Origin of the sequence: Afifella aestuarii, assembly GCF_004023665.1 — a bacterium.
Lineage (GTDB): Bacteria > Pseudomonadota > Alphaproteobacteria > Rhizobiales > Afifellaceae > Afifella > Afifella aestuarii.
In genome coordinates, this window is record NZ_SAUF01000001.1 from 1242097 (window position 1) to 1298299 (window position 56203).

The window sequence follows — 56203 nt, forward strand, 5'->3', positions numbered from 1 at the left end:
GTCGCCATTCCGGCGGCGTGGTCGATGGCCTTCGTGCCCAGCAAGCAGACCAAGAACGTGTTGATGTGGATGCTGTCGACCAAGATGCTGCCGCCCGTCGGCGTCTTGATCCCGATCTATCTCATCTTCCGCGATGCCGGGCTTCTCGACACGCTGACCGGGCTCGTCATCGTGGTGATGCTGATCAACCTGCCGATCATCATCTGGATGCTGTTCACGTATTTCCGCGAGATCCCGGGCGAGATTCTGGAGGCGGCGCGGATGGACGGGGCGGGGCTGCGCTCGGAGATCCTTTACGTGCTGACGCCGATGGCGGTGCCGGGGATCGCCTCGACGCTTCTCCTCAACATCATCCTCGCCTGGAACGAGGCGTTTTGGACCTTGAACCTGACGGCCGCGAAATCGGCGCCGCTGACGGCGTTCATCGCGTCTTATTCGAGCCCGGAGGGGCTCTTCTACGCCAAGCTTTCCGCCGCCTCGACCATGGCGATCGCGCCGATTTTGATCCTCGGCTGGTTCAGCCAGAAGCAGCTCGTGCGTGGGCTCACCTTTGGGGCGGTCAAATAGGGGCGCGGCCAAGACGCGGCTGCCGCCCCGGCGGCAGCCGACAATAAACGGCGCGGCGACGAACGCGGCGAAAAGGGACGGATATGGGACACATCTCGCTCAACCAGATCACCAAGACTTTCGGCAATGTCCAGGTGATCCCGCCGCTAGATCTCGAAATCGAGGATGGCGAATTCATCGTCTTCGTCGGCCCGTCCGGCTGCGGAAAGTCGACGCTTCTGCGGCTGATTGCGGGGCTCGAAGATGTGACGTCCGGCGAGATCAAGATCGACGGGCGGGACGCCACGGAAACGCCGCCGGCCAAGCGGGGCCTCGCCATGGTGTTCCAGTCCTACGCGCTCTACCCGCATATGAGTGTGCGGAAGAACATCGCCTTCCCGCTCAAGATGGCGGGGTTCGACAAGGCCGAGATCGACCGTAAGATCGACGATGCGGCGCGCGTTCTGAACCTCACCGATTATCTCGACCGGCGGCCGGGCCAGCTTTCGGGCGGCCAGCGCCAGCGTGTTGCCATCGGGCGGGCGATCGTGCGCGAGCCGGCGGCGTTCCTGTTCGACGAGCCTTTGTCGAACCTCGATGCGGCGCTCAGGGTGAATATGCGCCTCGAAATCTCCGAGCTGCACAACAAGCTCGAGACGACGATGATCTACGTCACGCATGATCAGGTGGAGGCCATGACCATGGCCGACCGCATCGTCGTCCTGCGCGCCGGTATCATCGAGCAGGTGGGCACGCCGCTCGAACTTTATTCCAAGCCGCGCAATCTCTTCGTTGCGGGCTTCATCGGTTCGCCGAAGATGAACTTCATCGAGGGGGCGGTGGCGGAGCGGCGCGACGCGGCCAAGGTCGGCATCCGGCCCGAGCATATGCAATTGTCGCTGGAAGAAGGCCGCTGGGAAGGCACTGTCAGCGTCTCCGAACATCTCGGCTCCGACACGTTTCTGCATGTGGAGACGGAGCGCGCCGGCATGCTGACGGCACGCGCCGACGGCGAGTTTCCGGTGCGTCACGGCGACCGCGTGTTTCTGACGCCGCAGGATGACAAGATCCATCGCTTCGATGCCGAGGGCATGGCGCTGTCATGAGGCGGCTGGAAGGCAAATCCGCCATCATCACCGGCTCGGCGCGCGGCATCGGGCGCGCCTTTGCAGAAGCCTATGTGCGCGAAGGGGCGAGGGTGGCGATCGCCGACATCAACCTCGACCGCGCCGAAGAGACGGCAGCCGAGATCGGCGAGGCGGCCTATGCGGTGCCGCTCGACGTCACCGATCAGGCCTCGATCGACGCGGCGGTGGCGCAGGTTCTGGACCGCGCCGGGCGCATCGACATTCTGATCAACAACGCCGCCCTCTTCGATCTGGCGCCGATCGTGGAGATTCGCCGGGAGAGTTTCGACCGGCTCTTTGCGATCAACGTCTCCGGCACGCTCTTCATGCTGCAGGCGGTGGCGAAGGCGATGATCGACAAGGGCGAAGGCGGCAAGATCATCAATATGGCGAGCCAGGCGGGGCGGCGCGGGGAAGCGCTCGTCGCGGTCTATTGCGCGACGAAGGCGGCCGTGATCAGCCTCACGCAGTCGGCGGGACTCGATCTCATCCAGCACAAGATCAACGTCAATGCGATCGCGCCGGGCGTGGTCGACGGCGAGCACTGGGACGGGGTCGATGCGCTCTTTGCGAAGTACGAGAACCGGCGGCTCGGGGAAAAGAAGCAACTCGTCGGCGAGGCGGTGCCTTACGGGCGCATGGGCCGCGCGGAGGATCTGACCGGCATGGCCGTGTTTCTTGCAAGTTCCGAAGCCGATTACATCGTCGCCCAGACCTACAATGTCGATGGCGGCAATTGGATGAGTTGAGGGGGGGGCATCCCAACCGGAAGCTCGCGGGTGGGGGCTGTGCTTGCGAATTCATACAGGCCCTTCTTCTGACCGACGACCCCCACCCCTGTCCCCTCCCCACAAGGGGGAGGGGGACGCATGACGATCCGCTCTTCGCGCGGTCTCGCAGGGCCGGGAAGTGCGGACTTATCGAATGGGGCGCGGCCCCGGAGGGGTTCGGAGAGGACGTTCCTCCACCCCGGAAGGAGTGACATGACGACGAAGCTTGCAGCCGAGAACCTGAGCGAAATGGCGCCGAGGGTGCATGTCCCAGGCTATGACCGGGCCGGGCTGTCGGCCGGGATTTTGCATTTCGGCATCGGCAATTTTCACCGCGCGCATCAGGCCGTCTATCTCGACGAGCTGTTTGAAACCGGGCGCGACCACGATTTCGCGATCCTCGGCGCCGGCGTCATGGCGGGCGACGAAAAGATGCGCCAGGCGCTCGACGGCCAGGATTTTCTGACGACGGTCGTCGATCAGTCGGCGGCATCTTTCAATGCGCGCGTCACCGGCGCCATGGTCGGCATGCTGCCCGTGGGCGATGCGCAGGCGATCATCGAAAAACTCGCCGATCCTGCGATCCGCATCGTCTCGCTGACGGTGACGGAGGGCGGCTACTTCATCGATTCCACCGGGCGCTTCAATCCGGAGCATCCGGCAATCGCCGCCGACGGCAAGACGCCCGACGATCCGAAGACCGTCTTCGGGCTGATCGCGGCGGGGCTCAAGGAGCGGCGGGGCCGCGGACTTCAGGCTTTCACCGTGATGTCGTGCGACAATATCCCCCACAATGGCGTGGTGGCGAAGAACGCCGTCGCCGGGACGGCCCGGCTGTCAGACCCCGCCTTTGCCGACTGGATCACCGAGAACGTCGCCTTTCCGAACGGCATGGTCGACCGGATCACGCCGGCGACGGGGGACCGGGAGCGCCGGCTGCTTCAAGAGGAATTCGGCGTCGAAGATGCCTGGCCGGTGTTCTGCGAGGATTTCAAGCAATGGGTGCTTGAGGACAATTTCCCGGCCGGACGGCCGGCGCTTCAAAATGTCGGCGTGCAGTTCGTGCCGGACGTGACGCCGTTCGAGATCATGAAGATCCGGATTCTGAACGGCGGGCATGCGGTGATCGCCTATCCGGCGGGGCTTCTCGACATCCATTTCGTGCACGAGGCGATGGAGCATCCGCTCGTTTCGGCGTTCCTGGAGAAGATCGAGCAGGATGAGATCGTGCCGGCCGTGCCGCCGGTGCCGGATACGGATCTGCAGGTCTATTTCGGCGAGATCAAGCGCCGCTTCGCCAATCCGAAGATCGGCGACACGGTGCGCCGTCTCTGCCTCGACGGCTCCAACCGGCAGCCGAAATTCATCGTGCCGACGATCGCCGACCGGCTGAAGGAGGGGCGCGACGTGACCGGCCTCGCGCTCGAATCGGCGCTGTGGTGCCGCTATTGCTTCGGCGAGACGGAAAGCGGCGCCGTCATCGAGCCGAACGACCCGAACTGGGATCTGCTCGTGCCGAAGGCGCAGGCGGCGCGCGCCGATCCCGGCGAATGGCTCGGCATGGACGATGTCTATGGCGATGTCGGGCGCTCCGACGATTTCCGCGAGCTTTTCGCGCATTGGCTGCGCACGCTGTGGGACGAGGGAACCGAGAAGACGCTTCAGCGCTATCTCGACGGCACGCGCTAACCGCGCATCGACATTTCGCTTTCTGCAGAGGCCTGCCCGCATCGGTTGCGGGTGGGCCTTTTTCTTTCTCGATTTTTGGGGGATTTGCGCGGCGGGCGCGCTAGGCGGAGCGGGCTTTCGCCCGCATTTTGCGTATGCAGTAGGATTTCCGCCTGGCCAGTTCTCTACCTAAAGGCCGTTGAAAGGCCCCGACAATGAGGTATACGTTGTTGGCAATCGGGCGACCCGCGACGAGCCTTTCCGGCGGGTCAAACCCTTTGGAGATGAGATGACCGACGCTGCCAATCTGCCGCAACTGCGCTCGCGTGCCTGGTTCGACAACCCCGACAACCCCGATATGACGGCGCTTTATCTGGAGCGCTACCTGAATTTCGGCCTGTCCCAGGAAGAGCTGCAATCGGGCAAGCCGATCATCGGCATCGCGCAGACGGGTTCCGACCTTTCGCCGTGCAACCGGCATCACCTCGAGCTCGCCAAGCGCGTGCGCGACGGCATTCGCGAGGCCGGCGGCATCGCGATCGAGTTTCCGGTGCATCCGATCCAGGAGACGGGCAAGAGGCCGACGGCGGCGCTCGACCGCAATCTCGCCTATCTCGGGCTCGTCGAGGTGCTCTACGGCTATCCGCTCGACGGCGTGGTGCTGACGATCGGGTGCGACAAGACCACGCCGGCGTGCCTGATGGCGGCGGCGACGGTCAACATTCCGGCGATCGCGCTCTCCGTCGGGCCGATGCTGAACGGCTGGTTCCGCGGCGAGCGGACGGGCTCCGGCACGATCGTGTGGAAGGCGCGCGAATTGCTGGCCGCCGGTGAGATCGACTATCCGGGCTTCGTCAAGCTCGTCGCCTCCTCGGCGCCTTCGACCGGCTATTGCAACACGATGGGCACGGCCTCGACGATGAATTCGCTCGCCGAAGCGCTCGGCATGCAATTGCCGGGGTCGGCCGCGATCCCGGCACCCTACCGAGACCGGCAGGAGGTCTCGTATCTGACGGGGCTTCGCATCGTCGACATGGTGCGCGATGACCTGAAGCCGTCGGATATCCTGACACGCGATGCCTTCATCAATGCGATCCGGGTGAATTCGGCGATCGGCGGCTCGACCAACGCGCCGATCCATCTCAACGCGCTCGCGCGGCATGTCGGCGTGGAGCTTTCGATCGACGACTGGCAGACCTATGGCGAGGACATTCCGCTTCTCGTCAATCTGCAGCCGGCGGGCGAGTATCTCGGCGAGGATTATTATCACGCGGGCGGCGTGCCGGCGGTCGTCAACCAGCTGATGGGGGCGGGGCTCATCAACGAAGCGGCGATCACGGTGAATGGGCAGACGATGGGCGACAATTGCCGCGGCGCCGAGATTGCCGATCTCAACGTCATCCGCCCGTTCGACCAGCCGCTTCTGAAAGGGGCGGGGTTCCGCGTCCTCAAGGGCAATCTCTTCTCCTCGGCGATCATGAAGCTTTCGGTGATCTCCACCGAATTCCGCGAGCGCTATCTCTCCAATCCCGACGATCCGATGGCGTTCGAGGGCAAGGCGGCCGTCTTCGACGGGCCGGAGGATTATCATCACCGCATCGACGATCCGGCGCTTCAGATCGACGAGAACACCATCCTGTTCATGCGCGGGGCGGGGCCGATCGGCTATCCGGGTGCGGCGGAGGTCGTGAACATGCGCGCGCCCGATTATCTCCTGAAGCGGGGCGTGCATTCGCTGCCGTGCATCGGCGACGGGCGGCAATCGGGCACGTCGGGGTCGCCCTCGATCCTCAACGCCTCGCCTGAGGCGGCGGCCGGTGGCGGTCTCGGACTTTTGAAGACGGGCGACCGCGTGCGCATCGATCTCGGCCGCGGGGAGGCGAATATCCTCATCAGCGACGAGGAGCTTGAACAGCGGCGCGAGGCGCTGAAAGAGGCGGGCGGCTATCCCTTCCCGGAGAGCCAGACGCCCTGGCAGGAGATCCAGCGCGCCATGGTCTCGCAGCTCGAAACCGGCATGGTTTTGGAGCCGGCGGTCAAATACCACCGCATCGCCCAGACGAGCGGCATTCCGCGCGACAATCACTAGCGGTCACGGTTCATGGGCTCCGCGTCTGGCGCGGCGGGCGGCGTCAGACGGGCGGCGGGCGGCGTGAAAAGCAAAGCATCTCAAGAATGTGTGGAGGGCCTAACCCTCCCGCAAAAATCAATAAACGAGGAACGGAGGAAGCCTGATGGGGCGGCGACTTGAGGGAAAGATCGCAGTGTGTACAGCGGCGGGGCAGGGGATCGGCCGCCGCGTGGCGGAACGGTTTCTGGAAGAGGGGGCGCGCGTTTACGCGACCGATCTCGACGCCGAGAAGCTGAAGGGGCTTAATACTCTGGGCGAGGTCGATACGGCCGTGCTCGACGTGACGGACGGGCGCGCTGTCGGCTCCTATATGAAGACCGTCGACACGCCCGACATCCTCTTCAATTGCGCGGGCTTCGTGCACCACGGCACGGTGCTCGATTGCGACGACAAGGACTGGGATTTTTCGTTCGACCTCAACGTCACCTCCATGCACCGCACGATCTCGGCCTTGTTGCCGCGCATGCTGGAGAACGGGGGCGGGTCGATCATCAACATGTCGTCGGCGGCCTCCTCGATCAAAGCCGCGCCCAATCGCTACGTCTATATGGCGACGAAGGCGGCGGTGATCGGGCTGACGCGCTCGATCGCCATCGACTTCATCCGCAAGGGCATCCGCTGCAACGCCATCTGCCCGGGCACGATCGAGAGCCCGTCGCTGGAAGCGCGGATTTCTGCGCTCGGCGAAGAGGTGGGCGGTGTGGAAAAGGCGCGGGCGATGTTCGTCGAGCGTCAGCCGATCGGCCGGATCGGCACGCCCGACGAGATCGCCAATCTCGCCATCTATCTCGGCTCGGAGGAAAGCGGTTTCACGACCGGCACCACGCAGGTGATCGACGGCGGCTGGTCGCTTTGAACGATAAAAGGCCCGAAGGGTCAGGGAGGATTTGATGCGGATATTGGTGCTCGGCGCGGCCGGCATGGTCGGGCGGCGCCTGGTCGAGAGGCTGCTTGCCGACAAGGAGCTCGGCGGGCGGGCGATTGCGGCGATCGATGCCTTCGACGTGGTGGCGCCGGACTATCCGGATGTGCCGGAGACGATCACGGTGACCTGCGAGGCGGGCGATATCGCGTCCGCGGAGACGGTCGAAGGGCTGATTACGCGCCAGCCGGACGTGATCTTCCATCTCGCGGCCATCGTCTCGGGCGAGGCGGAAGCGGATTTCGACAAGGGCTACCGCATCAATCTCGACGGGACCCGCCATCTCCTCGAGGCGATCCGACAGGCGGGCGAGGCGTATCGGCCGCGGCTCGTCTTCACCTCCTCGATCGCCGTCTTCGGCGCGCCGTTTGAGGAGAAAATTTCCGACACGTTTTTGTCGGCGCCTTTGACGAGCTACGGCACGCAAAAGGCGATCTCGGAGCTCCTTCTCGCCGATTACACGCGCAAGGGTTTCGTCGACGGGGTGGGCATCCGCCTGCCGACGATCGTGGTGCGGCCGGGCAAGCCGAACAAGGCCGCGTCCGGCTTCTTCTCCGGCATCATCCGCGAGCCGCTGGCGGGGGTCGAGGCCGTGCTGCCGGTCGAAGACGATGTGCGCCACTGGATCGCGAGCCCGGCGGCGGCCGTCGGGTTTCTGATGCATGCGGCGACAATGGATACGTCGACGCTCGGGCCGCGGCGCTCGCTCAACATGCCGGGGCTTTCGGTGACGGTCGGCGAGATGATCGCGATCCTGCAGGAGGTGGCGGGCGACGAGGTCGCGGGGCGCATCCGGCGCGAGCCGGACGAGGCGATCCGCGGCATGGTCCATGGCTGGCCGCGCGACTTCGAGACACAGCGGGCGCGCGAGGCGGGCTTTTCCGCCGATGCCGATTTCGCCTCCATCATCCGCGCGCATATCGCCGACGAAGAGGCGCGACGCGAAAAGGAGACGGGATCATGAGCGAAAAACCGCAGATCGGCTTCATCGGCGTCGGGCTGATGGGCCAGGGCATGGCGAAGAATCTCGTCGAAAAGGGCTATCCCTTGACGATTCTCGGCCACCGCAACCGCGCGCCGGTGGAGGATCTGAAGGGCCGCGGCGCCAAAGAGGCGAAGGATGTCGCGGCGCTGACGGAGGCCTCCGACGTCATCTTTCTGTGTCTGCCGGGAAGCCCGCAGGTGGAAGCCGTCGTCGGCGAAATCCTGGCGGCGGGGGCTTCGGGCAAGACGCTCATCGACACCTCGACCAGCAATCCGGTGTCGACGCGCGCCCTCGTCGAAAAGTGCCGGGCGGACGGCGTGACGCTCATCGATGCGCCTTTGTCGCGCACGCCGAAGGAGGCCTGGGAAGGGCTTCTCGATGCCATGGTGGGGGCGAGCGAGGCGGATTTCGACCGCGTTCATCCGATCATCGCCACCTGGGCCGGCAAGATCGTGCGCGTCGGCGAGCCGGGTGCCGGCCACACGATGAAGCTTCTCAACAATTTCCTGTCGCTCGGCTATGCCGCGATCTATTCGGAGGCGCTGGCGATCGGGGCGAAGAACGGCCTCGATGCGGCGACCTTTCATTCCATCATCGGCGGCGGGCGGATGGATTGCGGCTTCTACCAGACTTTCATGAAATGGGTGGTGGAGCGCGATCCCGAGGCGCACAAATTCGCGCTCAAGAATGCGCATAAGGATATGCGCTATGTCGTGTCCCTGGCGAACGAAAGCGGCATCGCCTCGCATGTCTCCTCGGCGGTGAAGAACAATTTCGCCACCGCCGATGCGACCGGGCATGGCGAGGAATATCTGCCGCGCATCGCCGACATCGTGGCGGAGCTCAACGGCATCAAACATGAGACAGGATCGTGACAACGCTGCGGGCGGCGAGCCCCTGGATGCGGCGGGCGTGAGAGCGCCGGCGGACAATGCCCGGCGGCGGCCCGTGCCGCCGGCGGTGACAGGTGCGCGCGGGCGGCCGAGCCTTGAAGGCGTCGCCGACATGCCGGCGCGCGAGCGCGCCTATCACGAGCTCAAATTCCGCATCATGGAAGGCCGGCTGCCGCCCGGAACGACGCTTCTCGAAGCGGAGGTGGCGAACCTTCTCGGCCTGTCGCGCACGCCGGTGCGGGAAGCCCTGATCAAGCTCGAAGAGGAAGGGCTCGTCGATGTGCGCCCGCGTCACGGCATCAGCGTGCGGGCGCAGTCGATCGACGATCTCTCCGACATCTACGACGTGTTTTCGACGCTCGAAGTGAAGGCCGTGGAGCTTGCCGCAAGGCGCGGCATCGAGACGAACGACGGGCGGCGGCTTTCCGGCATTCTCGACCAGCTGGAGCGGGCGACGCAGCGCGAAGACCCGGTGCGCTGGTCGCATCTCGACGATCAATTTCATTCCGAGCTCGTCAGCCTCAGCGGCAACAACCGGCTGTGCGCGACCCTGCGCCAATACTGGGATCAGCAATACCGGGCGCGCATGGCGATCGTGCATATGCGGCCGAGCACGGCGCAGTCGGACCGCGAGCATCGGGCGATCCTTCAGGCCGTGGTGGAGCGCGATATCCGCCGCGCGGCGCATCTGCATCAGCAGCACCGCGACCGCGCCGACCGGCTGGCGCTCGAACTTCTGCGGCGGGGGCCGGCGTGAGGCTGCCCGCATCCATCTTCTCTGCGCAAACGACCAATCCGCGGCAAAGCGGCAGCGATAAACGATACGAGGAACACGCCCCATGAACAGGATCGACCTTGAAAACCGCACGGCCGTCATCACCGGCGGCGCCCGCGGCATCGGCTTTGCGACGGCCAAACGCGTGCTCGACAGCGGCGGGCGGGCCGTCATCTGGGACATCGACGGAGCAGCGATCGAGAATGCGCTCGGCGAACTCGGCGAGAAAGCGAGCGGCGCCGTCGTCGAGCTGACGGATGCGGGGGCGGTGGCGGAGGCCGCGAAAGAGGCGGCCCAGAAGGCCGGTGGCATCGACATTCTCGTCAACAATGCCGGCATCACCGGCGGCAACGCCAAGACCTGGGAGCTCGATCCCGACACCTGGCGCAAGGTGATCGAGGTCAATCTCGTGGCGCCGTTTCTCACGAGCCATGCCGTCGTGCCCCTGATGCTCGAAAAGGGCTATGGGCGGATCGTCAATGTCGCCTCGATCGCGGGCAAGGAAGGCAATCCCAACGCCTCGCATTATTCCGCCTCGAAGGCGGGGCTGATCGGGCTCACCAAATCGCTCGGCAAGGAGCTCGCCGGCCACAACATCCTCGTCAATTGCATCACGCCGGCGGCGGCCCGCACGGCGATCTTCGATCAGATGACGCAGGAGCATATCGACTACATGCTGTCGAAGATCCCGATGAACCGGTTCGTGGAGCCGTCCGAGGTGGCGGCGATGATCTGCTGGCTCGCCTCGGAGGATTGCTCGTTTTCGACGGGCGCCGTCTTTGACATTTCCGGCGGCCGCGCCGTCTACTGATTTTTGAAATCCCCCAAGACAATCCGAGAAAGGATGCCATGAAGCTCGTTCGCTACGGCCCTGCCGGCCAGGAAAAGCCCGGCCTCATCGACGACGAGGGCGCGCTGCGCGATCTGTCCGGCGAGGTCGACGACATCGCCGGGGAGGTGATCTCCGATGCCGGGCTCGAGAGACTGCGCGCGCTCGATCCCACGTCCCTGCCGAAGGTCGCGGGCAATCCGCGCTTCGGCCCGTGCGTCGGCCAGGTTTCGAAGATCCTGTGCATCGGCCTCAATTATTCCGACCATGCGGCGGAGACCGGTGCGGAGCCGCCGAGCGAGCCGATCATCTTCGCCAAGGCGTTGTCGGCGCTCTGCGGGCCCAATGACGACGTGGAGATGCCGCGCGGCTCCAAGGCGCTCGACTGGGAGGTGGAGCTTGCCGTCATCATCGGCAAGCGCGCCAAATACGTGTCCGAGGACGAGGCGATGCAGCATGTGGCGGGCTTCGCCATCATGAACGACGTCTCCGAACGCGACTTCCAGACGAAGCGCATGGGCCAGTGGACGAAGGGCAAGAGCCACGACACGTTCGGCCCGCTCGGACCCTGGCTCGTCACACGCGATGCCGTCGCCGAGACGCACAATCTCGACATGCATCTCGACGTCAACGGCGAGCGGCGCCAGAGCGGCAACACCAACACGCTCATCTTCAACGTGCCGCATGTCGTTTCGTATCTGTCGCAGTTCATGACGCTGATGCCGGGCGACGTCATTTCCACCGGCACACCGCCGGGCGTGGGCATGGGTATGAAGCCGCCTGTCTATCTGAAGGTCGGCGACGTGATGGAACTGGCCATCGAAGGGCTCGGCACGCAGCGGCAGAAAGTCGTCGCGGCCTGAGGAGGAGGATTTCCGCCGGCGCAGCCCATGCTGCGCCGGCGAATGGAAAAGCGTTGCAGCTCTCGGCTTAGCCACAACGTATACATTGACATTGCCGGGTACTGCGGGAGATAGTTTCTCCGTGAACAAAAAGAGCTGCGCATGACGCAGCCGGGCAGCGCCTCCGCAGAAGAGGCCTGCCAAGAACAGACATCGCGCACCGGGAGGACATATGCGCAAAAGAACCTTTCTCGCCGCGGCCGCGGCGCTTCTCGCCACAGCCGTGTGCGGCGCGCCGGCCGCGATGGCGCAATCCGATTATCCCAATCGTCCGATCCAGATGATCGTGCCCTGGGGTGCGGGCGGCGGCACCGATGCCGTCGGGCGCATCTTCGCTTCGATCCTGCAGGAAGAGCTCGGCGTGCCGGTCAATGTCGTCAACCGCACCGGCGGGTCGGGCGTCGTCGGCCATAGCGCCATCGCGACGGCCAAGCCGGACGGCTACACGATCGGCATCGTGACGATCGAGATCGACATGATGCATTGGCAGGGGCTGACGGATCTCACCTACAAGGACTTCGATTTCCTGGCGATGGTGAACGCCGATCCGGGCGGCGTCATGGTGTCGGCCGATTCCGATTACGAGACGGCGCAGGATCTTCTCGACGCGATCAAGTCCGAGCCGAAGGGGTCTTTGAAGGCGTCCGGCACCGGGCAGGGCGGCATCTGGCATCTCGGCCTTCTCGGCTGGATGTTGTCGGAAGATCTGCCGCCCGATCAGATCACCTGGGTGCCGAGCCAGGGTTCGGCCGCGGGCATCACCGATATGGTGGCGGGCGGTGTCGACCTCGTTCCGTCGTCGCTGGCGGAAGGCCGCTCGATGATCGAGGCCGGCAAGGTGCGTCCGCTCGCGTCGATGTCGGAGGAGCGCCAGGAGATGTTCCCGGACGTGCCGACGCTGAAGGAGGCCGTGGGGTCCGACTGGACGCTTGCGGTGTGGCGCACGGTTGCGGCGCCGAAGGGTCTGCCGGACGACGTGAAGGCGAAACTCGCGGGGGCCGTCGAGAAGGCCTACAACAGCGAAGAATACAAGAAGTTCATGGCCGATCGCGGGTTCGGCATGCGCTGGGCGGGGCCGGAAGAGGCGACGGAGGTCGTCGCATCCGACGATGAGAGCCTTGGGCGCGTCATGAAAGAGGCCGGGCTCGCGGCCGAATAAGGGCGATCGGCGGCGCCTGCGGGCGCCGCCATCTGCCGGGAACCTGCGATGAAATTCAATGATTTCGTGCTCGGCGTGCTGGTTCTGATCGGTGCGGCCGCGATCCTCGTCTCAGCGAGGAACTTCTCTCCCATTCCGGGCCAGGCCTATGGGGCCGAAACCATGCCGAACGCCATCGGCATCGTGGCGGCCGGGCTCGGCATCTTCATGGTGGCGAAAAGCGCGCTGGCGGGCTTTCCCGGGCGGGCGGTGGCGCTTGCCGACTGGGCGAGATCGCCAGCGGCGGTGGTCGGGGTGGCGACGGCTTTGGCGCTGATCGTCGTCTATATCGTCTTTTCCGAGCGCGTCGGCTTCGTGCCGATCGCCTTCCTCATTCTCCTCGTCTTCATGCTGACCTTGCGCACGCGCATTATCGTCGCCGTGCCGGTGGCGATCTTCGCCACGATCCTGGTGCAGCAGACCTTCGGGCGGCTTCTCCTGGTGCCGCTGCCGCGCAACGACTTTCTTTCCTTTTTGTGGTGACGACGATGGATATTCTCGCGCAGGCCGCGGGCCTCGTCTTTCAGCCCTATGTGCTTCTCGTCATCTTCGCGTCGGCCTGTTTCGGGCTCTTCGTTGGTGCGATCCCGGGTCTGACGGCGACGATGGCGACGGCGCTTCTGGTGCCGATCACCTTCTTTATGGATCCGGTGCCGGCGATCGCGGCGATCGTGACGGCGACCGCGATGGCGATCTTCGCCGGCGACATTCCGGGCGCGCTGTTGCGCATGCCGGGGACGCCGGCGAGTGCCGCTTATGTCGAAGACGCCTATCGGATGACGCAGGACGGGCGTGGCGACGAGGCGCTGGGCGCGGTTCTCGTGTTTTCCTCGATCGGCGGCATCTTCGGCACCATTGTGCTTGTGACGACGGCGCCGGCGCTTGCCGAAATCGCGCTCAAATTCTCCTCGTTCGAATATTTCTGGCTCGTGCTTTTGGGGCTCTCCTGCGCCATCTTCGTGTCGCCGAGCTCCGTCACGCGCGGCATGATTTCGCTTCTGATCGGGCTTTTTGCGGCGACGATCGGCATCGACAATCCGGCCGGACAGCCGCGCTACACTTTTGGCAATGTCGAGCTTTTGGCCGGCGTGCAGTTCATTCCGGCGATGATCGGGCTCTTTGCCGTGTCGGAGGTTCTGCGCTCGATCGTCTATTCGAAGGATCGGCCGAGCGTCGATCGCTCCGGCAAGCATACGGTGTTCACGCGGCAATGGACGAATATCCGCCGCTATCCGATCCAGATGCTGCGCGGGAGCGCGACGGGGACGGCGATCGGCGCGCTTCCAGGCGCCGGCGCCGATATCGCGGCGTGGATTTCCTATGCCGTCTCCAAGCAGTTTTCGCGGCAGAAGGAGAAGTTCGGGCGCGGGCATGTGGAGGGTCTGGTGGAGGCCGGGGCGTCCAACAACGGCGCCGTTTCCGGCGCCTGGATCCCGGCGCTCGTCTTCGGCATTCCGGGCGATTCCATCACCGCGATCGTGATCGGCGTTCTCTACGTCAAAGGCATGAATCCGGGCCCGACCGTGTTCATCAACGATCCGCAGCTGATCTATGCGGTGTTCATGGTGTTCTTTCTGGCGAACATCATCATGCTGCCGCTCGGCTGGGTGGCGATCAAAGGCGCCTCGACGCTTCTTTCGATCCCGAACCGGGTGTTGATGCCGGTCATTCTGCTCTTCTGCATCGTCGGCTCGTTCGCCATCAACAATTCGGTTTTCGGCGTTCTCCTGATGCTGATCTTCGGCGTGCTCGGCTTCATCATGGAGGAAAACGACATTCCGATCGCCCCGGCGATCCTCGGCCTCGTGCTCGGGCCGATGCTGGAGCAGAATTTTATCACCTCGATGATCAAGGCCGATGGCAGTTTTCTCGCCTTCTTCGAGCGGCCGATCGCGGCGGGGCTCGGCATCTTTACGATCGTGGTCTGGTCGATCCCGATCATCCTCTATCTGCGACGGCGATGGGCGGGCTCCGCGGCCTCTCCCAAGGAGGATCTCCCTCAAGGATGAGGGGGCCCCTGAAAACGAATGGAAGATGTCATGACACGACCCGAGCTTTTGATGGTCGGCCCTCTCGCCGACGCGGTGACTGCCGAGATCGAGAAGGATTTTACCGTCCATCGCTATTTTGCGGCGGACGACAAGGAGGCGCTTCTCTCCGAGATCGGCGAACGGGTGCGCTTCGTCGCGACCGGCGGGCACCATGGCTGTTCGGCGAAGATCATCGAGGCGCTGCCGAAGCTCGAGATCATTTCCTCCTTCGGCGTCGGCTATGACGCCGTCGATGTGGAGGCGGCGAAGCGGGCGGGGGTGCACGTGACCAACACGCCCGACGTCCTCAACGATTGCGTGGCGGAGATGACGGTGGGGCTGATGATTGCGCTCGCCCATCGACTGCCGCAGACCGACCGTTATGTGCGCGAGGGGCGCTGGCCGGGGGGCGATTTTTCGCTGACCGACGAACTCCGCGGGGCGCGCGCCGGCATTCTCGGGCTCGGGCGCATCGGCAAGGAGATTGCCAGGCGGCTGCAGGTCTTCAAGATGGAGGTCGTCTATCACGGCCGCCACAAGCAGGCGCACGAGCCCTATCCCTATTTCGCCGACCTCACCGAGATGGCGAAGGCCTGCGACTGGCTGGTGGTGATCGCGCCGGGATCCAAAGAGACGCAAGGCATCGTCAGCCGCGGCGTGATGGAGGCGCTCGGGCCGGAGGGGATGCTCGTCAACATGGCGCGCGGCTCGCTCGTCGACGAGCCGGCGATGATCGGGCTCCTGCAATCCGGCGGGCTCGGCGGCGCGGCGCTCGACGTTTTTGCCGACGAGCCCAACGTGCCGGACGAACTGAAGGCGCTCGACAATGTCGTCTTGTCGCCGCATCAGGGCAGCGCCACGCACAAGACGCGCGCGGCGATGGGGCAGATGGTGGTCGACAATCTGCGCGCGCATCTCAAGGGCGAGCCGCTGCTGAGCCCCGTCGCCTGAGGCGGCCGGGAAGGCCCGCTGTCTGCACGCGGTAAGGACTTCGAGCCCATAACGCAGAAGGGCGGCCATGCCGCCCTGTCGTCCTCAGACTGTCGTCAGGCTATGTCGTCAGGCCCTTTGAAGGAGGCGCCGCGCCATGCTGCGCCCCGTTGCACGGTCCAAGCCGCGCCATGCGCGTTTTTTTTTGGCTCGGACCGTGTTTCCAGTACGCCTATTCCTTCACCGCACCCGTCATCGACGAGACGTAGTAGTCGACGAAGAAGGAATAGAGGATGACGACCGGCAGCGAGCCCAGGAGGGCGCCGGACATCAGGGCTCCCCATTCGTAGATGTCGCCGCGCACGAGCTCGGTGAGGACGCCGACCGGCACCGTCTTGTTCTCCGAGGAGGAGATGAAGGTGAGCGCGTAGATGAATTCGTTCCACGACAGGGTGAAGGCGAAAATGCCCGCGGAGATGAGGCCGGGGACGGCGAGCGGCAGGATGACTTTCGTCAGGATCTGGAAGCGCGAGGCACCGTCGACGAGGGCGCTTTCCTCAAGCTCGAAGGGGATGGTGCGGAAATAGCCCATCAACAGCCAGGTGCAGAACGGGATGAGGAAGGTCGGATAGGTGAGGATGAGAGCCAGGCGGGAATCGAAGATGCCGACCTGGAAGACGATGAAGGCGAGCGGAATGAAGAGGATCGACGGCGGCACCAGATAGGCGAGGAAGATGAGGAGGCCGGTGGTGCGCGCGCCGGTGAAGCGGATGCGCTCGATCGCATAGGCGGCGAGGACGGAGGCAAACAGCGACAGGAAGGTGGAGGCGAAGGCGACCAGCATCGTGTTCCACAGCCAGCCCGGATAGGACGTCTCGAAGAGCAGGTAGCGGATATGGTCGAGCGTCGGCTCGACCACCCAGAAGGGGCTGTAGCGGTCGTAATTGGTGAGCTGATGGTCCGGTTTGATCGCCGTGATCGCCATCCAATAGAACGGGAAGAGCAGCACGAAGATGAAGACGGCGAGCGGCAGATAGACGACGAGGATGCGCCGCGTCACCGTGTTGAACTGATCCATGCCCTCCGTGTCGTCGCGGGTGGAGGCTGCGGGGCTGAGGCTTTTCTTGGCCATGGGTGCGTTTCCTCAGTCGTTGCCCTGCTGCCAGCGGCGGCGCTGCAGCCCGAAGAACGAGAACAGAATGGCGGCGAGCAGGAAGGGGATCATGGCGACCGCAATCGCCGCACCTTCGCCGAGCTGGCCGCCGGGAATGGCGCGCTGGAAGGAGAGGGTGGCCATCAGATGCGTGGCGTTGACCGGTCCGCCGCGCGTCAGAACGTAGATGAGCTGGAAATCGGTGAAGGTGAAGAGCACCGAGAAGGTCATGACGACGGCGATGATCGGGGTCAGAAGCGGCAGCGTCACCTTGGTGAAGCGCTGCCAGGAGGTGGCGCCGTCGAGCGCTGCCGCCTCGTTCAGGGATTGCGGGATCGTCTGCAGGCCGGCGAGAAGCGAGATCGCCACGAAGGGAATGCCGCGCCAGACATTGGCGGCGATCACCGAGGCGCGGGCATGGTTCGGCTGGCCGAGGAAGTTGATCGGCGCATCGATCAGCCCCCATTGCATCAAGACCCAGGAAATAATCGAGAACTGGCTGTCGTAGATCCACCAGAAGGCCAGCGCGGACAAAACCGTCGGCACCACCCAGGGCAAGAGGATGATCGCCCGGAAGAAGGTCTTGAAGGGCAGATGCTCGTTCAAGATGAGGGCGAGCCAGAGGCCGAGGCCGAATTTCAGGACCGAGGCGACGACGGTGTAGAGAATGGTGTTGTAGACCGACAGCCAGAAGATCGGGTCGTCGAAGAGCCAGATGTAATTCTCAAGGCCGATGAATTCGCCGGTGCGGCCGATGCGCGTGTCGGTGAAGCCGAGCCAGACGCCGAGACCGAGCGGATAGGTCAGGAAGCACAGGAGAAAAACCGCCGCCGGCAGCATGAAAAGAAGCCCGAGGCCGTTGCGGCTCTCCAGGAACCTCGAAAGCAGCGAGCGGCGTGGGGTCAGCGGCACATCCGTCATTGTGAGCCTGTCTCATCTTTTGGTCGGCGCGGCGGCTTAAGGGCGCGCGCTCACTGTCTGAGGGGGCTTTGAGATAACGGGCGCCGGCCGTAGCCGGCGCCCGGCTCCCCCCGGTGCCTCAGCTGTAGTAGCGCCTGGCGCGGCGTTCCGCGTTCGCCATTGCGTCTTCGGGCGAGCGCTGACCGGTGACGGCCTCGGCGAACATGTCGACGAGGACGTAATCGGCCATGACGCCGGCGGAGGCCGGTCCGAGCGGGCCGGCATAGCCGTTCGGCCGCAGGCTTTCAGAGGCGCGCGAATAAGGCTCGTGCACCGGGTTCGACGTCCACACCGGATTGTCGGCGAATTCTTTGAGCGCCTGGCAGCAATAGGCGCTGGCACCTTCGATCCAGGCGTTCATCTTGTCCGACTGGTACATGAATTCCAGATAGGCCTTCGCCGCCTGCGGATATTTGCAGTGCTTGAAGATCGAGAGCGTCGAGGTCTGGTGAAGCTCGACCGATTTTCCGATCGGGCCGACCGGCAGGTTCACCGTGCGGATATCCTCGGCGATCTCCTTCATCGCCGGATCCTTGGCGGCGGCGTAATAAAGCGAGACGCCGTTTGCCGTCAGCGAGATCTGCTCGGCGAGGAAGGCGCGGTTGTTGTTGATGTCGAGCCAGCTTTCCGTGCCCGGAATGAAGGTCTCGTAGAGCGCCTTGGCGTATTCGATCGCGGCCTTCGTCTCCGGGCTGTTGATCGTCACGTTGCTGTTTTCGTCGACCATCATGCCGCCATGGCTCCAGAGAAGCCAATGGGCGTAATTGTTGCCGTCGCCGACGGCCTTGCCGTGCGGGAAGCCGGCGGGCGTGCCGTTCGCCTTCAGCGCCTTGCAGAGTTCCAGGAAGCCGTCCGTATCCTCCGGGAATTCGGAGAAACCGGCTTTCTCCATATGGCTCTGGCGGTAGCAGACGGCGTTGCCGATGGCGCAGAGCGGGACGGCGATGAAGCTATCGTCCTGACGGGCATAGCCTTCGAGACCTTCGTACCAGCCGCCATGCGCCTCGCCGAGTTTGGTGGCGAGATCGGTCACGTCGACGAGCTTGTCGGGATACTGGAAGGGATCGTCGAACCAGCTCATCACCATATCGGGACCCGAGCCGACATTGGCGGCAACCGCAGCTTTCGGACGGACATCCTCCCAGCTTTCCTGGTCGATGCGGACCTCGACGCCCGTCGCCTCGGTGAAGGCCTTGGTGTTGGCGTTCCAGGCCTCTTCCTCGCCGGTGACGAAGGGCACCCAGCGCAGGAGGCGAAGCGAAGCGCCTTCTTCCGGCTGAAACGTCATGCCGGCGGATTGGGCGAACGCCCGGCGGGCGCCCGGGACGCCGGAAAAGGCGGCGCCGGCGGCAAGGCTCGCCGTGCCGCTCAGAAAGGTTCTGCGATCGATTGGCATTGTCGGTTTCCTCCACGTTGCGGGATGTTTTTTGATGCGCTTCTTGCGGCTCCCGCGACCGCAGCGATGAGGGCTTTTTGCCCTTCTGGCCGGCCTTTGGCCGGAGATTTCACCCATTCAAATCGTCAAGGCGCTCACACGGAGAGCCGGTCGCCCTCCCTGGCATCGAAGAGATGGACGGAACCCGCGTCGATGGTGACTTTGAGCTCGTCGCCGGGGCCGGCGGAGATGCGCTCGCGGAAGACGCAGACGATCTCCGTTTCGCCGAGGAAGGCAATGACATGGGTCTCGGAGCCCGTCGGCTCGACCACTTCCACGCGGAGCGTGGTGTCGCCGCCGAGCTGAAAGTGTTCCGGGCGCACGCCGTAGATCATCTCGCGCCCGGGTTCGGCATCGCCGGGCTCGGCGATCGGCAGACGCTCGCCGTCGCCGGTGACGAAGATGTTGCGGTCGTTCGCGTCGAGGGTGCCGGTCACCATGTTCATCGCCGGCGAGCCGATGAAGCCCGCGACGAAGAGGTTTTCCGGCCGGTCGTAGAGATCGAGCGGTGCACCGACCTGGGCGACGATGCCGTCATGCATGACGACGATCTTGTCGGCCATGGTCATCGCCTCGATCTGGTCGTGCGTGACGTAGACGGTGGTGGTCTTCAGGCGCTGATGGAGGTTCTTGATCTCCGTGCGCATGGAGACGCGCAATTTGGCGTCGAGGTTCGACAAGGGCTCGTCGAAGAGGAAGACCTGCGGCTTTCTGACGATGGCGCGGCCCATGGCGACGCGCTGGCGCTGGCCGCCGGAGAGCTGGCGCGGATAGCGGTCGAGGAGATGGGACAGGCCGAGCATTTCCGCGGCGGGCGAGACGAGGCTTTCGATCTCCTTCTTGGAGACGCCCTTGAGCTTCAGGGAGAAGCCCATGTTTTCCGCCACCGTGATGTGGGGGTAGAGCGCGTAGTTCTGAAACACCATGGCGATGTCGCGCTCTTTGGGCGGCAGCGCGTTCACGACGCGATCCCCGATCAAAATCTCGCCGGCGGTGATGTGTTCCAGACCTGCCAGCATGCGCAGGAGCGTGGACTTTCCGCAGCCCGAAGGTCCGACGAGCACGACGAACTGGCCTTCCTCGATATCGATCGAGACGCCGTGCAACACTTCCACCGATCCGAACGCCTTGCGGACGTCGCGGAACGTCACCGATGCCATACGTTTCCTCGCCTTGGATTATTAATGTATTCGTTATGGCTATAGTGGCGGCTCTTCCGGCGCTGTGCAACCGTTTCCTCAACAATGCGGAAAACGACCGAAAAACTTTGGAAATGCTGGAAGATGAGGCCACGGACGACGGTGGCGGAAAGCTGACGGCGCTGCCTGAGGGTTCACGTATACGCACATTGTGCGATGTCTTTTGGGCGTGACGAGGTGCCGTGCGGGGCGCCGCACGGCGCTCTGCAAGCGACGCTGAGATAAACCTGGAGGCCGCGCTTTATTGCTGGCCGATATCGACCACATCGACGGTGACGTCGCGGGTGCGGCCGTCGCGCTCGAGCGTGAGCTCGACAGTGCCGCCGACGCCCGCCGCTTCGAGCTCTTTGGTGAGGCCGGTGAGGCCGCGGACTTCCTCGCCGTCGATGCCGACGATGATGTCGCCGATGGTGCCGCGGTACTGATTGAGGCCTTCGATGCCGGCCCGGTCGGCGGGCGAGCCCGGCACGATTCCGGCGATGACGACGCCCGATATGCCGAGATGGGCGGCGATCGATTCATCTGCCGCCAGAATGCCGATGCCGGGTGTCGGCACGCGCCCCGAGGAGATGAGGGAGGGGACGACGCGGTTCGCGACATCGACGGGGATGGCGAAGCCGATGCCGGCATTGGCGCCGGACGGCGAGAAGATCGCCGTGTTGATGCCGATGAGACGGCCGGCGGAATCGAGCAGGGGGCCGCCGGAATTGCCGGGATTGATCGCCGCATCGGTCTGGATGACGTCGGCGATCTCGCGGCCGCCGCTCGTCGGCAGGCGGCGTTTCAGGGCGGAGATGATGCCCATCGTCAGCGACTGGTCGAGGCCGAAGGGGTTGCCGATCGCATAGGCGGTCTGGCCGACCTTCAAGTCGTCGGTGGTGCCGAGCGGCACCGGCGGCGGCATGCGCGCGCGCGGGGCGAGGCGCAGGACGGCGAGATCGTAATTGGGGGCGCGGCCGACGAGCGTTGCCGGCACCACGTCGTCATCGGCCAGGCGGACGGAGATCGACGCGGCGTTCTCCACCACATGGTTGTTGGTGACGATGTGGCCGGCCTCGTCCCAGACGAAGCCGGTGCCCGATTGCAGGCTGTCGCTTTGGCCGAAGCGGGTGCCGCGCGGACGCGCCACGACCTGGACGACGGAGGGGGCGATCTCCTCGAAGACGGAAACGCTCGCACGTTCGAAATCGGAGAGTTCGGCGCGGGGCGCGACCGGACGCGGCGCGGTCGCGGAAAAGAACAGGCGGTCGAGATAGGGCTGGAGCACCAGAAGGGCGAGAAGAACGACGAGGAGCGCCAGAAGGGCGCGGGTGCGGGTTTCGTTCACGTCCAGTCTCCGAGCGGGCCTCTTCAGATGATTGGCACCGGCTTTTCGGGGAGGCAAGCGCGCAGGCTGGGATTAGGTGGGCGGTCATGGAGGAGAGAGGGGCAGAAGCTCCGCCGTTTCTCGTGCCCCCTGCCTGTGCGCGCCTGGGTGGTGCGATCAGGCGCTGGACGAATTAGGGGCGGCCGGACAATGGTGACGACTGTTGCTCGCCGGGGCTCAGGCCGCCTTCTCACTCACTCGAAGGAGTGCCGCGGCGATTTTGCGGTTTTGGTGGCTGGATCGAGAGAGTGGGCATGGTCTTTACATGCGTAAAGCGGCCTTTTCGCAAGCAACATAGAAGCTTGCCGGTTCCATCGATCGACGGATCTCTCGGTCGGCGGCCCAGACAGAGAGGAAGCGCTCATGCCACGACGGATTGGACTGATATTGGCAATGGCTATTGCCCTTTCGACGATGAGTGGGGTCGCGTGGCCTGCCGAAGGCGAGAGCGCCGACTTTCGGATCCCGCCGCCAGAGGGCATGTGCCAGCTTGACCCCGACGACAGCGGTCTTGAAGGCGAGGTTTATAATTACAACCGCGAAAAGATGGCGCGGTCGGGAAACTTCCTCATCGCGCTTTTCTTCCCTTGTGAGATGCTGGAGATCGAGAACCTTGCAGATCAGCCGGATGTGACACCTCATTGGGTCATAGTCTACAGCCAGAACATGATCGACGGCGAATTGGTGAAAAGCCCGCTTACGCTGGACCAAGCTCTCAGGTCGATGGAAAACGCATTTCGCGATATGAATGTCGCCGGGTCGCGTGTGAATAGCAGAATAGAGGACGTAATCAAAAGCCTGGATACAGGCGTCAGCTTTGAGACCGGGCCGTTGACGGAAATCGTGGAAAGCGACAACCCGGCGATTCTTTATGTGAAGTTGTTCACACGCGCCAAGACAGAAAAGAAAGTGGTCGACGCCCGGTCGGTCATCGCATTCACGCAGGTTGGAGGCTTTGACGTTTCCATCGCCACCCACATGACGAACGGCTCCAACGACTCCTATGTGCAACTGATAAGGCAGGCTCGCGAGATGGCGGAAGCGATGCGGGCCGGGTCGACCTTCCCGACCGAGTGAGGGTAGGCGAGTCGTTCATCCCCGGATGCCCCACCTTATCGGGGCTTGGCGTATACAGCCCTTCAGGCGAGCGGAAGCGTTCGCCGGTGAGGCCGGCCTCGTCGGAGAGCATCTGCTCGCGGCAGGTGGGGGGGGGGACCCGAAACATGTTTGCATGCCGTTCGTTAGGACTATGCGGTTGCCGCTCTTCCTGAGACCCCAATTCCGGCCGCAACCCGAACGGCGCCGCGCACCGGCAGCTCCCCTCCGACGACCAGCAGGACAAGTCCCCCTGCGAGAGGCCCCCAGATTTCAAACATGTCGACCCCTTTGCAGCTGGGAGGAGCAATAACTGATAGAGCTCAACCTACAGCGGTCAATGGAACGTGTCCCCTGGCCCGGGGCTGGAGACCGCGTGGATAGGATGAATGGACGGGGAAGCCGTCGCGTCGAAAAGTCTCTCTCGCGGAGACGCGGAGTGACGCGCCATGCTGCTGAATACGCTTTCTCCGTGCCCGGTCTCGCCAACAGCGATGCTGGACGGAGCCGCCGCTCTCAGACGATCAGAAGGAATCCCACATGCCAGATCTTTCCGATGCCGATCTCAACCGGCTTCTCACGCAGGATGCGCCTTATGGGGACCTCACCACGCAGGCGCTGCAGATCGGCGGGAAGGCCGGGCGCATGAGCTTTGCCGCCCGCGATGCGATGGTGCTGTGTGCGTCCGAAGAGGCGGCGCGGATGATCCGGCGCGCGGGCGGGGAGATCGCCTCGGTGTTGCCGAGCGGATCGACGGTCGAGGCGGGGACGGTGTTTTTGAGTGCGGTCGGGCCGGCCGCAGCGCTGCACAAGGCCTGGAAGGTGTCGCAGACGCTCGTCGAATACGCCTCCGGCATCGCCACGCGCGCCAACCGTATCGTCGCGGCGGCCCGGGCGGAGGCGCCGGAGATCGTGGTTGCCTGCACGCGCAAGAATTTCCCCGGCACCAAGGAGATTTCCATCAAGGCGGTGATGGCCGGCGGGGCCGGCATCCACCGGCTCGGATTGTCGGAAACGATCCTCGTCTTTCCGGAGCACCGCGTGTTTCTGGACGGCGACACGGCGGCGTGGATGACGGCGCTGAAGCGGCACGCGCCGGAGAAGAAGATCGTGGTGGAGAGCGATGACCTCGACGAGGCCGAGGCGCTCGCGAAGGCCGGGGCCGACGTCATCCAGCTGGAAAAGCTCGAGCCGGAGGCGGTTGCGGAGATGGTGCGGCGGGTGGCCAGCCTGACGCCGCGGCCGGTGGTGGCGATGGCCGGCGGCGTCAACGAGGCGAATGCGGCGCGCTACGCGGCGACGGGCTGCGACGTGCTGGTGACATCGGCACCCTATTTCGGCCGGCCGAGCGACGTGAAGGTCACGATCGAACGCGGGTGAGGGTGCGCAGGCGGGGCGGGTGAGCCTTGTCCCGGGTCCGCAGCGAGGTCTTGTCCCATTGCGTTCAGTCGGTTCGGTCCGCTAGCTGACGCGATGCACGACTTTCTTTGCGCCATGCCAGTCCTGTTGGCGAAGCGATGACGGATCCACAGAATGTGAGCGATCTGAAGCCCAAACGCATCCTCGTTCTGGGCGCAACCGGGACGATCGGCCGTGCCACGGTAAAGGCGCTCATGGCCCGCGGCCATGAGGTCGTCTGTTTCGTGCGGCCGAAAGCCGGTGTCGGCGGGGCGCTGACGCCGGAGGGGACGGCGAAGCTTCTGGAGGGGGCAAAACTGCGCTTCGGCGAGGTGACTGACCCGGCTTCGCTCAGACGCGACGGGTTTTCCGGCGAGGCTTTCGACGTTCTCGTCTCCTGCCTGGCCTCGCGCACCGGCGGTGAGAAGGATGCCTGGGCGATCGATTATCAGGCGCATTCAGACGCCCTTGTCGCGGCGCGGGAGGCCGGCGTGAGCCAGATGGTGCTCTTGTCGGCGATCTGCGTGCAGAAACCGCTTCTCGCCTTCCAGCAGGCAAAACTCGCCTTCGAGAAGGAATTGATCGCGTCGGGGCTCACCTATTCGATCGTGCGGCCGACGGCCTTCTTCAAATCGCTTGCCGGCCAGATCGACCGGCTGCGCGCCGGAAAGCCCTATCTTCTCTTCGGCGACGGGCGGCTGACGGCGTGCAAGCCGATCAGCGACGACGATCTCGGGCGCTATCTCGCCGAATGCGTGGATGACGACAACCGCCACGACCAGATCCTGCCGATCGGCGGGCCGGGCGATGCGGTGACGCCGATCGAGCAGGGGGAAAGGCTGTTTCAGCTTCTGGGCAAGGAGCCGAAATTCAAGCATGTGCCGGTGGCGCTGATGGATGCGATCATCGCCGGGCTGAGCGGGCTTGGCAGGTTCTCGCCGAAGCTGCGCGCCAAGGCGGAGCTCGCCCGGATCGGCCGCTATTATGCGACGGAATCGATGCTGCTCCTCAATCCCGAGACCGGGCGCTACGACGCGGCGGCGACGCCGTCCTACGGCACCGAGACGCTGTTCGATTTCTATGCGCGGCTCGTCAAAGGCGAGGCGCGTGTGGAACGCGGCGACCACGCGGTGTTTTGACGGCCCTTCCCGGGGGTTCGGCAGGGGGCCTTGGCGGAGGAGGCCGCGGCCGATAGGCTTGCCCGCACACAGGAGGACGACCTCTCCCGTTTCGGGGTGCCCAGCTCGGGTCGCTCATTTCGGGCTGCAATGTCCAGGACGGCCTGGCCCATCGGATGTGGAGGGGCTCGTGCCTTGGATCTATCTCGTCGTCGCCGGTATTCTCGAGGTCGTCTGGGCTTTTGCGATGAAGCAGTCCGATGGCTTCAGCCGGCCCGTCCCGACCCTCATTACAGTGGCCGCCATGGCGGTGAGCCTGTGGCTTCTCGCGCTCGCCATGCGCAGCATCCCGCTCGGCACCGCCTATACGATCTGGACCGGCATCGGCGCGATGGGGGCGTTCGTCGTCGGGATCGTCTTTCTCGGGGAGCCGCTGAATGCGGTGAGGATTTTGGCTGCGCTCCTGATCGTTTCGGGGCTCGTGCTGATGCGGGTGGCGAGCGCCTGAGGGTTCCGCCGAGGTCTGGGCCTGCCGCCACGGTTGCGGGGCGCAGCGAAAAGATCGGGCGGATCAACCGCTTCCGCGCCGGCCTGCGACTTTCTGCGTCGGTGCGATCGTTGCAGAACGTTTCTTGCGTGGAAAGAATGAGTTAGAAGAGCGGCGCGGTTCTTTCTGGTGCTCTTCGCGCAACTCTGGTGCCAGCGTTCGGGACCGAAATGTCCGCTCGATGCGGCTGCGAGCGCCTGCCGTCGACGGCGGGCGGCACCGGCGCCAATCGGCGCCCCCTTGGGTTCAGCGAGGCTGATATGGCGAGAGTTTCTCCGGTACGGACACCCAATGTCCGCCAGATTCGGGCCTTTCTCGCCGTCGCGAAGCATCTGCGCTTCACCCGGGCGGCGGAAGATCTCAACATCTCGCAGCCGGCGTTGACGGTGCAGATCAATCAGCTTGAAGAGGTCCTCTCCATCAAGCTCTTCGATCGCAACAAAAGACAGGTGTCGCTGACGCCGGCGGGGCGCAACCTCTTGCCGATGTTTGAACGCATCGTCACCGACCTCGAAGACGTGGTGATCGCCAGCACCGATCTCGCCTATGCGCGGCGCGGGGCGGTGCGCGTGGCCGCCCTTCCTTCCGTCTCCGCCAGCCTTCTGCCGAAGGCGCTCGTTTCGTTTCGGCGCACGCATCCCAATATCAGCGTGCGCATCCGCGACGTGGTTGCCGACGACATCATCAACATGGTGAAGGCCGAACAGGTCGATTTCGGCATCGGCATCCGTCTGACGCCCGACCGCGACATCAAGGTCGAGAATTTCATCACCGACCATATCTGCGCCTTCTTCCGCCGGGGGCATCCGATCGAGGACGCGCCGCCGGTGCTGACCATCAAGGATTGCGCGCCCTATCCGCTCATCCTGACGAGCCGCACCAGCAGCGTGCGGGTGCTGTTCGAACGCGCGCTCGCGCGTGAGGGGGTGGAAGTCCATATCGCCGGCGACGTGAACTACATGTCGACCGCGCTCGGCATGGTGCGGGCGGGCTACGGCATCGGCATCCTGCCGACATCGGCGGTTGATTCCGGCCATACGATGGGGCTCGGCTTCAAACGCATCGACGCGCCCTGGCTCAACCGCCGCGTCGGCATCATCCGCAAATCGGGCCGCTATCTGAGCCCGGTCGTGGAGCATTTCATCCAGGCGGTGCAGGACACGGCGGGCAACCTTCCGAGCGCGAATTTCCGCTCCGTGCGCCGTTCGGAGCCGATCGCAGCGGTGGAACGCAAGGTCTCCTGATAAGGCGAAGAGAGGGGACGGAGAGGGAAGACCCTCGGCGTTCTTCGGTGACCGCGAAAGGGGCGTCGCCCACATTTGTCATTTGGGCGAAAAGGCGGCGAGCCGATGGCCGTCCGGCGGTCTCGGCATGGCGAAAACCGTATTACTTGCCAGGCCATAGCTCTGTCGGCGGGGGCCCATGCGTCGCGTCCGCCCGTTTTTCCGGCAAAGAACATTTCCTGTGCAGCCGCATCGGCTTTCCCCTTCGTTGTTCGTTCCGCGGGCCCAAGCGGAGGTGGAATGCCTGCAAGGCTCCATCCCGATTCAACGGCTGGTGAGCCGGCTGCTCTGGAGTGTACTCAATTCTGCTGTAAGGACATGCCGGCTTTCGGCGTGTTCGCCGGGCGAAGGCTCGGAACAGCGTGCCGTCGACGTAAGGCGCTCATTTTTCGGGCATTCTTCGCCGGCTCAGAGCGAGGCCAAGGTGTCCATTTATAATTTTTTCCTATTAGTCCGTTCCAATAAATTCAATTCCTTAAACGTCGCTCTTCTGACACATTCTCTTCCTGAGATGAGGTTGCCTCAGATCAAAAGCAGTTAAGCGACGTATATCTTTGTCATGCGGACGGTAAATCCGCACGAGAAGTGGCGCCTGTATTTTCTGTTAAATCAGTAGATCCCAAAAACGGGCCCCTTGAACCAACATATACGTTACTTGGGGCAAGCCAGTTGAGGTCAAGCCATGTTGGCTCTACTCGGACTCATAACAATCCTCGTTCTGCTCACGTCGATCATGACCAACCGGCTGTCGCCGCTTGTCGCTCTGATCCTCGTGCCTCTGATTGCCGCCCTCCTTGGCGGTTTCGGTCTTGAGACCGCAAAGTTCATCGTCGATGGGCTCAAAGGAATTGCTCCGGTCGCGGCGATGTTCGTCTTCGCGATCGTCTTCTTCGGCATCGTCACCGACGCCGGCATGATGGACCCGATCATCGACCGGATCCTGAAGGCCGTCGGCTTGCGTCCGACACGCATCGTCATGGGGACGGCGCTGCTTGCGCTGATCATCCATCTGGACGGGTCGGGTGCGGTGACGTTCCTCATCACCATCCCTGCCATGTTGCCGCTCTATGACCGGCTCGGCATGGATCGTCGCGTTCTGGCTCTGGTCGCGTCACTCGCCGCCGGCGTCAACTTCCTGCCGTGGACCGGCCCGGTGCTGCGCGCCTCCGCCGCTCTCAGCGTTCCCGTCACCGACATCTTCAACCCGCTCATTCTGGTGCAGGTCGTCGGTCTCCTGTTCACCTTCACGACCGCCTACATCATGGGGCGGCGCGAAGAGAAGCGTCTCGGCCTGACCGGCGGGGCCGATGCCACCGGCGAAGCTGTCGTCACCGGCCGCGTGCTCACCGAAGCGGAACAGAAAACCCGCCGTCCGAAGCTCTTCTGGGTCAACATCCTGCTCACCCTCGGCGTGCTCGGGACGATGATGTCGGGTGTGGTTCCTGCCGCCATCATGTTCATGATCGGCACCGTCGTCGCCCTCGTCATCAACTATCCGAACGTGGACGATCAGAAGGCGCGGGTGGACGCCCATGCCAAGGCGGCCTTGATGATGGCGACGATCCTCTTCGCCGCGGGCTCCTTCACCGGCATTATGCGCGGTACGGGCATGCTGACCGCGATGGCGCAGAGTGCCGCCGGCTTCGTGCCGGAGGCGATGGCTCAGCACATCCCGTTCGGCCTCGGTATCATCGCCATGCCGCTCAGCCTCCTGTTCGATCCGGACTCCTACTACTTCGGCGTCATGCCGGTCGTGGCCCATGTCTACGAGAACTTCGGTGGTGCTCCGATCGAAATCGCCCAGGCGTCCGTCCTCGGCCAGATGACCACCGGCTTCCCGGTGAGCCCGCTCACCCCCGCCACCTTCCTGGTGGTCGGTCTGACCGGCATCTCGCTCGGCGAACACCAGAAATTCGCGATCCCCTTCCTGTTCGGCGCCTCCGTCCTGATGACGTTCTGCGCCGCCCTGATCGGTGTCTTCCCCTTCTAACGCCCGGCCCGCTCCGAGCCTGACGTTTCATTCCAGGAGTATTTCATCATGAAAACCATTCGTATCGGTGCCGGTGCCGGGTATTCCGGAGACCGCATCGAGCCGGCGCTCGAGCTCGCCCAAAAAGGCAAGATCGACTACCTCGTCTTCGAGTGCCTGGCCGAGCGCACGATCGCCATCGCACAGAAGGCGAAGCTCGCCGATCCCACCAAGGGCTATGACGCCCTTCTGTCCGATCGCATGGAGGCCGTTCTCAAGGTCTGCGCCGAAAAGGGCATCAAGATCATCACCAATATGGGCGCGGCGAACCCTGAAGCCGGGGCCGAAAAGACCCGGGAAATCGCGGCTGCGCAGGGGCTCTCCCTGAAGATCGCGGCAGTTTCCGGCGACGATGTTCTGGAGACCCTGAAGTCCGGCGACATCAAGATCACCGAGACCGGGCAGCCGGCGGCGTCGATGTCGAACGTGCTCGTCTCCGGCAATGCCTATCTCGGTGCCGCGCCGATCGTGGAGGCGCTGGAGCAGGGGGCCGATGTCGTCATCACCGGCCGCGTTGCGGATCCGGCCTTGTTCCTCGCTCCGCAGATCAAGGAGTTCGGCTGGGCCTTCGACGACTGGGCGCATCTCGCCAAGGGGACGGCCGTCGGCCATCTTCTGGAATGCGGCGGCCAGGTCACCGGCGGCTATTTCGCAGAGCCGGGCCGCAAGGACGTGCAGGGTCTCGGCCATCTCGGCTTCCCGATCGCGGAAGTCAGCGAGGACGGCAGCTTCGTCATCACCAAGGTGGAGAGCGCGGGCGGTCACGTCACGACCGACACCTGCAAAGAGCAGATCCTCTACGAGGTGCATGATCCGAAGAGCTATCTGACGCCCGACGTGACGGCCGATTTCTCGCAGATCACCTTCACCCAGGAAGGCCCGGACCGGGTCCGGGTCGAGGGCGTGACGGGCCGTGAGAGGCCGGCGACGCTGAAGGTCTCCGTCGGCTATGTCAACGGGTATATCGGCGAGGGGCAGATCTCCTATGCGGGGCCGGGTGCCTTGGCCCGGGCGAAGCTCGCTCTCGAGATCGTCCAGGAGCGGCTCGACATCATCGGACTGCAGAGCAGCGAGCTGCGCTACGACCTCATCGGCGTCAACGCCATCCATCGCGACGTCCTCGCGCCCCAGCCCGAGCCGACCGAAGTGCGCGCCCGCGTCACCGGCCGTTGCGAGAGCATGAAGGAGGCCGTGCGCATCGGCAACGAGGTGGAGACCCTCTACACGAACGGCCCGGCCGGCGGCGGCGGTGCGACCAAATCGGCCCGCCAGGTCGTGGCGATGCTTTCCGCCCTCGTGCCACGGGCAGCCGTGACCCCGCGGATCCAGATCATTGAGGTGCAATCATGAAACTCTTCGACATTGCCCATTCGCGTACCGGCGACAAAGGCGACATCTCCAACATCTCGGTCATTGCCTATGACGAGAAAGACTATGCGCGGCTTGCCGCCCATGTGACGGCCGAACGGGTGAAGGAGCATTTCAAGGGCATCGTCCACGGCGACGTCGTCCGCTACGAACTGCCCAGCATCGGCGCCCTGAACTTCGTCATGTACGAAGCGCTCGGCGGCGGCGTGACCCGCTCGCTCGCTCTCGACCCGCACGGCAAATGTCTCGGCTCCGCGCTTCTGGCGCTGGAAATCCCCGACAGCGACGTCTGAGCCCCTCTTCGGGGGAGGAACTCCCCCCTTCCGGCAGGCCTTCGGCGCAGACCGGTCCTCCCCCGAAGAAACCCTCTCGCAGGCAAGGAAAATATCATGTGCGAAGTCATCTGCGTCGACGATGCCGTTGAACGGATCGAAGACGGCGCGGTGGTGATGATCGGCGGTTTCATGGGCTCCGGCACGCCGCCGCGGCTGATCGATGCCCTGGTGCGGCAGAAGAAGTCCGATCTCACGATTATCTCAAACGATACGGCGAAACCCGGCATCGGCATCGGCAAGCTCATCGATGCCGGCCTCGTGAGCAAGGTCATCACCAGCCATATCGGCACCAATCCGATCACCCAGAAGCTGATGATCGCCGAGGAGCTCGACGTGGAGCTGGTGCCGCAGGGCACGCTCGCCGAGCGCATCCGGGCGGGCGGCTTCGGCCTCGGCGGGGTTCTGACCCGCACTGGCGTTGGCACGCTGGCGGCCGAAGGCGAGACGACGCTCGAGGTCGACGGTGAGACTTATGTGCTCGCCAAGCCGTTGCGCGCCGATGTGGCGCTCATCAATGCCAAGCTCACCGATTATCTCGGCAATCTCACCTATTCGCTGACGGCGAGGAACTTCAATCCGCTGATGGCGATGGCGGCCGACAAGGTGTTCGCCGAAGCCGAAGCGATCGTCCCGGTCGGAACGCTGGCACCCGATGTGATCGCCACGCCGCATGTCCTGGTCGACTATCTGGTCTCGAAGGAAGCCTGCCATGGATAACAAGGTTCTGATCGCCAAGCGGATCGCGCAGGAGCTGAAATCCGGCGATCTCGTCAATCTCGGCATCGGCATGCCGACGCTCGTCGCCTCCTATCTGCCGAAGGATCTGGAGGTCTTCTTTCAGTCCGAGAACGGCATCATCGGCATGAGCATGCTGCCGCATCCGGGCCTGGAAGATCTCGATCTGACGGATGCCGGCGGCAATCCGATCGGTGCCGTGCCGGGAGCGGCGGGCTTCGATTCCGGCTTCTCCTTCGGCCTCATCCGCGGCGGGCATCTCGACGTGACGGTGCTCGGCGGCCTGCAGGTCGACGAGCGCGGCTATCTCGCCAACTGGATGGTGCCCGGAAAGATGGTGCCGGGCATGGGCGGGGCGATGGACCTCGTCGCCGGGGCGAAGAAGGTGATCGTCGCCATGACGCACACCGCCAAGGGCGCGCCGAAGATCGTCAAGGAATGCAGCCTGCCGCTGACGGCGGAGCGCCGCGTCGATCTGATCGTGACGGAAATGGCGGTCATCACCCCGACCGCGGACGGCCTCGTCCTCAGCGAGGTCGCACCCGGAACGAGCGTCGAGGACGTCCTGGCGGCAACCGAAGCGAGCCTCATCGTTCCCGACGCCGTGGGCGAGATGAAGGTGGCCGCCTGAGCGACCGCCGACAAAAATCCTCTCCCGGCACCATGGCCGCCCGGCAGAAAGCGCGGGCGCCTTCAACGGGGCGGGGAGGGGGTCGCAGCAACCTCTTCTCATGGGACATCCCATCATGACTGACATCGTAATCACCGCAGCCGCACGCACCGCCATCGGATCGTTCGCAGGCGGGCTTTCCACGGTTCCGGCAGCAGAGCTCGGCGCCGTCGTCATCCGCGCGCTTCTGAGCCGCGCGGGGCTCGCCCCGCAGGAGGTCGACGACGTGATCCTCGGCCATGTGCTGACGGCGGGGCTCGGGCAGAACCCGGCGCGGCAGGCGGCGATCCAGGCCGGGCTGCCGGTGACCACGACGGCGTTGACCGTCAACCAGGTCTGCGGCTCGGGGCTGCGCGCCGTGGCGCTCGGCCTGCAATCTCTCACCTGCGGCGACGCCAATGTCATCATTGCCGGCGGGCAGGAGAATATGAGCCTTGCCCCGCATGCCACCTATCTGCGCAAGGGCGTGAAGATGGGGCCGGCCGAGATGGTCGATACGATGATCAAGGACGGCCTGTGGGACGCCTTCAACGATTATCACATGGGCATGACGGCGGAGAACGTCGCCGACGGCTACGGCATCACCCGCGAAATGCAGGACGCTTTTGCCGCCGCCTCGCAGCGCAAGGCCGCAGCAGCCCGCGAGGAGGGTCGTTTCGCCGCCGAGATCGTTCCCGTGAGCGTGCATTCGCGCAAGGGCGAGACGATTGTCGATGCGGATGAATTCATTCGTACCGACACGACGCCGGAAGGTCTTGCGAAGCTCAGACCCGCCTTCAGCAAATCGGGCAGCGTCACGGCCGGCAATGCGTCGGGCATCAACGACGGCGCGGCCGGCGTGGTGTTGATGTCGTCGGAGACGGCCGAAAAGCGCGGCGCGACCCCGATGGCCCGCATCGTCTCCTGGGCGACCGCCGGCGTCGATCCGAAGATCATGGGCACCGGCCCGATCGCGGCCTCGCGCAAGGCGCTCGACAAGGCCGGATGGTCGGCCACGGATCTCGACCTTATCGAGGCGAACGAGGCCTTTGCCGCCCAGGCGATCGCCGTCAACACCGAGCTCGACTTCGACACCGACAAGGTCAACGTCAATGGCGGGGCGATCGCGCTCGGCCATCCGATCGGTGCCTCCGGTGCGCGCATCCTGGTGACGCTTCTCAACGAAATGCAGCGCCGCGACGCCAAGAAGGGCCTCGCCACGTTGTGCATCGGCGGCGGCATGGGCATGGCGCTCTGCGTCGCTCGCGATTGAGGCGCTGAACCACCCGTCATCCTCCTCCCTCGCTCCCCCCGACCTCCGGCCCGACAGCTCCCTCCCATTCCAGATCGGTCCGGCGGTCGCGCCTCCCGCCCGTCCACACTTCCGGGCGGGAGGCGGCAGGGAGCCCGCTTCCTCCGCCCGTTCGTCCCCCCGTTCATGCCCCCCGCTTATCCTAGGACTTTTCCCATGACTGCCTTTTCTCAGATCCCCGAAACGCGTTCGCAGCTCGCCCGCCTCAAAGAGCTGTGCACGCATCTGCCGCCGCTGCCGACCTCCGTCATCTATCCGTGCGATGAGACCTCTCTGCGCAGTGCGGCCGACGGTGCGCGCGAGGCGCTGATCGATCCCGTGCTCGTCGGTCCGAGCGCGATGATCGAGAAGCTCGCGCTCGCCCACGAGATCGACATTTCGGGCCTGCGCATCGTCGAGGCGCCGAATGCGGCCGCCGCTGCGGCGCGCGGCATCGATCTCGCCCGGGAAGGAGAGACCGGCGCGGTGATGAAGGGGGCGCTGCATTCCGACGAATTGATGGGCGCCGTCGTCAAGCGCGACCGCGGCCTGCGCACGTCGAAGCGCATCAGCCACGTCTTCATGATGCGCGTTCCGACCTATCCGAAATCGCTGATGATCACCGACGGCGTCGTCAACATCGCGCCGACGCTCGAAGACAAGGCGCATATTGCGCAAAACGCCATCGACCTGGCGCGGGCGCTGGGCGTGGAGGCGCCGCGGGTCGCGGTTCTTTCCGCGGTCGAAACGGTCAATCCGAAGATCCCGTCGACCGTCGATGCGGCGGCGCTCTGCAAGATGGCCGATCGCGGCCAGATCCGCGGCGGCATCATCGACGGGCCGCTCGCCTTCGACAATGCGATCTCGGCCGAAGCGGCGCAAACCAAGGGCATCGTCTCGGAAGTCGCGGGCCGTCCCGATATCCTGCTCGTGCCGGATCTCGCGGCCGGCAACATGCTCGTCAAGGAACTCACCTTCCTCGGGCGTGCCGAGGTCGCAGGCATCGTTCTCGGCACCGCCGTTCCGGTGATGCTGACGAGCCGCGCCGACAGCCTCGATTCCCGCCTGTCCTCCTGTGCGCTCGCCTCTCTCGTCGCCAACCATGCCGCGGTCGCGTGAAATGGAGTCTGCCATGCCCTCAGAAATGTCGCGCGAAGGCGCCCTCTTGGTTCTCAACAGCGGCTCCTCCAGCATCAAGTTCACCGTCTTTCAGGTCGCCGATGCCGGGAAAGACATTTCCCCTCTGTTCTCCGGCCAGGTGACCGGCATCGGCACGGCGGCGGAATTCTCCGTCAAGGATGTCGATGGCGCCTCGCTTGCCCGCGAATCCTGGGCGGAGCGCGATACGGGCGGTGTTGCGCCGCTGTTGCGCGATCTCATCGCCTGGATCCGTGCCCGCCTGCCGGATCTGCCGCTTCTCGCCGCCGGGCACCGCGTGGTGCATGGCGGTGCCGGCTTCCATCATCCCGTGCGGGTGACGAACCACGTTCTCGACGAGCTGGAAACTCTGGTTCCGCTCGCCCCTCTGCACCAGCCGCAGAACGTTTCGGCGATCCGGGTGTTGGCCGAGAGTTTCGATGGCCTGCCGCAGATCGCCTGCTTCGACACGGCCTTCCACCATTCGCAGCCGTTTATGGCGAAGACCTATGGTCTGCCGCGGCGATTGAGCGAGAAGGGCGTGCAGCGCTACGGCTTTCATGGCCTCTCTTATGAATATATCGCCGGCAAGCTCCGCGAGACGCTGCCGGAGGTGGCCGAGGGCCGGGTGGTCGTCGCCCATCTCGGCAACGGGTCGAGCCTCTGCGGCCTCAAAGACGGGCGCAGCATCGACACGACGATGGGTTTTTCGGCGCTCGAAGGCGTGCCGATGGGGACGCGTTCCGGCAGCCTCGATCCCGGCATTCTGATCTATCTGATGCGCGAGATGGGGATGGACGCCGATGCGCTGGAACATCTCCTTTATCAGGAATCGGGACTTCTCGGCGTTTCGGGCATTTCCAATGACATGCGCGTGCTTCTGGAAAGCGACCGGCCGGAGGCGAAAGAGGCGGTCGATCTCTTCTGCTACCGCGTGGCGAAGGAGATCGGGGCGCTCTGCTGTGCGCTGGGCGGGCTCGACGCGCTCGTCTTCACCGCCGGCATCGGCGAGCATTCGGCTCCGGTCAGGGCGCGGATCTGCGAGTACCTCGCCTTCCTCGGGATCTCGATCGACGCGGCGGCGAACGAAAGCGGTGAGACGCTCATCTCCGCACCCGCGACGCTTCCCGTCGCGATCATCCCGACCAACGAGGAATTCATGATCGCCCGCCATGCCGTCGATCTCATGAATTTCCGCAACGCCGCGTAACGGGATCATGTCTGCTATTTGAGATGCGGTAAGGCGCGTGCGCCTTGCCATGATGCGTGGCGGGCTCTGTCCCTGAGCTCTCCGGCCCGACGCGCCGGGCGCCAGCAGCGCCGTTTCGCGCAGACGGCGCCATTTCCTCTGCCGTTTCGCTGGCTTATCCTGGGGACAGTCGCCCCTCGCGCAGGGGCGTGGATCGAAACAGGCGGAGCGCTGCGCGTTTGAGGCGGGGACGATCAGCCGCCTGCGCTCGGCGTATGGCCGAAGGTTCGTTTGAAGGCATGTGAGAAGGCGCTTTGTGAGCTGTAACCCACCGCGGCCGCAACGGCTGCGACGCTCTCGCCGGCGCTGAGCTGGTGCTGTGCCAGAACCATGCGCCAGCGGGTGAGGTAATCGAGCGGCGGGCGGCCGACACGATCGGCAAAACGCTGCGCAAAGGCTGAACGCGACATGCCGACCTCCGACGCCAAGATCGGCACCGTCCAACGGCGCGCGACATCGCCGTGCAGCGCCGTGAGCGCCTTGCCGATGCGCGGATCCGCCAATGCGGTGATCCAGCCGACTTTGTTTGCAGGACGGGTGGCGACGAAGGCGCGGACCGCCTCGATGACGAGAATTTCCGCCAGCCGCTCGGCGACGAGCGCGCCGCCGAGCTCCTTGCTGTCGACCTCATGTCGCAAGGATTTCAGCGTCGTTGCGACAGACGCGGCGGCGGGTGAGGTCCGGTCGACGCGCAGAAACGCCGGCAGCGCGTCGAGGACGAACGCGGCGCTGCCACCGGAAAAGCCGCTGCCGCCTCCCATCATGACCGTCTCGTCGCCCGCCCCGAGACGCACCACGTCCTGTCCCGGGCCGGCATAGAGCGGCATGCCTTCGATCGGGTCGACCGCCGGATCGCTGGCGACGACATAGCGCGTGTTGGCGATCAGGACGACATCGCCTTCCTCCAGCATCTCCGGTGGCCGGCCCGGAAGGAGGAGAAAGCATCGGCCGCGGGTCACCGCCACGAATTTCAGCCGGGCGCGCCCGTCGAAGGCAAGGGCCCAGTCTCCAGCGGCTTCTAGGCCCGTTCCCCGAACGCTCCGAGCGCCAAGCGCGGCCAGAACCTGCGAGAAGGGATCCATGGATATTTCGGCGTATCGCGACGAAGACATGGCTTATCGAGCATAGATCATCCGGGAATGGCCGCATAGGCTCGTGCTTCCAATTGGGAGACGGAGCCTTCACCGTGACCATCGCCAACAAAGTCGTCGTCCTGACGGGAGCCGGCCGCGGGATCGGCCGGGCGACCGCCCTTCATCTTGCCGCGCACGGAGCGCATCTGGTGCTCGGCGCACGAAGCGAGGCGGAGATCGCCGCCGTGACGCAAGAGATCGAGCGAGCGGGCGGCAAGGCCGTCTATCGTGCGACCGACGTCACCCGACGCGCGGACCTCGACGCGCTGGTTGAACTCGCCTGCGAGCGTTTCGGCCGGCTCGACGTCATCGTCAACAATGCGGGCATCGGCCCGATTTCGCGCTTCGCCTCTCTGTATGTCGATGATTGGGACGCCATGATCGACGTGAATTTGCGGGGCGCGCTTTACGGCATCGCCGCGGCACTTCCCGTTTTCGGCCGTCAGGGAAGCGGGCATATCATCAACGTCGTTTCGACGGCGGGCCTCAAAATCGTGCCGACAATGGGCGTCTACGCGGCGACCAAGAACGCGCTGCGCACCGCCACCGAAGCGCTGCGGCAAGAATCGCCCAATCTGCGTACGACGGAAGTCTCTCCGGGTTTCATCGACACGTCGTTTGCAGAGCGTGCGATCAGCGATCCCGACATCAAGGCCGCGATCCAAAAGCGCAAGGACGAGCTGGCGATTTCACCCGATGCGATCGCACGGGCGATCGCCTTCACCATCGACCAGCCTGAGGATGTCGAGATCGGCAGCATTGTCGTGCGTCCGACCGCTCAGGATTGATGAGGCGGGCTCCTCACCCCCGCCGAAGAGCCTCGCCGCGATGCGGAACGCTCCGATGAGAGATCTGCGGCCCGTCTCAGAAGCGGGTGATGACGGTGGCGCCGACGGACTGGAATTTGTCCATGGCCATCAGGGCCTCGGGCGCCTCGGCAAGGCTGATCTGATCGCCCACCAGGCGGGCGGGATCGAGCTTGCCGCTCCCCACCATGTCGAGCATGGCGCCATAGCGGTGCGCCTGCATCCCGTGAGAGCCGAGGAGCTCGATCTCCTGGCCGACGATCTTGGGCATGGGGATGGCAGGGGCGGCATGTTCGCCGAGCATCAGCCCGACCTGAATGTGTTTGCCCCGGGGCCTGAGGCCGAGGATGGAGTTCGTCATGGTCACCGGATGGCCGAGCGCATCGAGGGAGACATGCGCGCCGCCCCTGGTGATCTCTTGGATCGCGGCGGGGACATCCGCCTCCTGGCCGTTGATGACGGCGACGGCACCGAGGTCTTTCGCGAGATCGAGTTTTGCCGGATCGAGATCGACGCCGATGACGTTCGCCCCGGCCGCCGAGGCGATCATGACGGCGGAGAGACCGACCCCGCCGCAGCCATGCACGGCCACCCACTGGCCCGCGCGCACCTTGCCCTGATCGATCACCGCCCGGAAGGACGTGGCAAAGCGGCAGCCGAGGCTCGCGGCGGTCGCAAAGGCCATGCCTTCGGGCAGTGCGACGAGGTTCAGATCGGCCTGGTGAATGGCGACATATTCCGCGAATGAGCCCCAATGGGTGAAGCCCGGCTGCTCCTGATTGAGGCAGACCTGCTGATGGCCCGCGGCGCATTCCGGACAGCTGCCGCAGCCGCAGATGAAGGGCACGGTGACCTTGTCGCCCACCTTCCAGCGGGCGACATTCCGGCCGACGGCCGCAACGACGCCGGCGAGCTCGTGGCCCGGAACATGCGGCAGCTCAATGTCGCTGTCATGCCCCATCCATCCATGCCAGTCGCTTCGGCAGACGCCGGTCGCCGCGACCTTCAGCACGACCCCATGGGTCTCCGGGCTCGGGTCATCCACCGTGACCAGCCGGGGCGCTTCTTGAAATTTCTCGAACAGGACGGCTTTCATCGCAGGGGTCTCTCCGTTTCGCAGAGAGCTTTAGGGCGAAATCGCGGGCGTGAGAATGCCTTTGCCGGTTCTGTGGGTCCGCTCACGCCCTGTTCGCCCGATAACGGTCACGCCTTGTCGGATGATGTCACCTAATCTATTTTGATATCATTGCCATCACCGGGTCGGAGGTGCCATCAGATGCCTGCGGTGACCATTCGCAATCTTTCGGACGAGACCCATCGCGCTCTCAAGGTGCGCGCGGCGCAGCATGGCCGCAGCACCGAAGCCGAAATGCGCGACATTCTGGAAGCGGCCGTGCGTCCCGCCGAGCGCCTGCGCCTCGGCTCTGCCCTGTCGGCGTTGAGCCGCAAGGCCGGGCTGACGAATGCCGATTTCGAGGCGCTGGAACAGGCCCGCGACAAGACGGCCGCCACGCCGATGAGCTTTGAATGATCGTTCTGGATACGAACGTCGTCTCCGAGGCGATGAAGCCGGAGCCGGACCCTGCCGTGCGCGACTGGCTGGACGAACAGGTGGCCGAAACCCTCTACATCTCCAGCGTGAGCGTCGCGGAACTCCTGTTCGGCATCGGCGCGCTGCCGGATGGACGGCGCAAGCAGACGCTCGCAGCGATGGTTGATGCGATGCTGCCGCTGTTTGAAGGTCGAATCCTCGCCTTCGACACCGATGCCGCCCGTCATTATGCCGATCTCGCCGTTGCTGCGCGCAAGGCCGGCAAGGGCTTTCCAACGCCGGACGGCTATATCGCTGCGATTGCGACCGCCCATGGTTTCACGGTCGCGACACGCGACGCCAGCGCCTTCGATGCGGCAGGTGTTCCGGTGATCGACCCTTGGAAGGTCGAACATCGATAGTCGGGTTCTGACGATGCAAACGACGACGATCCTTCTTCTGCTCATCGGATTCGCGGCCGGGTTTTTCATCCGAGCCTTGCGCGCGAAAAGCCAAGCCGTCAAAGCCAGGCGCCACGCCGATGCGCTCGATCAGCAGATCGAGACGCTTCGAGGCGAGAACGTCACCCTCCACGAAGCCGAATCCCGACGGCTGGAGGAGAATGCTCGCCGCAAGCGCTTCTTCGAGGAAAACGACGTGTCCGATGTGGAGAACCAGATCAAGTTCATGCGTCAGGCCGAATTGCGCGCGGTGCGTCCCGTCAACAAGGAGGCCGTGCGTGTCCTCTATGCGCTCAAACAGTGGATAGAGGACCACCGACCGGACTGGCACATGGCGTTCGAGGTCTCCATGGGAGCCTTCATCAAGACGTCTTATGACCCTGAGGACCGGATGCAGAAAGCGGTGTTCAGTTCCTACAACAGCAAGCGGGTGGATTTCCTGCTGATCGACAGGTTCGGTAATCCCGCCCTAGCCGTCGAATATCATGGCACAGGGCATGCTCTGTCCGACGATGCACTGAGTCGTATGGAGGTCAAACGCCTGGCCCTCGATCGGGCGGGGATTCCGCTCCTCGAAATTCCTGCCAAGACGTCAAGGGCCGAAATCTTGCGCATGCTGGAGCAAAGGTTCTCCACCGACGCGCCGCTCGCAAGCTGACGGCACGGCCCTCCGCTTTTCACCGGGCTTTCGGCCGCGCGGGAACCAGGCTCATAGTGCGCTTCCGCCGGAGAAACGGGAGCAAGCGGGAGGTGTCGATCTCGGTCGGAGCCTGGATGCAACCAATGCTCCGGCGTAGCGACGGCAAACTGTTGGAAAATCCAAGACAGCCGCTCATACCCGCGGGCAGCTAAGTCCGGTAATCGATACGTGGGAAAGCGCTAGGAAATGGCGGAGGGGGAGGGATTCGAACCCTCGGAACGCTCGCGCGCTCAACGGTTTTCGAGACCGCCCCGTTCGACCACTCCGGCACCCCTCCGCGGGCGCTGCTATTCGAGGCGCCGCGTATCTACGCATGCATGATGCGTCTGACAAGGGTGTCGGGAAGATTTCCTGGAAAAGTGCAAGCCTGTCGCAAGATCGGCATTTGTCGGCGCGGCGTTCCGGGGCCGTTGCCACGTTTCGAGGCGGTCTTGCTGCTTCTAATCGGACCCTGAAGGGCGGCTCGAGCGGAGGTATAGAGAGGACGCGCGGGGAGGTCGGACGCAAAGCGCCCGGAGGGGCGGTCCGCCGTGGGGGGCAGTGCGTAGGGGCCTTCACAAGGGCCGTCCACGAGGCCGTCCACCGGGGCCGTCCGCAGGAGCCGCCTGCAAGAGCCGCCCGCATGGATCGTGCACAAAGGGGGGCAAAGGGAACCGCCAGAGACAAAGCCCGTAGGGGGCTCACGAGGGCGCCTTCAGGGGGGCTCAAGGTGCCGGCGGTCTTGACTTTCGGGGCCTGCTGATCTTTATGCGGCACATATCGGCGTGGGCTTTGCCCGGCGCCGTTTTGCTTTGGCCGCAAGCGGCCCCATATCAACCGGTTCAGACTGAACAAAAAGCCGATCCGGCGGGCCACCGCCAGGACGGGAATTGAGGACGAAATGTTCGCAGTCATCAAAACCGGCGGCAAGCAATATCGCGTAGCCGCCGATACGCTTCTGGAAGTCGAAAAGCTCGCAGGCGATGCCGGCGACACGGTCACCTTCGAAGAGGTGCTCATGGTCGGCGGCGAGGGCGATCCGAAGATCGGTTCGCCGTTTGTCGGCGGCGCCGCCGTCACCGCGGAAATCGTGGAGCATACGCGCGGCCGCAAGGTCATCATCTTCAAGAAGCGCCGGCGGCAGAATTCGCGCCGCAAGAACGGCCATCGCCAGGATTACACGCTCATCCGCGTGACCGACATCCTGACCGACGGCAAGAAGCCTTCGAAGGCGAAGAAGGCGGCGCCGAAGGACGAGGCGAAGCCGGCCGAGACGAAGGCGGACGCCCCGGTGGAGACGAAGGCCGAGACGAAAGCGGCCGAAAAGGCGGAAGCCAAGAAGCCTGCCAAGGACGCCGAGACGGACGGTGCCGTCTTCGAGGCGCCGGCGGGCGAGCCGGACGACCTGAAGAAGCTGAGCGGCGTCGGCCCGGCGATGGAAAAGAAGCTGAATGCGGCCGGCGTCACGCGCTACGACCAGATCGCCGGCTTTTCGAAGGACGACCTTCAGAAGCTGGACGAGGCTCTGAAGCTCAAGGGCAAGGCCGAAAACGAGGATTGGGTCGCGCAGGCCAAGACCCTCGCTGACGAATCGAAGGAGAAGTAACCATGGCGCACAAAAAAGCAGGCGGCTCTTCGAGAAACGGCCGCGATACCGCTGGCCGGCGCCTCGGCGTCAAGAAGTTCGGTGGCGAAGCGGTCGTCTCCGGCAACATCATCGTTCGCCAGCGCGGCACGCAGTGGCATCCGGGCCAGAATGTCGGGCTTGGCAAGGACCACACGATCTTCGCGCTGACCGACGGACGCGTGGAATTCCACAAGGGCCTCAAGGGGCGCACCTATATTTCGGTGCTGCCGCCGGTGGAGGCTGCCGAATAGCTGCGTTGCGACGCGGCCTCCCGCCGATCCAGCGCAAGTGATGAAGGGGAAGCGGGCGACCGCTTCCCCTTTTCGATTCGGGGCCCTGTTTTGCGGTTCGCCCGCCTCGGGTGCTGCCGGGCAGGGGGCGCCCGCCGGCCTTTGCCGAAATCTCAGAAGAGGCCGCAAGGTTCTGGCCCGCAAGGTTGACGAGACGATGCATTCACCGCTCAGCGATTTGACCACCGAACGGCTCGTTCTGACGCCGAAGCGCACCCGTCATCTCGCCACCCTCGATCACCTCAAGAACGATTGGGAGGTGGTGCGCATGCTGGCGATGCCGGCCTGGCCGTTCGTGCAGCGCTCCGAGCAGGTGGAGCAGGACGAGGGTTTTCACCATCTCACGATGCTCTGCGGGAAGCAGATCGTCGGCGAGGTGACGGTGAAGCGCGCCGGATCGGGCACGCCGCCGCGCAAGATGCCGCGTCTCGGCTATTTCGTCGGCCGGCCGTTCTGGGGGCGCGGGTATGCGACGGAAGCGCTGGCCGCGACGGTGGCTGCGATCTTCGATCGACCCGGTTTCGGCGGCGATGCGCCGGCCGAGAGGGTGGGGGCGGGTGTCTTCGTCGACAATCCCGCCTCGCGCCGGGTTCTGGAAAAGCTCGGCTTTACGAAGTCGGGCAGCTATTCGCTCTATTGCCGGGCCCGCGACAGTGACGTCGATGTCGACGACATGCAGGTGACCCGGTCCGAATTTGAGACCGTTGGAGGCAGAACGCCATGAAGTTCCTCGACCAGGCGAAGGTCTATCTGCGCTCCGGCGACGGCGGTTCGGGATCCGTCTCGTTCCGGCGCGAAAAGTTCATCGAATTCGGCGGGCCGGACGGCGGAGACGGCGGTCGCGGCGGCGATGTGTGGCTGGAGGCGGTCGACGGGCTCAACACGCTCATCGACTATCGCTACCAGCAGCATTTCAAGGCGGAGCGCGGCGGCCACGGCATGGGCCGCAACCGCACCGGTGCCGGCGGCAAGGACGTGGTCTTGAAGGTGCCGGTCGGAACGCAGGTCTTTGCCGAAGACAACGAGACGATTCTCGCCGATCTCGACCATGTCGGCGAGCGGGTGAAGCTTCTCCATGGCGGCAATGGCGGCTTCGGCAACATCCATTTCAAGAGCTCCATCAACCAGGCGCCGCGGCGTGCCAATCCCGGCCAGGAAGGCCAGGAGATGTGGGTGTGGCTGCGCCTGAAGCTGATCGCCGATATCGGGCTCGTCGGTCTGCCGAACGCCGGAAAGTCGACGTTTCTTGCCCGCGTTTCGGCGGCAAAGCCGAAGATCGCCGATTATCCCTTCACGACGCTGCATCCCAATCTCGGCGTCGTGCGCCACAAGGGCGGCGAATTCGTGCTCGCGGACATTCCGGGCCTGATCGAAGGCGCGCATGACGGGGCGGGGATCGGCGACCGGTTCTTAGGCCATATCGAACGCTGCCGTGCGCTTCTGCATCTCGTCGATGCCTCGGGCGATCCCGCGGCCGCCTATCGCACGGTGCGCGAAGAACTTAACGCCTACGGCCACGGTCTTGCCGAAAAGCCGGTCATTGTCGCGTTGTCGCGCGTCGACCTTCTCGACGAGGGCGCGCGGGAGGTGGCGATTTCAGAGATCGTCGACGCGTCGGGCAAAGAGCCGTTCCTGGTGTCTGCCGGGACGGGCGAAGGCGTCTCGGAGGTTCTCGACGCCTGCCTTGCGGCGCTGCCGCGCGGCGGCAAGAAGGACGCGGAAGAGGACGGCGAATGGACGCCGCTCTCATGAGGCGCGTTCTTTGATGAGACGGGTTTTGCCCGGCGTGGGAGCGTGGGCAAGCGTCGGGGGGGCCGGCTGCGGTGCCGGGAGCCGGGCGAGGGGGCAATGAGAAAGCTATCGGGTTACAAGCGCATCGTCGTCAAAGTGGGCTCCGCCCTTCTGGTGGAGCGCGGCGGCGGCGTGCGCCGCGACTGGCTCGGTTCGCTGGCCGCCGATCTCGCGGCTTTGCGCCTGGAGGGGGCGGAATGCCTCGTCGTCTCGTCCGGGGCCATCGCGCTCGGGCGCGGGCGGCTTTCCCTCAACGGCCGGCGCTTCAAGCTGGAAGAGGCGCAGGCCGCGGCGGCCGTCGGCCAGATCGCGCTGGCAAAGGCCTGGGCAGAGGAGCTGCAGACGCGCGAGATCCATGCCGCGCAGGTGCTCCTGACGTTGGGCGACACCGAAGAGCGGCGGCGCTATCTCAATGCGCGCGCCACTTTGACGACGCTTCTCGGGATGGCCGTCGTGCCGGTCGTCAACGAGAACGATACGGTGGCGACGACCGAAATCCGCTACGGCGACAACGACCGGCTGGCGGCGCGCGTCGCGGCGATGGTCGGCGCCGATCTTCTGGTGCTCTTGTCGGATGTCGACGGGCTTTATTCGGCCCCTCCGGCGCAGGACGCCAATGCCCATCTCATTCCCGAGGTGACGGCGATCACGCCCGAGATCGAGGCGATGGCAGGCGACGCCGGCTCGGAATTGTCGCGCGGCGGCATGCGCACCAAGGTCGAGGCGGCGAAGATTGCGGTCGCGGCCGGCGCCGCCATGGTGATCGGCTCCGGCCATCACCTCAATCCGCTGACGCGCATCGACAGCGGGGCGCCCGTCACCTGGTTCCGGCCGCAGACGACGCCCGCTACGGCACGAAAAGCCTGGATTGCGGGGCATCTGGAGCCGAAGGGCTCGCTCAGCCTCGATGCGGGTGCGGTGAAGGCGCTCAGGGCGGGGCGGTCGCTGCTGCCGCCGGGCGTCAGCGGTTTTTCCGGTCATTTCGCCCGCGGCGATACGGTGCTTCTCGTCGATCCTGAGGGGATCGAGATCGGCCGTGGCATCGTCGGCTACGATGCCGACGAAGCGGCGCAGATCATCGGGCACCAATCTAAGGAGATCTCCGAAATTCTCGGCTATGTGCGGCGCTCGGCGATCGTCCATCACGACGATCTCGTGCTCCGAGAGACGTGAGCGGCAAACCTTGCCCCTCTTGCGCCTGCCGCGCTAACAGCACTTGTTCCCCTCCAAAAACGTGGAGACGAAGATGGTTTTCGCAGCCCTGCGACAGAACAACGACGCCGCTGCCTTGATGGCTGAAATGGGCATTCGTGCCCGCGCGGCTTCGCGACCGCTTGGGCTTGCGACGACGGACGAGAAGAATACGGCGCTTCGCGCGATGGCGGATGCCGTACGCGGACGGGCCGACGAAATTCTGGAGGCCAATGCGCGCGATATGCAGCGCGGCGAGGCGGAGGGTCTCGCGCCGGCGATGCTCGACCGGCTGAAGCTCGATGCGGCGCGCATCGAGGCGATTGCGAAGAGCCTTGAAGAGGTGGCGGCGCTGCCCGATCCGGTCGGTGACGTAATCGCCTCCTGGGAGCGGCCGAACGGGCTCAAGATTTCGCGCGTGCGCACGCCGCTCGGCGTCATCGGCGTGATCTATGAAAGCCGCCCGAACGTCACCGCCGATGCGGGCGCGCTCTGTCTCAAGGCGGGCAATGCCGTCATCTTGCGCGGGGGCTCGGATTCGCTCGAGAGTTCTTCGGCGATCCATGCCTGCCTCAGCGAGGGGCTGCGCGTCGCCGGGCTGCCGGAGGATGCGATCCAGCTCGTGCCGCTGCGCGACCGTGCGGCCGTCGGTGAAATGCTCGCAGGCCTTGCCGGCAATCTCGACGTCATCGTGCCGCGCGGCGGGCGCAGCCTGGTGGAGCGGGTGCAGAAGGAGGCACGCGTGCCGGTCTTCGCGCATCTGGAAGGCGTCTGCCACGTTTATGTGCATGAGGCGGCAGACCTGCAGATGGCGGTGGACGTGACCGTCAATTCCAAGCTCCGGCGCACGGGCATTTGCGGGGCGGCGGAGACGCTTCTCGTCGACCAGGCCGTTGCCAAGACGCATCTCGAGCCGATCCTGTCGGCGCTTTCGATGGGCGGCTGCGAGATCCGCGGCGACGAGAGCGTTCGGGCGCTCTTCCCGCAGGCCCATGCGGCGAGCGAGGAGGACTGGCCGAAGGAATATCTCGACAAGATCATCGCCGTGAAGGTGGTGAACGGCGTCGAGGCGGCGAGCGAGCATATCGCCCGCTACGGCTCTGGGCATACGGAGACGATCATCACGCAGGATGAGGCGGCCGCCCGCCGTTTCATGGCGCTCGTCGATTCCGCCATCGTGCTGCACAACGCCTCCACCCAATTCGCCGATGGCGGCGAATTCGGCATGGGCGCGGAGATCGGCATCGCGACGGGGCGGATGCATGCGCGCGGGCCCGTCGGCGTGGAGCAGCTGACGAGCTTCAAATACTGCGTTTATGGCAGCGGCCAGACACGGCCCTAGGCGCGAGGCGCAACGATCTCCCGTTCGATCCATATCGCCCGCGACAGCCGGATTTACGAGGGCCTCCCGCCGCATGGGCGGGGGCAGCGGATCGGGCTTTATGGCGGCTCGTTCAATCCGCCGCATATCGGGCACCGGCAGGTGGCGCTGCGGGCGCTGCGGCTTTTGCAGCTCGATCAGGTGTGGTGGCTGGTGACGCCGGGCAATCCGTTGAAGGCGCCGCATGGCTTAAAGCCGCTGCGGGAGCGCCTGGAAGCGACGGCGCGGATTGCCAGCCATCCGCGCTTCAAGGTGACGGCGATCGAAAACCGCTGGCACATCCGCTTCACGGCCGATCTCGTGACGCGACTTGCGGCGCGCGAGCCGGCGACGCGCTTCGTCTGGATCATGGGCGGCGACAATCTCCAGAACTTTCATCTGTGGGAAAGCTGGCAGGAGATCGCCGCGAGCGTGCCGATCGCCATCGTCCCGCGGCCGGGGTCTTTGAGCGCGCCGCTGGCCGCGCCGGCAGCGCGGGTTCTCGCACCTTATCGCCAGGGCAACGAATCGGCGGCCTGCCTCGCCGACCTGAGAGCGCCCGCCTTCGTCGTCCTGCCCGGTCCGCGCACGCCGGTTTCGTCGACGGCTTTGCGGGCCGCGAGCGGCTGACTTGCGCTAAGGCTATGCCGGAAAGCGCGATTTTTCGCGTCACATCGTCCATGACAGGCCTCTCCAGGAGAGATTGGACTTGAAACCGTCATGGTGTCGTTTCTATCTTTAAGGGGTGACACAACGTCACCGTAGGCATGTGGCTTACTTTTGGCCCGGCCTATTCACGGCAGGAAGGAAAGAGGATCTTACTCCTGACTACTAGCCAGAGCGAGGCGAGCATTCCGATGTTTGCGCCTCACGCGTCTCATGCCGGCGCCAACCTTATAGCGGCGGATGAGCTGAAAACCGTCCTCTCGAGCCTGGATGATGCGAAGGCCGAGGATGTTGTGACCATCGACATCGCCGGGAAATCCGCTTTGGGGGATCACATGGTGGTCGCCTCGGGGCGCTCGCATCGCCATGTCGGCGCCATCGCCGAAAGGGTGATCAGCGAGCTCAAGGGCCTCGGCCATAACATTCCCCGCGTCGAAGGGCTGCCCCATTGCGACTGGGTGCTGATCGATACCGGGGACGTGATCGTCCATGTCTTCCGTCCGGAAGTTCGCGAGTTCTACAATCTGGAAAAGATGTGGTCGGCGGAGCCCTATGCGGAGCGCCGCGTCCAGGGCTGAGTAGGCCGGGTTACACGCGTTGCAGATCCTTGTTCTCGCGGTCGGCCGGATGAAGGCCGGACCCGAAGCCGACCTTGCGGCCCGCTATCTCGAGCGGGTCGGCAAAGCCGGCCGTTCCGTTGGTATCAGCGGGATCAGCGTGCGCGAAATTGCCGAATCCTCCGCCTCGAGGGCAGACGACCGCAAGGCGGAGGAAGCTGCGAGCCTGAAAAAGCTTGCGGCCGGATACCCGATCGTCGCGCTCGACGAGACGGGCCGCAATCTCTCATCGGAAGATTTCGCCGGGCTCATCGGCGGCGAGGCGGAAAAGGGCGTTTCCGGCCTTTGTCTCGTGATCGGCGGGCCGGACGGGCTCGATCCGGGCCTGCGCCAGGAGGCGATCGCGGCCATTGCCTTCGGGCGGATGACATGGCCGCACAAGCTCGCCCGTGCCATGCTCGCCGAGCAGGTCTACCGGGCCGTCACCATCTTGAGCGGGCATCCTTATCACCGGGCGTGAGGTTTCGCCGTGCATGAGGGGCCGGGGCGTGTGAAAGACGCCTGCGAGAACGCACTTGACCGGACGGGCGTGCGTGGGTGTCTCTCCAAAAGGCGTGGCGCAAGGCCTTGATCGACTGGCATCGTGAGACGGTGACGAATCACTCTCCGACATATCGGGCGCGGATCCTGAGGAACGGCATTCGGGCAGCGGTGCTCGTCTGCGCCGGGCTGCCGCTCGCCTTCGGGCCGAGTTTCGCCACCGAGACGGAGGTGCCGGACGAGGCGGCGGTTACGGACGAAGGTGTGACGGAGGGGGGCATGTCCCTGTCCGCCGAAGCCAGACGCCGGGCGCGGGCGGCCGAGCTCGAAGCGGTGCGGCGTTCGATCGAAGTCTCCAAGAAACGCCAGGAAGCGCTCCGCCGCGAGATTGAGACGGTGGAGGCAGACCGGGCGAAGCTCAGCAGCGAGCTGATTGCGACGGCGCAACGGCTGCGCCGGGCGGAAAACAGCATCCAGGAAACCGAGATCCGGCTCGACCGGCTGCAGGCCAACGAGGACGGGGTGCGGCAGTCGCTGGAAGCGCGGCGCGAAGTTCTGGGCGAAGTGCTTGCGGCCTTGCAGCGCATGGGCGGCACGCCGCCGCCGCCGATCCTGTCTCGGCCGGAGGATGCCTTGAAGGCGATCCGCGGTTCGATCCTCGCCGGCGCCGTTCTGCCGGATATTCGCGTGGAGGCGGAGGCGCTTGCCGCGGATCTCGCCGAGCTCACGCAGCTCAAGGCCCGGATCGAAGAAGAGCACGAGGATCTGAAGAAGCAATATGCGACGCTCGGCGAAGAGCAGACGCGCATCAATCTGTTGATCGAATCGAAGAAAGAGCAGCGCCAGAGAACCGAGGCCGCACTCACCGACGAACAGAAGAAAGCGGCCGCGCTCGCCGAGGATGCGAGCGGGCTCGAAGACCTGATCGGCTCGCTGGAAAAAGAGGTCGAGGCCTCGGCACGGGCCGCCGAAGAGGCGCGACGGGCCGAGGAAGCTGCCCGCAACAAGACGCCCGAAGAGGCGGCGCGCGATCTCCAGGATACGGCGCGCATGGCGCCGGCCGTGGAGTTCGACAAGGCACGCGGGATTTTGCCGCTGCCGGCGGCGGGCCCGATACTGACGCATTTCGGCGAAAAGGACGAATTCGGGGCACATGCCGGGGGAATTTCGATCGCCACACGCCCGGGTGCGCGTGTTGTCTCACCCGCCGATGGCTGGGTCGTCTATGCGGGACCCTTCCGCAGCTACGGGCAGGTCTTGATCCTGAACGTCGGGAGCGGATATCATGTTGTTCTGGCTGGGCTTGAGCGCATAGATGTGGCACTTGGCCAGTTCGTGCTGGCTGGGGAGCCGGTCGCGGTTATGGGTGCGGAGCGGCTTGCAAGCCTTAGTGATATTGACCACACTTCCGCCCAGCCCGTTCTATATGTCGAGTTTCGCAAGGATGGACGGTCGATCGACCCGGATCCGTGGTGGGACCGGCGCGAGCAAAAAGAGGTTCGAGGATGATGCGTAAGATGGGCCTGCTGGCCGCAGGTGCGGTGGTTGGCGCGGTGGCCATGGGCGCTGTCGTGCAAGTCGGACAGACCGGTTCGGCGACGGCCGCTTCCTCTGAAACCTACCGCCAACTCAACCTTTTCGGCGACGTCTTCGAACGCGTGCGCAGCGATTATGTCGAGGAGCCTTCGGAGAAGGATCTGATCGAAGCGGCGATCGACGGCATGCTGACCTCGCTCGATCCGCATTCGAGCTATCTCGATCCGAAGAGCTTCCGCGACATGCAGGTGCAGACGCGCGGCGAATTCGGCGGGCTCGGCATCGAGGTGACGCAGGAGAACGACCTCATCAAGGTCGTGACGCCGATCGAAGATACGCCGGCCGACAAAGCGGGCGTGCGCGCCGGCGACGTGATCACGCATCTCGACGGCGAGCCGATCGCCGGTCTATCGCTGCGTGAGGCCGTCGATCAGATGCGCGGTCCGGTGAATTCCCCGATCACGCTGACGGTCCGCCGCGAGGGCGTCGAGAAGCCGCTCGAGATCAAGATCATCCGCGACATCATTCAGGTGCGCTCGGTGCGCGACCGAGCCGAGGACGATGTCGGCTATATCCGCATCACGCAGTTCAACGAACAGACCGCCGACGGCCTCAACGACGCCTTCAGCGAGCTGAAGAAGGAAATCGGCAAGGACAAGCTCAAGGGCTATATCCTCGATCTGCGCAACAATCCGGGCGGTCTTCTGGATCAGGCGATCGCCGTGTCGGACGACTTCCTCGACAAGGGTGAGATCGTCTCCACGCGCGGCCGCAAGGAAGACGACGTGCAGCGTGCGACGGCGCGGGCCGGCGACAAGGCCGACGGCAAGCCGGTCATCGTTCTCGTCAACGGCGCTTCCGCCTCGGCTTCGGAGATCGTGGCCGGTGCGCTGCAGGACCACCGCCGCGCGACGATCGTCGGCACGCGCTCCTTCGGCAAAGGCTCGGTGCAGACGATCATTCCGCTCGGCCGCAACGGTGCCATCCGGCTGACGACGGCGCGCTACTACACGCCTTCGGGCCGCTCGATCCAGGCCAAGGGCATCGAGCCGGACATCGAGGTCGTGCAGGAGCTGCCGGAAGAGCTGAAGGGCAGCGAGGAAGCGACGGGCGAGGCCAATCTGCGCGGCCATCTGTCGAGCGAGGACGGCGAGGAGGAGAAGGTCTCCGCGGCGTCGGCCTATGTCCCGGCGGACGCCAAGGACGACAAGCAGCTGCAATATGCGCTCGATCTTCTGCGCGGCATCCAGGTCAACAACCGGTTTCCGGCAGACCCGTCCCAGGGTATACCTAACTGACGAATCAGCGGGGCATTTCGCCCCGCTGCATGAGCCAGCCGACGGGAATCGATGGCGGCCGACGAGCTCAATGCACCTTTGAAACGCCCGGCGCGGCCGGCCCGAAAGGGAGTGCTGCGCTGGCTTTTCTATGTCCCGCTGGTTCTCGCCGGCGTGGTGTTCGTCACCGCCTTGATGTGGACGGCGCTCGTCGATGATCCCGATGGCGGGCGCGCCGTCGCGGTTGCCGAAGTGAAGGGGGCCGGACCCGAGACGACCGGCAGCATCGACAAGACGTCCCTCAAGGATGCGCGCCGCCAGGCGCTTGCCGCTCCCGGCTGGGAGACGCAGGCGGGAGCGAGCGCCCCGTCGAATGCGGCCTCTCTCTTCACCGACCCAGCACAGCCTGATCCTGCCGCGTCTTCCGAGCCGCAAACGGATTTCGAGCGCATGCAGGCGGCCTTGCAGCAGGCGCCATCGAGCACTGCCTTCTTCGCCGGCGCGCCGCTTCCGGAATTGCAGGAAAGCTCCGCCTACGGGCCTCTGCCGCGCATCGGCGACGATGGCACGATGCCGCGCGAAGCCTATGCGCGGCCGGCCTATCTGGCGCCCGACCAGCCGCATATCGCCATCGTCGTCGGCGGGCTCGGCATCAGCCAGACGGGCACGCAGCGCGCCATCCGGGCCCTGCCGAGCGACGTCACCTTCGCCTTCGCAGCAACCGGATCGAGCCTCAATCGCTGGGCCGGCGATGCGCGCGCCGACGGCCATGAAATCCTGCTGCAGGCGCCGATGGAGCCTTTCGGCTATCCGAGCACCGATCCGGGGGAGCATACGCTCCTCGTCAGTGCGAAAAGCGGGGCGAATGCCGACAGTCTGGCGTGGATTTTGAGCCGGGCCGGTGGCTATACCGGCATCATGAATTATCTCGGCGGCCGGTTCACGGCCGAGGCGGATGCGATGCGGCCGCTTCTCGCCAATCTCGGCGAGCGCGGCCTTCTTTATGTCGACGACGGCAGTTCGGATCTGAGCGTTGCGGCGCGGCTCGGCCCGTCGCTCGGCACGCCCGTCGTGGTGGCCGACCGGATCATCGACGAGCAAAGGCAGCCGGCCCTGATTGCAAAGGCGCTCGACGATCTGGAGGCGATCGCGCGGCAGAAGGGGCGCGCCGTCGGCGTGGCCTCCGCCTTCCCGTCGACGGTGTCCGCGCTGGCAGAATGGATCCCCGAGGCGGAGGCGCGCGGGATCGCGTTCGTGCCGGTGAGCGCGCTGGCGCAGCAAGAGGAATGAACGAAAAAATGTTGCATGAAACCGGCTTTGCGGAGCCGCTCGAAGGTTATCGTCCGTGCGTGGGCCTGGCCGTCTTCAATGCCGACGGGCTCGTCTTCGTCGGGCGCAGGACGGGCGGCGAGGAGAGTGTCTCCTCTGGCTATGCCTGGCAGATGCCGCAAGGCGGTATCGACCGTGGCGAGACGCCACTGGAGGCGGCCAAACGCGAGCTCTACGAGGAGACGGCGATGCGCTCCGTCACGCTTCTCGCCGAATCGCCCCTCTGGTGGCACTACGATCTGCCGGAAGAACTCTGCCGCTCCGTCTGGAAGGGGCGCTATCGCGGCCAGACGCAGAAATGGTTCGCCTTCCGCTTCGAGGGGAACGAGGCGGAAATCGATATCGGTCCGCATGACGGCCACAAGGCAGAATTCCTGCAATGGAACTGGGAGCGCCTGGAGCGGACGCCGGAACTGATCGTGCCGTTCAAGCGCGACGTCTATGAGCGGGTCGCCTCAGCTTTTGCCGGTTTCGCCGCGGCCTGATCCCCGCAGCCGTCCGGGCTGGACGGCGTCAACCTGAGCGATTTCTGGCTTGAAGCAAGGGACGAAGCTGCCGGGAGACCGGGAGCAGCGCCCGTGCCTCAATCAGGTGCCTCAGTCTGAGATGACCTTGACCATGCGGCCGGCGCCGATGGGTTCGTCGTCGGAGAGGCCGTTCAGGATGCGGAAAAGCTCTTCGCCTCGTTCAACGCCCTTCATGCGGGTGGCGAGGCTCTGCACCGTGTCGCCGGGATTGGTGATGACGAGATCGATCCTGAGCGGGCGCAGGCGCGCGACCTCCGCCGGGTCGAGCCGGTGGAAGCTTGCAAGCGTCTGCGACAAGGCCGCGTCGATGTCGCCGGAACCGCCGCGCTGGGCAAAGATGAAGCGATAGATGGACCTGCCGAGCCGGATCGCGCCGATGCGGAACTGCCAGTCGCCCGCGACGGCCGTGGCGACGGCGGCGGGAAGGCCGTTGACGGTGCGCGGCTCGATCGATCCTTCTTCCAGACCGTTGATCCAGCCGGAGGCGAGATAGGATTCAGGGCTCTGATTTTCAGTGGCCTTCACGCCGTCGAAGCGCATCGCCGTATCGCGGCCGGCAGCGGCGAGAACCGCCTCGCGCGTGTTTTCCAGGCGATATTGCGGGGGCACCTTGAAGCCGATCGCGAGGCGCGGATGCAGGAATTCGCGGCCGCGCACGAAGCCTTCCGAGGGATCGTCGCCGTAGACGAGGCCGTCGATCGCCTTGAGATAGGGAATGCGGCCCTGTTCGCCGACGCCCGGCGCCCCGAACTGACGAGCCGCCTTGACGACGAGCGCGCGCCGCTCAAGCGCCGCCGGATGCGACGACAGGAAGTTCTGCGCATCGTCCTTCTCGCCGCTTGCCGAGCGGAAGGCCGCATAGCGCTGCAATTTGTCGAGGAAGCGGGAGGCCGCGAAGGGGTCGTAGCCGGCGCGGCCGGCGATCTGCACGCCAGTTCTGTCGGCCTCGGCCTCCTGATCGCGGGAGAAGCTCGCAAGCGTCATGCGCGAATTGAGACGCGCGGACTGCCCGGCCTTGGAATCGGAGAGGACGTCTGTTGCGACGCGTTCCACGAGCTCGCTCGTCTGGGCCTTCTGGGCGCGCGCGATGGCGTGCTTCAGGATGACATGCGCCATTTCGTGCGACAGGACGGCGGCAACCTCGGCGCGGTCGTCGGCAAGCGCGAGCAGGCCGCGGGTGACGTAGACATAGCCGCCGGGCAGCGCGAAGGCATTGGCGACGGGCGAGTTCAGAATGGTGACGCGGTAGCTGCGGCCCGGCTCGTCGGAGGCTTCGACGAGGCGTTTGACGATCTGCTCGGTCTCGCGCTGCACGTCGGGATCGCTGTATACGCCGCCATATTGGGCGAGGACGCGCTGATGTTCGCGCGCGCCGATGGCGCTCTCGGCCGGCGACACCGTCGGACCCGGCTGAGGCAAAGCTGCGACCGGCTCGACACGGCCGAGCTGGCTCGGAGACGGTCCCAATTGGCAACCGCCGAGCAAGGCGACGACGAACAGAGAGAGCAACGACCTGCGCATACCAACGCCCATGCGCGTCTTTCGGTCGCAAATCAAGCTCTTGAACATCAGCCTTGGGGACCTCTGTTGCGAAACCTCAGGGGTGTTGCAGCGCGTCCATCATTTCAAGCTGCGAGGACCTTCGCAGAAGAAGCATCGGGCCACCTTTCTCCTCAAGGAAGCCACGCAGACGGACGGTCTTTCCGACAAGGCCCAGAAGTTGCTGTTCCCCGCCGAAGACCGGGACGTCCCGGCCGTCAATCTCCGCCGTGAAATCGTGCGACCAGTCGCGTCCGAAATTCAGATAGGTGCGATAGGGCCGGTTCCCAACAGAAATGATGGTCCCTTCCACTATGCCGTAACGGCCATATTGTGACGAAAGCGCCGCTGCGTCCTTGGCCTTGTGGACAAGGCCCGGGGTTTTCCAGATGCCACGGCCGGCTTTTCGCGCCTCTTCTTCCGCTGCGAAGAGCCGGGATGCGCAGGCCTCACCGAGAGCGTCACCCGCAAAAGGAACTGCGACGGCAAGGCCTTGCCGGAGAAGCTCCTCCTGCAGGAAGACGCTGTCGGTCATGATCCAGGCGGGGATGCGGTTCCAGCGGTCGGGCTTTTGGGAGAGCGGGACCGCCCGGGCGGTTCGAGCGACCAGAAAATCGTTGATTGCGGCGAGCATCGGCTCGTCCGGCAGGCGCTCATCGAGAAGAGAGGGCGGAGCGATGCTGGCGAGCGCGAAACTCTTTGTTGGCGTAACGATGGTGCGCGGCTCTTCGGCGCGAGCGGCCAAAAGACGTTCGCCGCCCGAGAGTTCGCAGGTGTCCGCCCGCGCCGGCAGGGGCGAGGCGACGAGCGATAGGCAGAGAAGGGCGCCGCAGAATTGCGTGCGGCGTGGCCGGAAACTCAGGTGTCGCTCTCGCCTTGCGCGCGCTCCTCGGCCCGCCGCTGCCGCCATGGATGCCCCCAGAAATCATAGGCCGCCATCGCCACCACAACGGCGAGGACGATGACGAGGTCCGGCTCGCGGACCCACCAGGCGATGATGAAGAGGAAGAGAGCGAAACCCGCAAGGGCCACGAAAGCCAGGATCCGGTTGCTCCAATCGGTCATGGGCGGTCCTCCGGCTCCGGCGACGCGGCGACATGATACATCAGCCAGCGCGCGGTGCGCAGGAGGCGCCCTTCCTGACCGCGGGCGCCGACGATCTGGATGCCGAGCGGCATGCCGTTTGCCCCGTTCGCCAGTGGCAGGCTGAGCGCCGGCACGCCGCAGAGCGACCAGATGGTGTTGAAGACGGGATCTCCGGTCGTTGAAAGATCCGCAGGCGCCTCGCCGGGCGCGGCCGGCGTCAGAAT

General features: G+C 64.9%; 57 protein-coding genes and 1 tRNA gene (2 of these 58 running past the window's edge). 46 read left to right on the forward strand and 12 right to left on the reverse strand.

The window, feature by feature from the left end; translation table 11 throughout:
* The 15 genes from EO094_RS05780 to EO094_RS05850 form a co-directional block, all read left to right on the forward strand.
* Positions 1–567: the 3' portion of a carbohydrate ABC transporter permease gene (locus EO094_RS05780; RefSeq protein WP_128291296.1), read on the forward strand. 264 nt of this gene lie to the left of the window's left edge; only the last 567 of its 831 coding nucleotides appear in the window; the start codon falls outside the window, past its left edge; the stop codon is at positions 565–567.
* A gap of 83 nt (positions 568–650) precedes the next feature.
* Positions 651–1652 carry an ABC transporter ATP-binding protein gene (locus EO094_RS05785; protein ID WP_092810514.1) on the forward strand — a complete coding sequence of 334 codons (1002 nt, stop codon included), beginning with the start codon at positions 651–653 and terminating at the stop codon, positions 1650–1652.
* Positions 1649–2422 (forward strand): L-iditol 2-dehydrogenase, encoded by a 774-nt coding sequence (locus tag EO094_RS05790; RefSeq protein WP_128291297.1) that lies wholly within the window; start codon positions 1649–1651, stop codon positions 2420–2422. Before EO094_RS05785 ends, EO094_RS05790 begins: the two co-directional genes overlap by 4 nt.
* Before the next feature lie 234 nt (positions 2423–2656).
* The gene (locus tag EO094_RS05795; protein ID WP_128291298.1) at positions 2657–4132 is read left to right on the forward strand and encodes a mannitol dehydrogenase family protein; all 1476 of its coding nucleotides are present in this window, start codon (positions 2657–2659) and stop codon (positions 4130–4132) included.
* Between the two features lie 268 nt (positions 4133–4400).
* Positions 4401–6200 carry an IlvD/Edd family dehydratase gene (locus EO094_RS05800; RefSeq protein ID WP_128291299.1) on the forward strand — a complete coding sequence of 600 codons (1800 nt, stop codon included), beginning with the start codon at positions 4401–4403 and terminating at the stop codon, positions 6198–6200.
* A gap of 145 nt (positions 6201–6345) precedes the next feature.
* Complete coding sequence (locus EO094_RS05805) at positions 6346–7098, forward strand: SDR family oxidoreductase (protein ID WP_128291300.1); 753 nt, start codon at positions 6346–6348, stop codon at positions 7096–7098.
* Between the two features lie 34 nt (positions 7099–7132).
* Positions 7133–8128 (forward strand): D-erythronate dehydrogenase, encoded by a 996-nt coding sequence (denD, locus tag EO094_RS05810; protein ID WP_128291301.1) that lies wholly within the window; start codon positions 7133–7135, stop codon positions 8126–8128.
* Entirely contained in the window at positions 8125–9024 is a 900-nt protein-coding gene (locus EO094_RS05815; RefSeq protein ID WP_128291302.1) for an NAD(P)-dependent oxidoreductase, read from the forward strand. Before denD ends, EO094_RS05815 begins: the two co-directional genes overlap by 4 nt.
* The gene (locus EO094_RS05820) at positions 9008–9799 is read left to right on the forward strand and encodes a GntR family transcriptional regulator (protein WP_128291303.1); all 792 of its coding nucleotides are present in this window, start codon (positions 9008–9010) and stop codon (positions 9797–9799) included. The genes EO094_RS05815 and EO094_RS05820 overlap by 17 nt, the downstream gene beginning before the upstream one ends.
* Positions 9800–9881: 82 nt before the next feature.
* On the forward strand, positions 9882–10628 hold the full coding sequence (locus EO094_RS05825) for an SDR family oxidoreductase (protein ID WP_128291304.1): 747 nt from the start codon (positions 9882–9884) through the stop codon (positions 10626–10628).
* A 38-nt stretch (positions 10629–10666) separates the two neighbouring features.
* Positions 10667–11509 carry a fumarylacetoacetate hydrolase family protein gene (locus EO094_RS05830; protein ID WP_128291305.1) on the forward strand — a complete coding sequence of 281 codons (843 nt, stop codon included), beginning with the start codon at positions 10667–10669 and terminating at the stop codon, positions 11507–11509.
* Between the two features lie 211 nt (positions 11510–11720).
* Positions 11721–12707: a tripartite tricarboxylate transporter substrate binding protein gene (locus EO094_RS05835; RefSeq protein ID WP_128291306.1), complete on the forward strand. Its 987-nt coding sequence runs from the start codon at positions 11721–11723 to the stop codon at positions 12705–12707.
* 48 nt (positions 12708–12755) lie between these two features.
* Positions 12756–13229, forward strand: coding sequence for a tripartite tricarboxylate transporter TctB family protein (locus EO094_RS05840; protein WP_128291307.1), 474 nt, complete (start codon positions 12756–12758; stop codon positions 13227–13229).
* A gap of 5 nt (positions 13230–13234) precedes the next feature.
* The gene (locus tag EO094_RS05845) at positions 13235–14755 is read left to right on the forward strand and encodes a tripartite tricarboxylate transporter permease (RefSeq protein WP_128291308.1); all 1521 of its coding nucleotides are present in this window, start codon (positions 13235–13237) and stop codon (positions 14753–14755) included.
* A gap of 30 nt (positions 14756–14785) precedes the next feature.
* Complete coding sequence (locus EO094_RS05850) at positions 14786–15727, forward strand: 2-hydroxyacid dehydrogenase (RefSeq protein ID WP_128291309.1); 942 nt, start codon at positions 14786–14788, stop codon at positions 15725–15727.
* 211 nt (positions 15728–15938) lie between these two features.
* Here the strand turns inward: EO094_RS05850 and EO094_RS05855 are convergent, their stop codons facing one another.
* The 4 genes from EO094_RS05855 to EO094_RS05870 form a co-directional block, all read right to left on the reverse strand.
* Positions 15939–16838: a carbohydrate ABC transporter permease gene (locus EO094_RS05855; RefSeq protein ID WP_128291310.1), complete on the reverse strand. Its 900-nt coding sequence runs from the start codon at positions 16836–16838 to the stop codon at positions 15939–15941.
* 12 nt (positions 16839–16850) lie between these two features.
* Positions 16851–17780, reverse strand: a complete 930-nt coding sequence (locus tag EO094_RS05860) for a carbohydrate ABC transporter permease (protein WP_128291311.1) — start codon at positions 17778–17780, stop codon at positions 16851–16853.
* Positions 17781–17898: 118 nt separating this feature from the next.
* Positions 17899–19215, reverse strand: a complete 1317-nt coding sequence (locus tag EO094_RS05865) for an ABC transporter substrate-binding protein (RefSeq protein WP_128291312.1) — start codon at positions 19213–19215, stop codon at positions 17899–17901.
* 134 nt (positions 19216–19349) lie between these two features.
* The gene (locus tag EO094_RS05870; protein WP_128291313.1) at positions 19350–20414 is read right to left on the reverse strand and encodes an ABC transporter ATP-binding protein; all 1065 of its coding nucleotides are present in this window, start codon (positions 20412–20414) and stop codon (positions 19350–19352) included.
* Here EO094_RS05870 and EO094_RS05875 point away from each other — a divergent pair.
* Positions 20408–20626, forward strand: a complete 219-nt coding sequence (locus tag EO094_RS05875; protein WP_128291314.1) for a hypothetical protein — start codon at positions 20408–20410, stop codon at positions 20624–20626. The two genes, EO094_RS05870 and EO094_RS05875, sit on opposite strands and share 7 nt — an antisense overlap.
* A 68-nt stretch (positions 20627–20694) precedes the next feature.
* Here the strand turns inward: EO094_RS05875 and EO094_RS05880 are convergent, their stop codons facing one another.
* A complete protein-coding gene (locus EO094_RS05880; RefSeq protein ID WP_128291315.1) occupies positions 20695–21780 on the reverse strand; it encodes a S1C family serine protease in 1086 nt (361 codons plus the stop codon).
* A gap of 402 nt (positions 21781–22182) precedes the next feature.
* On the opposite strand from EO094_RS05880, the gene EO094_RS05885 reads away from it, so the two are divergent.
* From EO094_RS05885 to EO094_RS05950, 13 genes are all read left to right on the forward strand, one after another.
* Positions 22183–22896: a hypothetical protein gene (locus tag EO094_RS05885; protein WP_128291316.1), complete on the forward strand. Its 714-nt coding sequence runs from the start codon at positions 22183–22185 to the stop codon at positions 22894–22896.
* A 558-nt stretch (positions 22897–23454) separates the two neighbouring features.
* Positions 23455–24294, forward strand: a complete 840-nt coding sequence (gene modD / locus EO094_RS05895) for a ModD protein (RefSeq protein ID WP_128291317.1) — start codon at positions 23455–23457, stop codon at positions 24292–24294.
* A gap of 137 nt (positions 24295–24431) precedes the next feature.
* Positions 24432–25451 carry an NAD(P)H-binding protein gene (locus EO094_RS05900; RefSeq protein WP_128291318.1) on the forward strand — a complete coding sequence of 340 codons (1020 nt, stop codon included), beginning with the start codon at positions 24432–24434 and terminating at the stop codon, positions 25449–25451.
* Between the two features lie 169 nt (positions 25452–25620).
* Entirely contained in the window at positions 25621–25938 is a 318-nt protein-coding gene (locus tag EO094_RS05905) for a DMT family transporter (protein ID WP_128291319.1), read from the forward strand.
* A gap of 299 nt (positions 25939–26237) precedes the next feature.
* Complete coding sequence (locus EO094_RS05910; RefSeq protein ID WP_128291320.1) at positions 26238–27221, forward strand: LysR family transcriptional regulator; 984 nt, start codon at positions 26238–26240, stop codon at positions 27219–27221.
* Positions 27222–27942: 721 nt separating this feature from the next.
* On the forward strand, positions 27943–29250 hold the full coding sequence (locus EO094_RS05915) for a CitMHS family transporter (RefSeq protein ID WP_128291321.1): 1308 nt from the start codon (positions 27943–27945) through the stop codon (positions 29248–29250).
* A gap of 48 nt (positions 29251–29298) precedes the next feature.
* Complete coding sequence (locus tag EO094_RS05920) at positions 29299–30639, forward strand: acyclic terpene utilization AtuA family protein (RefSeq protein WP_128291322.1); 1341 nt, start codon at positions 29299–29301, stop codon at positions 30637–30639.
* The gene (locus tag EO094_RS05925; protein WP_128291323.1) at positions 30636–30950 is read left to right on the forward strand and encodes an AtuA-related protein; all 315 of its coding nucleotides are present in this window, start codon (positions 30636–30638) and stop codon (positions 30948–30950) included. Before EO094_RS05920 ends, EO094_RS05925 begins: the two co-directional genes overlap by 4 nt.
* Positions 30951–31046: 96 nt before the next feature.
* Positions 31047–31709, forward strand: a complete 663-nt coding sequence (locus EO094_RS05930; RefSeq protein ID WP_128291324.1) for a CoA transferase subunit A — start codon at positions 31047–31049, stop codon at positions 31707–31709.
* Positions 31702–32358 carry a 3-oxoacid CoA-transferase subunit B gene (locus EO094_RS05935; RefSeq protein WP_128291325.1) on the forward strand — a complete coding sequence of 219 codons (657 nt, stop codon included), beginning with the start codon at positions 31702–31704 and terminating at the stop codon, positions 32356–32358. Before EO094_RS05930 ends, EO094_RS05935 begins: the two co-directional genes overlap by 8 nt.
* 115 nt (positions 32359–32473) lie before the next feature.
* Complete coding sequence (locus tag EO094_RS05940; protein WP_128291326.1) at positions 32474–33649, forward strand: acetyl-CoA C-acetyltransferase; 1176 nt, start codon at positions 32474–32476, stop codon at positions 33647–33649.
* 195 nt (positions 33650–33844) lie between these two features.
* Positions 33845–34786: a bifunctional enoyl-CoA hydratase/phosphate acetyltransferase gene (locus EO094_RS05945; protein ID WP_205649829.1), complete on the forward strand. Its 942-nt coding sequence runs from the start codon at positions 33845–33847 to the stop codon at positions 34784–34786.
* Between the two features lie 13 nt (positions 34787–34799).
* The gene (locus EO094_RS05950; protein WP_128291328.1) at positions 34800–36014 is read left to right on the forward strand and encodes an acetate/propionate family kinase; all 1215 of its coding nucleotides are present in this window, start codon (positions 34800–34802) and stop codon (positions 36012–36014) included.
* Positions 36015–36247: 233 nt separating this feature from the next.
* Here the strand turns inward: EO094_RS05950 and EO094_RS05955 are convergent, their stop codons facing one another.
* The gene (locus EO094_RS05955) at positions 36248–37135 is read right to left on the reverse strand and encodes an AraC family transcriptional regulator (RefSeq protein WP_246008372.1); all 888 of its coding nucleotides are present in this window, start codon (positions 37133–37135) and stop codon (positions 36248–36250) included.
* A 104-nt stretch (positions 37136–37239) separates the two neighbouring features.
* Between EO094_RS05955 and EO094_RS05960 the strand changes: the two genes are divergently transcribed.
* Positions 37240–37974 (forward strand): SDR family oxidoreductase, encoded by a 735-nt coding sequence (locus tag EO094_RS05960; protein WP_128291329.1) that lies wholly within the window; start codon positions 37240–37242, stop codon positions 37972–37974.
* A 76-nt stretch (positions 37975–38050) separates the two neighbouring features.
* Here EO094_RS05960 and EO094_RS05965 read toward each other — a convergent pair whose 3' ends face one another.
* On the reverse strand, positions 38051–39088 hold the full coding sequence (locus EO094_RS05965; protein WP_128291330.1) for a zinc-dependent alcohol dehydrogenase family protein: 1038 nt from the start codon (positions 39086–39088) through the stop codon (positions 38051–38053).
* 180 nt (positions 39089–39268) lie between these two features.
* Between EO094_RS05965 and EO094_RS05970 the strand changes: the two genes are divergently transcribed.
* The 3 genes from EO094_RS05970 to EO094_RS05980 are packed head-to-tail and all read left to right on the forward strand — an operon-like array spanning position 39269 to position 40642.
* Complete coding sequence (locus EO094_RS05970) at positions 39269–39523, forward strand: FitA-like ribbon-helix-helix domain-containing protein (protein ID WP_128291331.1); 255 nt, start codon at positions 39269–39271, stop codon at positions 39521–39523.
* The gene (locus EO094_RS05975) at positions 39520–39945 is read left to right on the forward strand and encodes a type II toxin-antitoxin system VapC family toxin (protein WP_128291332.1); all 426 of its coding nucleotides are present in this window, start codon (positions 39520–39522) and stop codon (positions 39943–39945) included. Before EO094_RS05970 ends, EO094_RS05975 begins: the two co-directional genes overlap by 4 nt.
* Before the next feature lie 13 nt (positions 39946–39958).
* On the forward strand, positions 39959–40642 hold the full coding sequence (locus tag EO094_RS05980) for a DUF2726 domain-containing protein (protein ID WP_128291333.1): 684 nt from the start codon (positions 39959–39961) through the stop codon (positions 40640–40642).
* A gap of 229 nt (positions 40643–40871) precedes the next feature.
* On the opposite strand, the gene EO094_RS05985 is transcribed toward EO094_RS05980, so the two are convergent.
* Positions 40872–40961: transfer RNA gene (locus EO094_RS05985), tRNA-Ser, on the reverse strand.
* Positions 40962–41564: 603 nt separating this feature from the next.
* On the opposite strand from EO094_RS05985, the gene EO094_RS05990 reads away from it, so the two are divergent.
* The 13 genes from EO094_RS05990 (at position 41565) to EO094_RS06050 (ending at position 53312) form a co-directional block, all read left to right on the forward strand.
* Positions 41565–42269, forward strand: coding sequence for a 50S ribosomal protein L21 (locus EO094_RS05990; protein ID WP_128291334.1), 705 nt, complete (start codon positions 41565–41567; stop codon positions 42267–42269).
* Positions 42270–42271: 2 nt separating this feature from the next.
* Positions 42272–42541 (forward strand): 50S ribosomal protein L27, encoded by a 270-nt coding sequence (rpmA, locus tag EO094_RS05995; protein ID WP_092810591.1) that lies wholly within the window; start codon positions 42272–42274, stop codon positions 42539–42541.
* Positions 42542–42737: 196 nt separating this feature from the next.
* Positions 42738–43304, forward strand: coding sequence for a GNAT family N-acetyltransferase (locus tag EO094_RS06000; protein WP_164879565.1), 567 nt, complete (start codon positions 42738–42740; stop codon positions 43302–43304).
* Positions 43301–44332: a GTPase ObgE gene (gene obgE / locus EO094_RS06005; protein ID WP_128291336.1), complete on the forward strand. Its 1032-nt coding sequence runs from the start codon at positions 43301–43303 to the stop codon at positions 44330–44332. The genes EO094_RS06000 and obgE overlap by 4 nt, the downstream gene beginning before the upstream one ends.
* Before the next feature lie 96 nt (positions 44333–44428).
* A complete protein-coding gene (gene proB / locus EO094_RS06010; protein WP_128291337.1) occupies positions 44429–45544 on the forward strand; it encodes a glutamate 5-kinase in 1116 nt (371 codons plus the stop codon).
* A 73-nt stretch (positions 45545–45617) separates the two neighbouring features.
* Positions 45618–46904 carry a glutamate-5-semialdehyde dehydrogenase gene (locus EO094_RS06015; RefSeq protein WP_205649830.1) on the forward strand — a complete coding sequence of 429 codons (1287 nt, stop codon included), beginning with the start codon at positions 45618–45620 and terminating at the stop codon, positions 46902–46904.
* Positions 46905–46955: 51 nt separating this feature from the next.
* The gene (locus EO094_RS06020; protein WP_342772733.1) at positions 46956–47552 is read left to right on the forward strand and encodes a nicotinate-nucleotide adenylyltransferase; all 597 of its coding nucleotides are present in this window, start codon (positions 46956–46958) and stop codon (positions 47550–47552) included.
* Positions 47553–47779: 227 nt separating this feature from the next.
* Positions 47780–48166 (forward strand): ribosome silencing factor, encoded by a 387-nt coding sequence (rsfS, locus tag EO094_RS06025; RefSeq protein WP_092810605.1) that lies wholly within the window; start codon positions 47780–47782, stop codon positions 48164–48166.
* Positions 48167–48185: 19 nt separating this feature from the next.
* Positions 48186–48665 (forward strand): 23S rRNA (pseudouridine(1915)-N(3))-methyltransferase RlmH, encoded by a 480-nt coding sequence (gene rlmH / locus EO094_RS06030; protein WP_128291339.1) that lies wholly within the window; start codon positions 48186–48188, stop codon positions 48663–48665.
* A gap of 131 nt (positions 48666–48796) precedes the next feature.
* Positions 48797–50194, forward strand: coding sequence for a murein hydrolase activator EnvC family protein (locus EO094_RS06035; RefSeq protein WP_205649831.1), 1398 nt, complete (start codon positions 48797–48799; stop codon positions 50192–50194).
* A complete protein-coding gene (locus EO094_RS06040; RefSeq protein WP_128291340.1) occupies positions 50191–51519 on the forward strand; it encodes a S41 family peptidase in 1329 nt (442 codons plus the stop codon). Before EO094_RS06035 ends, EO094_RS06040 begins: the two co-directional genes overlap by 4 nt.
* 51 nt (positions 51520–51570) lie before the next feature.
* On the forward strand, positions 51571–52788 hold the full coding sequence (locus EO094_RS06045; protein WP_128291341.1) for a divergent polysaccharide deacetylase family protein: 1218 nt from the start codon (positions 51571–51573) through the stop codon (positions 52786–52788).
* A complete protein-coding gene (locus tag EO094_RS06050) occupies positions 52785–53312 on the forward strand; it encodes an RNA pyrophosphohydrolase (protein ID WP_246008373.1) in 528 nt (175 codons plus the stop codon). Before EO094_RS06045 ends, EO094_RS06050 begins: the two co-directional genes overlap by 4 nt.
* A 111-nt stretch (positions 53313–53423) precedes the next feature.
* Here the strand turns inward: EO094_RS06050 and EO094_RS06055 are convergent, their stop codons facing one another.
* The 4 genes from EO094_RS06055 to EO094_RS06070 form a co-directional block, all read right to left on the reverse strand.
* On the reverse strand, positions 53424–54875 hold the full coding sequence (locus EO094_RS06055) for a M48 family metalloprotease (protein ID WP_128291342.1): 1452 nt from the start codon (positions 54873–54875) through the stop codon (positions 53424–53426).
* A 76-nt stretch (positions 54876–54951) separates the two neighbouring features.
* Positions 54952–55638, reverse strand: a complete 687-nt coding sequence (locus EO094_RS06060; protein WP_164879566.1) for a thermonuclease family protein — start codon at positions 55636–55638, stop codon at positions 54952–54954.
* 113 nt (positions 55639–55751) lie between these two features.
* Positions 55752–55958, reverse strand: coding sequence for a hypothetical protein (locus tag EO094_RS06065; RefSeq protein WP_128291344.1), 207 nt, complete (start codon positions 55956–55958; stop codon positions 55752–55754).
* Positions 55955–56203, reverse strand: partial view of an amidase gene (locus EO094_RS06070; RefSeq protein WP_128291345.1) — the 3' portion only. Its footprint extends 1104 nt past the window's final position; 249 of the gene's 1353 nt are visible here — the last part of the coding sequence; its start codon lies off the right edge, out of view — the gene reads right to left on this strand; it ends in the stop codon at positions 55955–55957. The genes EO094_RS06065 and EO094_RS06070 overlap by 4 nt, the downstream gene beginning before the upstream one ends.

Coding starts and splice junctions, on each gene's coding strand:
- EO094_RS05945 (WP_205649829.1), top strand. CDS start 33,845: ATGACTGCCTTTTCTCAGATCCCCGAAACGCGTTCGCAGCTCGCCCGC.
- EO094_RS06050 (WP_246008373.1), top strand. CDS start 52,785: ATGAACGAAAAAATGTTGCATGAAACCGGCTTTGCGGAGCCGCTCGAA.
- EO094_RS05975 (WP_128291332.1), top strand. CDS start 39,520: ATGATCGTTCTGGATACGAACGTCGTCTCCGAGGCGATGAAGCCGGAG.
- EO094_RS05850 (WP_128291309.1), top strand. CDS start 14,786: ATGACACGACCCGAGCTTTTGATGGTCGGCCCTCTCGCCGACGCGGTG.
- rpmA (WP_092810591.1), top strand. CDS start 42,272: ATGGCGCACAAAAAAGCAGGCGGCTCTTCGAGAAACGGCCGCGATACC.
- EO094_RS05955 (WP_246008372.1), bottom strand. CDS start 37,135: ATGGATCCCTTCTCGCAGGTTCTGGCCGCGCTTGGCGCTCGGAGCGTT.
- EO094_RS05940 (WP_128291326.1), top strand. CDS start 32,474: ATGACTGACATCGTAATCACCGCAGCCGCACGCACCGCCATCGGATCG.
- EO094_RS05795 (WP_128291298.1), top strand. CDS start 2,657: ATGACGACGAAGCTTGCAGCCGAGAACCTGAGCGAAATGGCGCCGAGG.
- EO094_RS05930 (WP_128291324.1), top strand. CDS start 31,047: ATGTGCGAAGTCATCTGCGTCGACGATGCCGTTGAACGGATCGAAGAC.
- EO094_RS05800 (WP_128291299.1), top strand. CDS start 4,401: ATGACCGACGCTGCCAATCTGCCGCAACTGCGCTCGCGTGCCTGGTTC.
- EO094_RS06045 (WP_128291341.1), top strand. CDS start 51,571: ATGGCGGCCGACGAGCTCAATGCACCTTTGAAACGCCCGGCGCGGCCG.
- EO094_RS06015 (WP_205649830.1), top strand. CDS start 45,618: ATGGTTTTCGCAGCCCTGCGACAGAACAACGACGCCGCTGCCTTGATG.
- EO094_RS05790 (WP_128291297.1), top strand. CDS start 1,649: ATGAGGCGGCTGGAAGGCAAATCCGCCATCATCACCGGCTCGGCGCGC.
- EO094_RS05935 (WP_128291325.1), top strand. CDS start 31,702: ATGGATAACAAGGTTCTGATCGCCAAGCGGATCGCGCAGGAGCTGAAA.
- EO094_RS05855 (WP_128291310.1), bottom strand. CDS start 16,838: ATGGCCAAGAAAAGCCTCAGCCCCGCAGCCTCCACCCGCGACGACACG.
- EO094_RS05885 (WP_128291316.1), top strand. CDS start 22,183: ATGCCACGACGGATTGGACTGATATTGGCAATGGCTATTGCCCTTTCG.
- EO094_RS05980 (WP_128291333.1), top strand. CDS start 39,959: ATGCAAACGACGACGATCCTTCTTCTGCTCATCGGATTCGCGGCCGGG.
- modD (WP_128291317.1), top strand. CDS start 23,455: ATGCCAGATCTTTCCGATGCCGATCTCAACCGGCTTCTCACGCAGGAT.
- EO094_RS05990 (WP_128291334.1), top strand. CDS start 41,565: ATGTTCGCAGTCATCAAAACCGGCGGCAAGCAATATCGCGTAGCCGCC.
- EO094_RS05875 (WP_128291314.1), top strand. CDS start 20,408: ATGCCATACGTTTCCTCGCCTTGGATTATTAATGTATTCGTTATGGCT.
- EO094_RS06065 (WP_128291344.1), bottom strand. CDS start 55,958: ATGACCGATTGGAGCAACCGGATCCTGGCTTTCGTGGCCCTTGCGGGT.
- EO094_RS05950 (WP_128291328.1), top strand. CDS start 34,800: ATGCCCTCAGAAATGTCGCGCGAAGGCGCCCTCTTGGTTCTCAACAGC.
- EO094_RS05785 (WP_092810514.1), top strand. CDS start 651: ATGGGACACATCTCGCTCAACCAGATCACCAAGACTTTCGGCAATGTC.
- EO094_RS05820 (WP_128291303.1), top strand. CDS start 9,008: ATGAGACAGGATCGTGACAACGCTGCGGGCGGCGAGCCCCTGGATGCG.
- EO094_RS05840 (WP_128291307.1), top strand. CDS start 12,756: ATGAAATTCAATGATTTCGTGCTCGGCGTGCTGGTTCTGATCGGTGCG.
- EO094_RS05920 (WP_128291322.1), top strand. CDS start 29,299: ATGAAAACCATTCGTATCGGTGCCGGTGCCGGGTATTCCGGAGACCGC.
- EO094_RS05965 (WP_128291330.1), bottom strand. CDS start 39,088: ATGAAAGCCGTCCTGTTCGAGAAATTTCAAGAAGCGCCCCGGCTGGTC.
- obgE (WP_128291336.1), top strand. CDS start 43,301: ATGAAGTTCCTCGACCAGGCGAAGGTCTATCTGCGCTCCGGCGACGGC.
- rsfS (WP_092810605.1), top strand. CDS start 47,780: ATGTTTGCGCCTCACGCGTCTCATGCCGGCGCCAACCTTATAGCGGCG.
- EO094_RS05830 (WP_128291305.1), top strand. CDS start 10,667: ATGAAGCTCGTTCGCTACGGCCCTGCCGGCCAGGAAAAGCCCGGCCTC.
- proB (WP_128291337.1), top strand. CDS start 44,429: ATGAGAAAGCTATCGGGTTACAAGCGCATCGTCGTCAAAGTGGGCTCC.
- EO094_RS05915 (WP_128291321.1), top strand. CDS start 27,943: ATGTTGGCTCTACTCGGACTCATAACAATCCTCGTTCTGCTCACGTCG.
- EO094_RS05860 (WP_128291311.1), bottom strand. CDS start 17,780: ATGACGGATGTGCCGCTGACCCCACGCCGCTCGCTGCTTTCGAGGTTC.
- EO094_RS05825 (WP_128291304.1), top strand. CDS start 9,882: ATGAACAGGATCGACCTTGAAAACCGCACGGCCGTCATCACCGGCGGC.
- EO094_RS05835 (WP_128291306.1), top strand. CDS start 11,721: ATGCGCAAAAGAACCTTTCTCGCCGCGGCCGCGGCGCTTCTCGCCACA.
- EO094_RS06055 (WP_128291342.1), bottom strand. CDS start 54,875: ATGCGCAGGTCGTTGCTCTCTCTGTTCGTCGTCGCCTTGCTCGGCGGT.
- EO094_RS05925 (WP_128291323.1), top strand. CDS start 30,636: ATGAAACTCTTCGACATTGCCCATTCGCGTACCGGCGACAAAGGCGAC.
- EO094_RS05865 (WP_128291312.1), bottom strand. CDS start 19,215: ATGCCAATCGATCGCAGAACCTTTCTGAGCGGCACGGCGAGCCTTGCC.
- EO094_RS05815 (WP_128291302.1), top strand. CDS start 8,125: ATGAGCGAAAAACCGCAGATCGGCTTCATCGGCGTCGGGCTGATGGGC.
- EO094_RS05845 (WP_128291308.1), top strand. CDS start 13,235: ATGGATATTCTCGCGCAGGCCGCGGGCCTCGTCTTTCAGCCCTATGTG.
- EO094_RS06000 (WP_164879565.1), top strand. CDS start 42,738: ATGCATTCACCGCTCAGCGATTTGACCACCGAACGGCTCGTTCTGACG.
- EO094_RS05870 (WP_128291313.1), bottom strand. CDS start 20,414: ATGGCATCGGTGACGTTCCGCGACGTCCGCAAGGCGTTCGGATCGGTG.
- denD (WP_128291301.1), top strand. CDS start 7,133: ATGCGGATATTGGTGCTCGGCGCGGCCGGCATGGTCGGGCGGCGCCTG.
- EO094_RS06040 (WP_128291340.1), top strand. CDS start 50,191: ATGATGCGTAAGATGGGCCTGCTGGCCGCAGGTGCGGTGGTTGGCGCG.
- EO094_RS05805 (WP_128291300.1), top strand. CDS start 6,346: ATGGGGCGGCGACTTGAGGGAAAGATCGCAGTGTGTACAGCGGCGGGG.
- EO094_RS05900 (WP_128291318.1), top strand. CDS start 24,432: ATGACGGATCCACAGAATGTGAGCGATCTGAAGCCCAAACGCATCCTC.
- EO094_RS05970 (WP_128291331.1), top strand. CDS start 39,269: ATGCCTGCGGTGACCATTCGCAATCTTTCGGACGAGACCCATCGCGCT.
- EO094_RS05910 (WP_128291320.1), top strand. CDS start 26,238: ATGGCGAGAGTTTCTCCGGTACGGACACCCAATGTCCGCCAGATTCGG.